The organism is Prauserella shujinwangii, from assembly GCF_003001955.1.
Lineage (GTDB): Bacteria > Actinomycetota > Actinomycetes > Mycobacteriales > Pseudonocardiaceae > Qaidamihabitans > Qaidamihabitans shujinwangii.
The window spans coordinates 616792-673947 of record NZ_PVNH01000002.1 but is presented as its reverse complement, the minus strand read 5'-3'; the positions used below and the strand labels follow the sequence as shown (position 1 = coordinate 673947).

Here is a 57156-nt window from a genome sequence, read left to right as displayed (position 1 = left end):
TCCACGACGTACGACGAGCCCTGGTGCAGATACAGCGCGCCCGGGTGCACCGTGCCGCATGCCGAACCGGGGTCGACGGTGCCGAGCAGGCGCGAGGTCTCCGCCTCCACGACGGCGATCTGCTCCCCGCCCGAGCCGCGGATGCTCACCTGGTGCTGCGGCCGGTCCCGCGATGTCCAGTACCAGCCGCTCGGCCTGCGCCGCAGCACGCCGTCGGCCACCAGGTCGTCCAGCACCTCCCGCGCGGCGGGGCCGCCGAACGTCTCCAGCTCGCCCGAGGTGAGCGGCAGCTCCGCCGCCGCGCAGGCCAGCTGCGGCCCCAGCACGTACGGGTTGCCCGGATCGAGAACCGTGGCCTCCACCGGACGTTCCAGCACCGCGGCCGGGTTGTGCACCAGGTACGTGTCCAGTGGGTCGTCCCTGGCGACGAACACCACGAGCGCCTCGTCGCCCGAACGGCCCGCCCGCCCGGCCTGCTGCCAGAACGACGCCAGCGTCCCCGGATAACCGGCGAGCACCACCGCGTCGAGCCCGGAGATGTCGACCCCGAGCTCCAGCGCGTTCGTGGTGGCGACGCCGAGCAGCTCCCCGGCCATCAGCGCCTGCTCCAGTGCCCGCCGCTCCTCGGGCAGGAAACCGGCCCGGTACGCCGCCACGGCCTTCTCGAGCTGCCGGTCGACATCGGCCAGGATCCGCTTCGCCCCGAGCGCGGTGAGCTCGGCACCGCGCCGCGAGCGCACGAACGCCAGCGTGCGGGCACCCTCGATGACCAGCTCGGCCAGAATCCGCGCCGTCTCGGCGCCCGCCGAGCGCCGCACCGGCGCCCCGTTCTCGCCGGTGAACTCGTCCAGCAGCGGCGGTTCCCACAGCGCCACCGTCCGTGCGCCGCGCGGGGAGCCGTCCTCGACGACGGGCACGCAGTCCACCCCGGCGAGGCGCCCAGCGAACTCGGCGGGCTCGGCCGTGGTGGCCGAGGCCAGCACGAACACCGGGTCCGCCCCGTAGTGCCTCGCCACCCGGCGCAGCCTGCGCAGCAGCAGCGCGACGTGGGAGCCGAACACGCCCCGGTAGCTGTGGCACTCGTCCACGACCACATAGGACAGGCGCCGGAAGAACCTGGCCCAGCGCCCGTGCGCGGCGAGGATGCCGCTGTGCAGCATGTCGGGATTGGTGAACACCCACCTGCCGTGCTTGCGCACCCAGTCGCGCTCGTCTCTTGGCGTGTCCCCGTCATACGTCGCCGCTCGTACCCCGGGGAGGTCCAAAGCGGACACCGCGCGGAGCTGGTCGGCGCCGAGCGCCTTGGTCGGCGAGAGGTAGAGCGCCGTCGCCTTGTCGTCCGTCAGCAGCGCCGAGAGGGCGGGCAACTGGTACGCCAGCGACTTCCCGGACGCGGTTCCGGTGGCGAGCACGACGTGCCGCCCCTCCCACGCGTGGCCCGCCGCCTCCGCCTGGTGGGTCCACGGTCGCTCGGTGCCGCCCGCGCGGAACGCGTCGACCAGCCCGGCAGGCGCCCAGTCCGGCCAGTCGGCGTACCGCGCCCGCCGCGCGGGCAGCTCGGCGACGTGCGTGACCGGGTTGCGGTGCTCGGGGATGCCCGCCGTCACGCGCCGCAGCAGGCGCCCCGCCCGCTCGAGCTCGCTGCCGCCGTTCACGGTTTCGAGCTTCGCACACCCGTCCGACGCCGCCGGGGCGTGGCCGCGCCCACTTCGGATCGTTCCAGTGAGCGGACTCACACGCCCACGTTCCGTGCCCGGAAGGGGACGCCTTGCCGGTGCCTGCGGCTTTACCAATAGACTCCGCGAAACCACACCCGTAGTGGTGTAGATCCCATGTCAGCGTCGGCACAGTGGTCAGCCCGCACCGCCGCTGACAACAGGCGACGTTTCCAGGAGGACGAATGTCCCGGCAATTCCTCGCGGAGGGCTCCCCGCAGCTCTCCGGAGGTGACTACGGCATCGTGGCCGTGGTCGCCGTGATCGCCCTTGCTGCGCTCGCCATTGGCTACGTCCTGCTGAAGGAGGTTCTGGCCGCGGGTCAGGGCACCCAGAAGATGCAGGACATCGCCAAGGCGGTGCAGGAAGGCGCGGCTGCCTATCTGAACCGGCAACGGAAAACCCTCGCCATTTTCGGCGCCGTGGTGTTCCTGTTGCTGTTCGCGCTCCCGGCGGAGAACTGGGGCGAGCGCATCGGGCGCTCGGTCTTCTTCCTCGTCGGTGCGGCCTTCTCCTTCTTCATCGGCTATCTCGGAATGTGGCTGGCGACGAGGGCGAACCTGCGGGTCGCGGCGGCCGCCCGGGAGTCCGGCGGTCGCGAGAAGGCGATGCGGATCGCGTTCCGTACCGGTGGCGTCGTCGGCATGATCACGGTGGGCCTCGGCCTGTTCGGCGCCGCCGTCGTGGTGCTCGTCTACGCGGGCCAGGCACCCAAGGTGCTGGAGGGCTTCGGCTTCGGCGCGGCCCTGATCGCGATGTTCATGCGTGTCGGTGGCGGTATCTTCACCAAGGCCGCCGACGTCGGTGCCGACCTCGTCGGCAAGGTCGAACAGAACATCCCCGAGGACGACCCCCGCAACGCCGCCACGATCGCCGACAACGTCGGCGACAACGTCGGCGACTGCGCCGGGATGGCCGCGGACCTGTTCGAGTCCTACGCGGTGACGCTCGTCGCCGCGCTCATCCTCGGCAGCGCCGCGTTCGGCGCGGCGGGCGACGGCCTCGTCTTCCCGCTGATCATCCCCGCCATCGGCATCATCACCGCCGTCATCGGCATCTACATCACGCGGGCCCGCACCGGGGAGAGCGGCCTGACCACGATCAACCGCTCCTTCTACATCTCCGCGGGCATCTCCGCGGTGCTGTCGACCATCGCGGCGTTCGTGTTCCTGCCCGACTCGTTCGCGGGAGCCGACGGAAACCCGGCGCTCATCGCCACGGTCTCCGTCGTCATCGGCATCGTGCTCGCCGGGGTGATCCTGTGGCTCACCGGCTACTACACCGGCACCGAGCACGGCCCGGTGAAGGACGTCGGCAAGACCTCCGAGACCGGCGCGGCGACCGTGATCCTCTCCGGCATCTCGGTCGGTTTCGAGTCCGCCGTGTTCACCGCGCTGGTGATCGGCGCGGCCGTGTTCGGCGCCTACCTGCTCGGCGGCGCGGTCGCGCTGTTCGCGGTGGCGCTGGCCGGTACCGGCCTGCTCACCACGGTCGGCGTCATCGTCGCGATGGACACGTTCGGCCCGGTCTCGGACAACGCGCAGGGCATCGCCGAGATGTCGGGTGACCTCGAAGAGGGTGAGGGCGTGCAGATCCTCACCGAGCTCGACGCGGTCGGCAACACCACCAAGGCCATCACGAAGGGCATCGCGATCTCCACCGCGGTGCTCGCCGCGACCGCCCTGTTCGGCTCCTACTCGGAGGCGATCCGGAACGCGCTCAGTGATGTCGGCACCGCGCTCGGCGAGGCGCCGGAGTCCTTCGTCGACAGCATCATCGTGCCGAACACGCTGGTCGGCGTGATCATCGGCGCCTCGGTCGTGTTCCTGTTCTCCGGCCTGGCCATCAACGCCGTGTCCCGTGCCGCGGGCGCGGTGGTGTACGAGGTGCGCCGCCAGTTCCGGGAGATTCCGGGGATCATGGAGGGCACCACGCGGCCCGAGTACGGCAAGGTCGTCGACATCGTCACGCGGGACTCCCTGCGCGAGCTGTCGACTCCCGGCCTGCTCGCGGTCATGGCGCCGATCGCGGTCGGCTTCGGGCTCGGCACCGGCGCGCTCGCCGGCTTCCTCGGCGGCGCGATCGCGGTAGGCACGCTCATGGCGGTCTTCCTCGCCAACTCCGGTGGCGCGTGGGACAACGCCAAGAAGCTGGTCGAGGACGGTCACCACGGCGGCAAGAACTCCGACGCCCACGCCGCGACCGTCATCGGCGACACCGTCGGCGACCCGTTCAAGGACACCGCGGGTCCGGCCATCAACCCGTTGCTCAAGGTGATGAACCTGGTGTCCCTGCTGATCGCCCCCGCGGTCGTGCAGTTCACCGTGGGCCCCGACGCCTCGCCGGCGGTGCGGATCACCATCGCGGTGGTGGCGGCACTGATCGTCGTCGCGGCGATCGTCATCTCCAAGCGGCGCAGCACGGCGCTGACGGAGGTGCCCTCGGGACAGTCCACGAGCGCGTAGGGCCACCGGCGACCGGGCCCGGAGCACAACGGCGTGTTCCGGGCCCGGACCGTGTCCGCGGCGAGGTAGCGTGCGGGCTCGACGTTCCCGTCCCCGCGAGGAGTCACCGATGAGGCTGCGCGTGGTGTTGCTCGCCGCCGCGACCGTGTCCGTGCTCGCCGGGTGTTCCGGCGACGACGATCCGCTGCGCGCGAACCCGACCGGCCAGGTGTCGGCGTCGTCGGTCCGGTCCACCACCCCGCCGGTGTCCTCGGGAGCTTCGGGATCTGCGGAGCCCACCGCCGCCGCGAGCGGCGAGCGGGATGCCGACGTCGCGGCCGATGTGCTGACCTGGACCGACCAGTTCTGCGGTGCGCTCGGTGAGTTCGCGGGCATCGCCGAGCTCGCCCCTCCGGACATGGGATCCGGCGACGCCGCGAGCGCGAAGAAGGCGCTGAGCGACTACTTCGGCCGTCTCGAACGCGCCCTGGGATCGTCGCTCGACGGCATGCGGAAGCTGCCGCCCGCACCGCTGCCCGCGGCCGAGCGGGCGAGCAAGTCGCTCACCGACGCCCTCGGGCCCGCTCGCCGCCAGGCGGCCGAGACCAAACGGAAGATCGACGCCGCGGCTCCGGGGAACCAGCAGGCGCTCGTCGGCGCCATGCGGAGCCTGCAGGGCATCGGGACGGCCATGGGGAAGCTGGAGAACCCGATGCGCGCGCTCGAGGGCTCCCCGAAGCTGGCCGCCGCCGCCCGGCGCGCGCCGAACTGCCAGAAGCTCGCCGGATGACGTCACTCCCCGTACCGGTTCGAGTGCGGAACGCGTACGGCGACTTGCGGCCAGGGACCGGGACGGTACCGTCTAGGCGGCTTCTCCCTCGGTGACTCAGGAGGTGTGGGCGTGCGGCCGCGGATGACCGTTCTCGCCGCCGTGTTGACGGCCTTCGGGCTCGTACTGGCGGGGTGCGGTCAGCAGGCGAGAGTCACGCCCGGCACGGCGCCGGAGTCCGACGCTCGGGGGCCCGGCCTCACCGCAGGCGAGGCGCAGCGTCAGCAGGCGGCGACCTCGTGGGCCGACGGCTACTGCGGCGCCGTGTCGCAGCTGGTCAGCTCGCTGTCGCGAATGCCGACGGTGGACGCGAGCACTCCCCAGCGCGCCTCCCGGACCTCCAGCGAGCTGCTCGGCGTGCTCATCGAAGGCCTGCAGAGCACCCTGCGCCAGCTGGACGGGCTCGGTCCGGCTCCGGTGCCCGGCGCGGACGGGGTGCGGGCCAAGGCCGTCCGTACCTACACCGGTATCCGTGACCGTGCGCTGGCCGCGAAGCGCAGCCTGGACTCGGCGACGACCACGGAGGCCAGCCGCGCGGCCATCGGGTCGGCGCAGGGACCGCTGGAGGAGGTCGGCCGGATCAACCTGCTCGAGGGGTTCGACGCGCTGGCCGACCTGAAGACCGCGAGCCTGCGGGCGCCCGCGTGCCGCCAGCTGACCGAGGACACCGCCGTGCCCCGGTTCGATCCGGGCGCCGCTCCCGGGAACTGACCGGAGCCACCGCGGCCGTAGCCGGGAATCGAACGGATGTTCTACCCTCTGTGCCGTGGAGCAGATGTCGCTCTTCTCGGCGGAGGCGAGCCGCCCGCGCGTGGCGGACCTCGCCGGGCTGCTGTGCGGTCCCGGGCAGGTGACGAGCTTCGGCCGGACCGCCGCACGGCTGTCCGCGGTGGTCGACGACGACTGGCGGGCCGGCGCGCTCGCCAGGGAGTGTGTGCGGCACGGTGCCGAGGCACAGGTGACCAGGCTGGAGACCGAGGAATCCCAGGACGGCGCCAGGCCGCTCGTGCGCACCGCGTTCCGGGTGGACCTGCTGCCGCTCGCACGGGCGTGGTCGGGCGGCGAACGCAAGGTGCTGCCCGAGGGGTTCACGCTCGGTGGCGCGATGCTGCGCCTGTGGGCGCTGTCCGGCGGGCAGCCGACCGAGCGGGGCTACCTGCTTCCGCTGGATCCGGCCGCCCCGGACACGCACGAGCCGCTCATGGCGGCCCTCGGCATGGTCGGGCTGGCCGCGTCCACGGTCCGTCCCCGCGGCGGCACGCCCGCGATCCGGATCACCGGCCGCAGACGGCTGGCCACGTTCGCCGAGCTGATCGGGCCGCCACCGCCCGGCGCGGAGCCGGCCTGGCCCCGGGTCACGCCGGTACCGCGCGCCTGCTGACGCCGGGCAGGTCGCACCGCGGCAGGTCCGGTTCCAGCTCGCTCATGGCCGAGAGGCACGCGGGCAGCCGGAAGGTCTGCTGCCCGTAGCTCGCGCCCTTGCGGACGGTGATCTCGCCATCCTCCGCGACCTCGCAGGGGTTGTTCAGCGTGCACCGCTGTCCCTCGGTGTTGCCGGTGTTGTTGACGCCGACCACCTGGCCGGTCGCCACGTCGACGATCGGGGAGCCGGACGTCCCGCCGATCGTGTCGCAGGCCGGGGTGTACCGGATGGAGTGCTGCCAGGTGTAGCCGGCCTCGCGCAGCTCGTGCACGGTATCGTCCACCGAGCAGGTGTAGGTGCGCTTCCAGTAGCCGGAGGGGATGCCGATCCGCGTGCCCGCCTCCGGCCCGGCCTCCGCGAGGACCCGTGCCCGCACGCCGTGTGCCCGCTCGATGTCCGCGTAGCTGTCCGCCAGCCGGTAGAGGGCGATGTCGGTCCCGGTCATGGTCGCGTACAGCAGCCGGGTGGACGTCAGCCTGGTCAGCTCCGCGCCGTCGGCGGCCAGCAGGGTGAAGGTGCGCCGCACCGGCTCGTCCACGATTACCTGGCCCGGCTGCGGGAATCCACGTGCGAGGCAGTGGCCGTTGGACAACACGAGCGCGGGGGCGTCCTCGGGGGCGTCGGCGGGCCGGACCAGGGAACCGGAGCAGTTGGACAGCGCGACGGTGCCCGCCAGATCAGTGGTCGTCGCCGCCGCCGGGGGCGTCGTGAGCAGGGCGGTCGTCAGCAAGGCGGCCAGCACGGCACCGAGCGAGCGGCGGAGCATCGGGAGGATCCTTTCCTTGTGCGAACCTGTGGCACACACCGTAACGACACGGACACGTATCGCCCCGGAATATCCGAGAGCCGTGTCACGTGCTAGGTGTGGAAGGGAAACGTCACCGAACTCATCGGCGATGCGCTTGACAGACGCCTCACGGCGTGTTTCGGCACCTATGCGCACGCCGTCGCCCGCAAGAGTGCACACTGGCGGGTCGAACAGGTGAGCATGAGCGGAGAGCGGGACAGCGTGGCTGGAACCACACGGACGAAGAAGACGGCCCCCGAGGGAGGTGGCCGCACGACACGCGGTCGCAAGGACGGCGCGAACGGCGCCGGCCGGCGACGGCTCGTGATCGTGGAGTCGCCGACCAAGGCCCGCAAGATCGCTCCGTACCTCGGCCGCGACTACGTCGTCGAGTCCTCCCGGGGGCACATCCGGGACCTGCCGCGCGGTGCCGCCGACGTCCCCGCCAAGTACAAGGGCCAGCCGTGGGCGCGCCTCGGCGTGGACGTCGACAACGACTTCGAACCGCTGTACGTCGTCTCCCCGGACAAGAAGTCCACGGTCACCGAGCTGAAGAGCCTGCTCAAGGACGTCGACGAGCTCTACCTCGCCACCGACCCCGACCGCGAGGGCGAGGCCATCGCCTGGCACCTGCTGGAGGCGCTGAAGCCGAAGGTCCCGGTGCGCCGGATGGTCTTTCACGAGGTGACCGAGCAGGCCATCCGCGCGGCGGCGGAGAGCACCCGCGACCTCGACCCGGACCTGGTCGACGCGCAGGAGACCCGCCGCATCCTCGACCGCCTCTACGGCTACGAGGTCTCGCCGGTGCTGTGGAAGAAGGTCATGCCGAAACTCTCGGCAGGCCGGGTGCAGTCCGTCGCGACCCGCATCGTCGTGCAGCGCGAGCGCGAGCGGATGGCCTTCCGGTCGGCGTCGTACTGGGACATCGCGGCCACGTTGCAGGCCGATGCCGACGGTGCGGACGCCACGAGCCCGCGCACCTTCCCGGCCCGGCTCGTCGGCGTCGACGGCAGGAGGCTCGCCACCGGCCGTGACTTCGACTCCACCGGGCAGCTCAAGTCGAGCGGGCCACAGTCGCAGGACGTGCGCATCCTCGACGAGGCCGAGGCGACCCGGCTCGCCGAGGCGCTGCGGGACCGCGACCTCAGCGTCTCCAGCGTCGAGGAGAAGCCGTACACCCGGCGGCCCTACGCGCCGTTTATGACCTCCACGCTGCAGCAGGAGGCGGGCCGCAAGCTGCGGTTCTCGTCCGACCGCACGATGCGCATCGCGCAGCGGCTCTACGAGAACGGCTACATCACCTACATGCGTACGGACTCCACGACGCTGTCCGACACCGCGATCAACGCGGCGCGCAGCCAGGCCACGGAGCTGTACGGCGCCGAGTACGTCGCGGACAAGCCGAGGCAGTACACCCGCAAGGTGAAGAACGCGCAGGAGGCACACGAGGCGATCCGGCCCGCGGGCGAGTCGTTCCGGACCCCGGGTGCGGTCGCGGCCGAGCTGGAGTCCGACGAGTTCCGGCTGTACGAGCTGATCTGGCAGCGCACCATCGCCTCGCAGATGGCCGACGCCAAGGGCACCACGATGTCGGTGCGGATCACCGGTGTCGCGGCCAGCGGCGAGGAGTGCACGTTCTCGGCGTCCGGCCGGACGATCACGTTCCCCGGCTTCCTCAAGGCCTACGTCGAGGCGGTGGACAGCGAGCAGGGTGGCGAGGCCGACGACCAGCAGAGCAGGCTGCCGAGGCTGGCCCGGGACCAGGCGCTGACGGCGACCGAGCTGACCCCGGACGGGCACGCCACCACGCCGCCCGCGCGGTACAGCGAGCCGAGCCTGGTCAGCAAGCTCGAGGAGCTCGGCATCGGCAGACCCTCGACGTACGCGTCGATCATCAACACGATCCAGGATCGCGGGTACGTCTGGAAGAAGGGCTCGGCGCTCGTGCCGTCCTGGGTGGCGTTCTCGGTGGTCGGCCTGCTCGAACAGCACTTCGAGCGGCTCGTGGACTACGACTTCACCGCCGCGATGGAGGACGAGCTCGACAAGATCGCGGCGGGCGACGAGCAGCGCACCCGCTGGCTGTCGCGGTTCTACTTCGGCGCCGAGAACGGCGACTCCGGCCGGGACGGCTCGGTCAGCCAGCTCGGCGGGTTGAAGAAGCTCGTCGGCTCGGGAGTCGAGGACATCGACGCTCGCGAGATCAACTCGATCCCGCTGTTCGAGGACCACGAGGGCAGGCCGGTGGTCGTGCGGGTCGGCCGGTACGGGCCGTACCTGGAACGCGAGGTCGACGGCGCATCGCAGCGGGCCAACCTGCCCGAGGACCTGCCGCCGGACGAGCTGACGGTGGAGATCGCGGAGAAGCTGTTCGCGACGCCGCAGGAGGGCCGCTCGCTCGGCACCGACCCGGTGACCGGGCACGAGATCGTGGCCAAGGAGGGCCGCTTCGGGCCGTACGTCACCGAGGTGCTGCCGGAGCCCGAGGAGGGTGAGAGCGGCAAGAAGTCCAGCAAGGCGAAGAAGCCGAAGCCGCGTACGGCGTCGCTGTTCAAGTCGATGTCGATCCAGGACATCACGCTGGACGACGCGCTGAAGCTGCTGTCGTTGCCGCGGGTGGTCGGCACCGACCCGGACAGCGGCGAGGAGATCACCGCGCAGAACGGCCGCTACGGGCCCTACCTGAAGAAGGGCACGGACTCGCGGTCGCTGTCCAGCGAGGAGCAGATCTTCGACATCACGCTCGAGGAGGCGCTGAAGATCTACGCCGAGCCGAAGCGGCGCGGTCGCCAGGCCGCGGCCAAGCCGCCGTTGAAGGAGCTCGGCAACGACCCGGCCTCGGGCAAGCCGATGATCGTCAAGGACGGCCGGTTCGGCCCGTACGTGACGGACGGCGAGTACAACGCCTCGCTGCGCAAGTCGGACTCGGTCGAGGACCTCACCGACGAACGCGCCGCCGAGCTGCTCGCCGAGAAGCGGGCGAAGGGACCGGCTCCGAAGAAGAGGTCCACCATCCGCAAGAAGGCCACCGCCAAGTCCAAGTGAACCCGGCCGTTGTCCCCCAAGGCCACCTTGGTTGCGCCCGCCCGTCTCCCGCCGGCACCCAAGCGGAGGCGCGGCGCGCCGCTGCGTTCGATCTCCGCTACCAAGGTGGCCTTGGGGCACGGGGCGTTGCCCGGGTGGTCACGGTGCGTGAGTAGAGGTCTGCCCGTTGGATGGATGCCGCGCGCCGGTGGATCGCTACCCTGTGATGTGAACGCGGTGCCGTGCTGTGACGGCCGGTGACCGGAATGTCGTGATCGCTGGGAGGAGGCGCGCGTGAACGGTGACGGTACGCAGGCGCCCGAGCCGCCGCGGGCGTACACCGATCCGCTCGCGGGGCTTGCGGGCAGCGGCCGGGCGGAGGCCGGTTTCGCCACCACGGGAACCGACCGCGACGACGCCCTCGACGTCGAGATCGCCGAGCCCGTCCAGCCGGACCCCGACGTCGTCCGCGACATGGTGAACGCCGCCCTTGCCGAGGAGGAGAAGGCCGGGAAGGGCGGTGGCTCCACGGGCGACGCGGCGGAGGGACCGGTCGAGCCGGGGCAGTCCGCCGTGCCCGCGGCGCCGCCGCAGTCCGGACCGCCCCACCCCGCGTGGCGGGCGCCGGGACAGCTGCTGCCGCAGGTGCTGCGGCGCCGGCGCAAGCCCGCTCAGCAGGAGGCGAAGCCGGCCAGGCCGTTCCTGCGCAAGCCCTCCAACGGATCGGCGGGGGTCGCGGTCGCGCTCGTCCTGCTGCTGGTGTTCGTGATCGTCGCGATCCAATTCCTCTCGAGCCTGTTCGAGAGCATTTCGGGGATTTTCCAGTAGCACCGCATTTCCGATTCCGGCACGTGCCGAATTGATCACCGTTCGTGTTTTCGACGGTGGTCCGGCGGACTGTCCCACCTCGGGTCTACCCTGACGAGACCGACGCTGCCATTGACATGTGGGGTGGGCACATCAGCGAGGTGAATGAGGGGGCGCGCGCCGCCGACGCGACGGCGTCGGCGCGGAGTGAGGCGTCCACAGTGCATCGAGTCCGCCGAGTGCTGGCGATTCGCCCGTTCCGGCGGCTCTGGGGCGTCACGTACCTGTGCAGCGTCGCCGACTGGCTGGCGCTGCTCGCGCTCACCGGCCTGGTGACCAAGTACACCGACTCGTACATGGCGCAGAACTTCGCGTTCGCCGGTGTCGTGCTCACCAACCTGCTGCCCGGGCTGATCTTCGCCCCGCTCGGCGGGCTGCTCGCCGACCGGTTCGACCGGCGCAAGGTCATGATCGTGGCCGACCTGGTGCGGTTCGGCCTGCTGCTGTCCATCGCGATCGTCGGCTCGCCGATCTGGCTGTTCATCGCCAACTTCCTCGTCGGCTCGGCCGCGATGATGTGGATCCCGTCGAAGGACGCGGCGGTGCCCAACCTGCTCCGCAGGCCCGACCAGGTGGAGACGGCCAACCAGCTCGGCATGGTGATGACGTACGGCATCGCGGTGGTGACCGGGGCCGGGCTGTACTCCATCCTCACCGGCATCCAGACGACGCTGCACCTGCCACCCGACCTGCTCGGCGAGTTCGGCATCGCCAACGCCGTCGTGATCATCAACAGCCTGCTCTACCTGGGCAGCGCGCTGGTGATCGCCACCCGCATCCCCGAGCTGTCCCTGCGCAACGTGCACCCGGTGCCGGACGCGGGCAGGCAGCAGCGCCGCGCCGAGGAGGAGAGCGGAACCTCCGGGGGCGTCGTCGCGATGATCCGGGACGGTGCCCGTTTCGTCCGGACCACCCCGCTGGTCCGCGGGTTGCTGATCGGCATGGTCGGCGCGTTCGCCGCGGGCGGTGCCGTGATCGGCTCCGCGAAACCGTACGCGTCCAGCCTCGGCGGCGGTGACTCCTCGTTCGGCCTGCTGTTCGTCGCGGTGTTCGTCGGTGCGGCCGTGGGACTCGCCGGGGCGCCCAAGCTCGCCCGGCGGCTCCCGCACGACCGCCTGTTCGGCGTCGGCATCGTGCTCGCCGGACTGGCGCTGATCGTCGTGGCCCTCGCTCCGCACCTCGCCGTCGCGCTGGTGGCCGTCGCCATCGTCGGCGCGTGTGCCGGTGCCGCCTTCCTCACCGGCGTGACGATCATCGGGTCGCAGATCGAGGACGCCATCCGAGGCCGCATCAACGCCATCTACCAGTCGCTCATGAAGATCATCGTCTTCGGAGCGACGGCCACCGTGCCGCTGCTGATCGGGCTCGTCCGGCCGCGCGTGGTGACCGTCTGGGGCAACAGCCTCGTCATCGACGGTACGCGGCCGGTGCTGCTCGGCGGCGGGCTGCTCGCCGCGCTCGTCGGCGTGATCGCCTACCGGCAGATGGACTCGCGCCGGACCGAGCCGATCCTCGCCGACCTCCGCAACGCCATCCGGCGCAGGCCGAGGCGGGTCAACGGGCTGCTCATCGCGCTGGAGGGCACCACGGCCGCGGACACGGCCACCCAGGCCGCGCGGCTCGCCGAGTGGCTCGGGCACGGCACCCGGCGCGTCGTGCTCGCCACGGATCCGGCGCTCAACGACGAACGGCTCGCGAAGCTGGTCGCCGGGGCCTCGCTGTCCGGTGCACGGGCACGAGCGCTGGCGGCGGCCGCCGTGCGGGCCGACATCGTGGAGCGGGACGTGCAGCCCGCGCTCGACGCGGGCGCGATCGTGGTGATGGAGCGGTTCGTCGACTCGCCGCTGGCGCACCTGTCCGCCGTCGCCGGGTTGGACGCGTCGGAGCTGGAAGGGCTGGCCGACTGGGCGACCGGCAGGCTCAGGCCCGACCTGACCGTGCTGCTCGACGCGGAACCGGCGGCCTCCGATCCGCAGTCGAGCTCCACCGAGCATCATTGGCGCGTGCAGCAGTTGCTCACCGAGATGGCCGCGGCCGACCCCGGCCGGTACGTCGTCGTGGACGCCGAGGGTACGGAGGAGGAGGTCGGCGACCGCGTGCGCACCGCGGTGCGGGCGACGCTGGCGGGCCGGGTGTCCGGGCTCGCCCCGACGACGGAACCGGAGCCGGTGGAGGCCTCGTGAGCGCGGGAGGCGCCGTGACGAACGCTGCCGTACGGGAGAAGCCCCGGGTCGGCGCCGTCTGGTCGCAGGTGGTGGGGCAGGAGCCCGCCGTCGAGGTGCTGGCGGCCGCCGCGGAGTCCGCCGCCGCGCTGGTGGCTGGCGAGACCACCGACTCCGGTGCGATGACCCACGCATGGCTGTTCACCGGGCCGCCCGGTTCCGGCCGTTCGGTGGCCGCTCGCACGTTCGCGGCCGCCCTGCAGTGCGAGCGCGGTGATGGCTGCGGCGAGTGCGGCGGCTGTCGCACGGGGCTCGCCGGGACACACGCCGACGTGCGGCTCGTGGTGCCCGAGGGCCTGTCGATCTCCGTCGCCGAGATGCGTTCGCTCGTCCAGGTCGCCGCCCGGAGGCCGACGACCGGCAACTGGCAGGTCGTGATCATCGAGGACGCCGACCGGCTCACCGAGGGCGCGTCGAACGCCCTGCTCAAGGCGGTCGAGGAGCCCCCGGCGCGTACGGTGTTCCTGCTCTGCGCGCCGTCCGACCACCCCGAGGACGTGTCCGTCACCATCCGGTCCCGGTGCCGCCTGGTGAACCTGCGGACCCCGCCCGCCGACGCGATCGCGCGGGTGCTCGCCGACCGCGACGGTGTCGAACCGACCCTGGCCGGGTGGGCGGCTTCGGTGTGCGGGGGGCATGTCGGCAGGGCGCGCAGGCTGGCGACCGACGAGGACGCGCGCAAGCGCAGGGAGGCTGTCCTGCGCATCCCGCTCGGCCTGCGCAGGCCCGCCGACGTCTTCGCGTGCGCCGACGAGCTGATCCGCACCGCCGAGGCGGACGCGACCGAGGAGAGCAAGGCCCGCGACGAGTCGGAGCAGGACGCGCTGCGCACGGCGATGGGCTCCGGGGGTACCGGAAAGGGTGTCGCGGCGGCGAAGCGCGCGGCCGAGGCCGCCGTGAAGCAGCTGGAGAAGCGGCAGAAGTCCAGGGCGACGCGGACCCAGCGGGACACGCTCGACCTCGCACTCGTGGACCTCGCCGGGTTCTACCGGGACGTCCTGGTGACGGCCTGCGGGTCGAACGCGTCGCTGAACCACCCCGACCACGCCGCCCAGAGCGCGGAGGCCGCCCGGCAGTGGACGCCGGAGTCGACGCTGCGCCGCCTGGAGGCCGTCCTGGAGTGCCGGGAGGCGATCGGGCTGAACGTCAAGCCGCGCATCGCCGTGGAAGCCATGGTGACCACCCTCCGCGAAGGCTGACCCCGCCCACGCCCCCAATGCCACATTCGGTGCGTTGAAGTTCCCCAATGTGGCATTCGGTGCGTTCAACGCAACCGATGCCACATTGGGGAGCTTCGCGCTACTTCTCCCGGGGGAAGGGGGACGGCTTCACGGGTGCCGGGGCGGGCTTGCGCCGGTTCGGCAGCGCGGCCACCAGCACCACGCCGAGCAACAGCATCGCGGTACCCGTCCAGAACATCGGCACCGCCGAGTACGCGGCGCTGGTGTACGCCAGCTCCTTCGGGGCCTGCGGCTGCTTCCCGCCCGCGGGCGGGGCCTCGGGCGGCGGCGTCACGAAGCCGCACTCGACGCCGCCCTCGGGGGCGTAGGACCGGGCGACCTGCTCGCCGAGCGACAGCTGCGCCAACGACGAGGGCAGCCGCTCCGCCGCGTCCGCAGGCAGCGCGTCCTTGAGCGCCTTGGTCGGCAGGATCTGCAGGTCGAGCAGCCGCGCGGAGGCACCGAGCTGGAAGCCCTTGAACGGCTCCGTCATCGGCATCCTCTTCTCGTCGAGGCCCGCGATGCTGAGCCGGAGCACACCGAGGTCGAGCACGTTGCCCGTGGTCTCGCCGACGCGCTGCACACCCTGGTTGATCGTCGAGACCAGGCCGCCCACGACGGGGATGTCCTCGAGCGGGCCGAACCGCTCGGTCAGGCCCGCCAGCGGCAGCCCGATGGGGATGTCGGCGGTCGGGTTGGCCGCGTCGAGCCGGTACAGCACCTCGCCGCCGCGCTCGACGGTCAGCACGGGTGCCGTGTACTCCACCTTCGACGTCTTGGGGTCGCCCGTCGAGGTCACCTTCAGCGTCGGCTGGCTGGCGACCTTGATCGTGAGGTTCAGCGGTGTGCCCTTGAGGATCTCGACGTTCGCCGCCTGCAGGGTGGACACGGACTGCACGGCCTTGCGGTCGGTGCCGGGCATGTCGACGAGCTTGACCAGGGACCGCGACGACAGTGTGTTGGGCAGGCTGAGCAGCGAGCCGGAGCCGTCCGCGTTGGTCTCGCCGCCACCCTCCAGCAGGCCGCCGAGCGAGGCCAGGCCCTTCGCCTGTTCGAACCCGTCGGGGAGGCGCAGGTTCTGCGGCAGCTCCAGGTTCGGCAGCGGGATGTCCGGCATCGTCGGGATGACGTTGAGCAGCGAAAGGCTGGCCAGCTCGGTGCTGGCGTCGGCGATGGTGCCCACGCACGGGCCGAGCTTGGGGCTCCACCTGGCGTGCACCCTGCCGTTCAGGAGGCCGACGTTGAGCAGTGGGTTCTCTGGTGCGTTGAACCCGGTGGTCGCCGGCTCCGGGTTGTCGGGGAGCGCGGTCTGCACCAGCGAGCCGGGCGCCTGCGGCGCGTTGCCCGCGACGGAGACGCCGAACGGCGAGGCCTGGGCGATCGAGCGCTCGTAGGACAGGTAGGCCTCGGAGTTGGCCTGCGCGCTGGACAGGCCCATGCCGCCTTCGAGGGCCGACTGCTTCGGCAGGTCGCCCTCCATGTCGTCGATGATGGCGTCGGTGGGCACGGCCTGCGGCAGGAGGCGGACCATGCCGAGCGCCGTGCCCGCCTCGCCGACCGCCTTGCCCGTGGGCGTCGGCGCGGGTGGTGACGAGAGCGGGGCCTGCCCCGGATCCGCGGGCTGCGGAATCGGCGTGGTCGGGATCGTCTGGCCGACGGCCGGGGTGGCCGAGAGGACGAGCACCGCTGCCGTGACCGGCAGAGCCAGCGAGCGGGGCAGGCGTCTGCGCATGTGTTCGAGTCCCTCCGCAAACCGTGGTCCGGTCACGCGACTATGACCGGGGTCATAGTCGACCTAACGAGGGTGGGGGGCGATGGTGACGCGGGGAGCGCACGCTACACTTGTTCGCGTCGGGCACGCCCCCCGCCGCCTTAGCTCAGTCGGCCAGAGCGGCTCACTCGTAATGAGCAGGTCAGGGGTTCGATTCCCCTAGGCGGCTCCACCAGCCAGAGGCCCCAGCCCGGGGCCTCTGGCTTTTTCGTGCCGTGCCTGGGATTCACCTGGGCGGGTGGGCGTAACGGCCGTCCCGTCGCCCCCGATTCCGCCCGCGACATCGACTGCTCGGCGAGGGGGTCCCATGCCCGTGCCGGAACCGGCGGACACCACGATCGGGCCGGGCTCCGGATCCGGCCGCGGACTGGCGATCGCCTCACTCGCGCTCTCCCCGGCCGGGCTCGTGCTGGCCCTGGCGACCTGGGCGGCGTGGCTGTTCGTCCGGCCGCAGCTGCTGGAGACCCTGTCGGTCTCGTGGCTGACGATCGTGTTCCTGCTGGTGCTCGGTGCGCTGTGGTTCGCGATGCTGCCGGTCGGGACGCTCGGGCTCGTCTTCGGCCTGCTCGCCGGAGCCCGCTCGCCCGGCTCCGGCAGCCTGCCGCGGGTGGGTGCCCTGGTGGCGCTGGGCACGCTGGCGACGGCGGTCGCCGGGGCGTTCGCCTTCGTCTACGGAGTCACCGACTGGGCGCCCACCGCACGCGTCCCCGCCTGGTGAACGTCGCGGCGGCAAGTAGTGGCCGAGAAGCCGGCCACCGTCGCCGCTACCTCGCGCTCGGCCTGGTCGCCGAGGTGGTGGCGAGCACGCCGGTCGCGGAGTTCGTCGAGCAGTACGAAAAGGCACGCGGTTAGGGTGTCCCGCATGCCGATGTTCGCCTTCGAGGGCATGAGCCCCACCGTGCACCCGGACGCCTGGATCGCTCCGACCGCGACGCTCATCGGAGACGTCGTCGTCGAGCAGGGCGCGTCGATCTGGTACGGCGCCGTCATCCGCGCCGACTTCGGGAAGATCGTGATCCGGGAGGGTGCCAACATCCAGGACAACTCGGTCCTGCACGTCAACGACGGCGTGTGTGAGGTCGGCCGCAACGCCACCGTCGGCCACCTCTGCCTCGTGCACGACTGCACCGTGGGCGAGCAGGCGCTGATCGGCAACGGCGCCACCATCCTGGACAAGGCGAAGATCGGCGCGCGCTCCCTCGTCGCCGCGGGCGCGACCGTGCCGCCGAACACCGAGGTGCCGCCGGAGATGCTCGCCAAGGGCAGCCCGGCGAAGGAGTTCGTGCCGCTGTCCGAGACCGCCAAGGCGTGGGTCGACCACAACGCCGCCATCTACCAGTCGCTCGCCCGCAGGCACGCCGCGGGGATCGAGCCGCTCGACAAAACTTGACCCTCCAGTAACTGGAGTCCCTAGCGTCCCCCGCTGTCAGCGAACAGGACAGCACGGGGGACGCGATGCCACCGAAGCAGAAGAAGCAGGCCTTCCAGGCCACGCTGCAGCTCACCGCGGGGGACGCGCCGGTCGTCGACCTGGGCAAGATGCTCGGGCAGACCGGCGTCAACCTCGTCGAGGTCAAGCGCGCCTACGACACCGCGACGGCGGGCCAGCGCGGTGACGTCGTGCCCGCCGTCGTCACGGTGTACGAGGACCGCTCGTTCGAGCTGCGGCTCAAGACGCCGCCGACGGCGTTCCTCATCCGCAAGGCACTCGGTGGGAAGGGCTCCGCCAGGCCGGGCCACGACGGCGCGGGCGCGCTCAGCCGCGAGCAGGTCAGGGAGATCGCCGAACGCAAGCTGCCCGACCTCAACACGGCCGACCTCGACGCCGCGGTACGCACCATCGAGGGCACGGCGAGGTCGATGGGCGTGCGGATCAAGGACTGACCGGTGGGCAGCCGGCGGGTACGGGCCGTCGTGCCGCCGTTCCGCGCGCTCGACCCGGAGCTGGCGGCGGCCGAACGGCTGCTCGCCTCGGGCCACCGGCAGCTCAGCGCCGTCACCGACCCGCTGCCGGACGAGCACGCCGCGGCACAACGGCTGAACGACGTGCTCGCCGGCACCGGCGCCACGCCCCGCCTCGTCCAGGACGGCGGGGCGTGGCGTGTCGTGCACGTGGGCACGTCGGGGGAGCCGGGGGAACTCGTGGCGGCGGCGTGGGGGCTGGCCGGGCTGGTCGTGGCGGGCGGCTGGCGGCGGATCAAGCGGTGCGGTGCCTGTGATCTGGTGTTCTGCGACCGCACGGCCGGTTGCACACGGCGGTGGTGCGCCGAGCATCGCCCGCGTGGCGGTCGCGGGAGGGGCGCGGTGCACTAGCATCGGAGCCACGAAAGCGACTGGCGTGATCGAGGTGGAGCACCACCGGGGAGCGTTCGAGGAGCGGGCACCGCGCGCCTGGGTGCCGCCCCGCGTGTCAGGAGATGTGACATGACGCACCAGCCCGCCATCCCCACCCTGTCCGCCGCCGATCCCGAGATCGCCGGGCTCGTCGAGGCGGAGGCCACGCGGCAACACGACAAGGTCCGGCTGATCGCGTCGGAGAACTACGTGTCGCGGGCCGTGCTGGAGGCCACCGGCACAGTGCTGACCAACAAGTACTCCGAGGGTTACGCGGGCAGGCGCTACTACGAGGGCCAGCAGAACGTCGACCCGATCGAGCGGCTCGCGATCGAGCGCGCGAAGGCCGTCTTCGGCGCCGACCACGCCAACGTGCAGCCGTACTCCGGGTCGCCGGCGAACCTCGCGGCGTATCTCGCGTTCGCCCAGCCCGGCGACACGATCCTCGGCATGGCGCTGCCGGACGGCGGCCACCTCACACACGGCTGGTCGGTCTCCGCGACCGGTAAGTGGTTCAACGCCGTCCGCTACGGCGTGCGCAAGGAGACCGGGCGGGTGGACCTCGACCAGGTGCGCGACCTCGCGCGGGAGCACCGGCCGAAGCTCATCTTCGCGGGCGGCACGGCGATCCCGCGCATCATCGACTTCCCCGCGTTCGCGGAGATCGCCGAGGAGGTCGGCGCCGTGCTGGTCGCCGACATCGCGCACATCGCGGGCCTGGTGGCCGGTGGCGCCCACCCCTCGCCGGTCGGCCACGCACCGGTGATCACCACGACGACCCACAAGACCCTGCGGGGCCCGAGGGGCGCGATGATCCTGACCGACGCCGAGCACGCGAAGGCCGTCGACAAGGCCGTGTTCCCCGGTCTGCAGGGCGGCCCGCACAACCACACCACGGCCGCGATCGCGGTGGCGCTCGGCGAGGCCGCGCGGCCGGACTTCCGCGACTACGCGCACGGTGTCGTCGCCAACGCCAAGGCGCTCGCCGACGCTCTGCTGGACCGGGGTTACGAACTCGTCTCCGGCGGCACCGACAACCACCTGCTGCTCGTGGACCTCACGAACAAGCAGGTCGGTGGCAAGCCTGCGGCGCAGGCGCTGGACCGGGCCGGGATCGAGCTGAACTACAACACGGTGCCGTTCGACCCGCGCAAGCCGTTCGACCCCTCGGGCATCCGGCTGGGCACCGCCGCCATCACCACGCGCGGGCTGCGACCGGAGCACCAGCCCGCGATCGCGGAGTGGATCGACCGGGTGGTCACGGCGGCCGCCAGGGAGGACGAGTCGGGGCTCGACACGGTGGCCGCCGAGGTGCGCGAGCTGCTGGCCGAGTTCCCGATGCCCGGCTACGTGGCCTGACGGGACGCTCGTGAGTGGTGAGCGTGGTGCTCACCACGGTCACCACTCACGAGAGACCGTGGTCAGTGCTCGGTGCCCTGCTCGTTCATGGCGGCGAAACGCTCGTAGGAACGCTTGATCTCGGTCTCGGCCTCGACGCGGCCCTCCCACTTCGAGCCCTCGACGCTCTTCGCGGGCTCGAGGTCCTTGTAGACCTGGAAGAAGTGCTCGATCTCGAGCTTGTGGAACTCGTTGAGGTGGTGGATGTCCCGCAGGTGCTCCAGGCGGGGGTCGTCGGACGGCACGGCGAGCACCTTGTCGTCCGGTCCCTTCTCGTCGGTCATGCGGAACATGCCGATCGCGCGGCAGCGGATCAGGCAGCCGGGAAACGTGGGCTCCTGGACCAGGACCAGCACGTCGAGCGGGTCGCCGTCCTGGCCCAGGGTGTCGTCGATGAACCCGTAGTCGGCTGGATACTGCGTGGCCGTGAACAGGGTGCGGTCCAGCTTGATGCGCCCGGTCTTGTGGTCCACCTCGTACTTGTTGCGCTCCCCTTTGGGGATTTCGATCGTGACGTCGAACTCCACGCCGTCCTCGCTGATTCATCGGTTGGTGCCGCACCTGCGGGCGGCTCACATTGCTTGTCTGTCGGCCTCACTAGTGTGGACCACGTACTGGCGGGGCCCGCACGGATGGTGTGTGAGTTTGGCCCCGCCCGACCCTGCGGCCGGACGAGGAGGGGTGCGTGGCGGAGGGGGATGACAGGGCAGAACCGGCGTGGCCGTCAGATGACCGCGACACGCCGCCCGGCGGGTCCGAGCAACCCACCAACCAGCTGCCTGTGCCGAACGTCACGGCCGCGGACTCGCCGACCGTATGGGTGCCCAAACCGCCACGAGCCGAACCGCCGCCACCGGCCCCGCCGCCGCAGCCACCGCAGGGACCGTCCCAGCGGCAGCCACCGCAGGGACCACCGCCACCGCCACCGGACGCACGCCCCCGCGTCGAGGTGCGGCAGGCCTCCGGGCACGCCAGGCCGATGCGGATCGAGCCGTCCGGCGAGCGGCACCCGGCACCTTCCATCTCCGGCGCCGACCAGCGGCCCCCGCAACCGCCCGCGCCGCAGCCGCCCCGGCCGTCCCCGCCCCAGCCGCCACAGGCGCAGGCCAGGCAGGCACCACCGCAGCCGCCGCCACCTCGGCAACAGCGACCGCAGCCCGCTCCGGCCGAGCCGCGGCCGGAGGCGCAGCCGGACCCGGGACCCGCGGAGCAGGCGGACCGGGCCGAGGACACCGGTCCGCGGGAGCCGGAACGGTCGCGCGGGAAGCGCGGGCCGCTGATCACCGGGCTCGCGCTGCTGCTCGTGCTCGCCGTGGGCGTGGTGCTCGCGCTGCCGGACGTGTCCAACCGGCTCGCGCTGCCCTGGGCGCCGAACGCCCCGCAGGGTCCGCCCCCCGAGCCGGTCGCGGTGAGCCGCGAGCTGCGTGGTCCCTCGGCTACCGCGCCCGCGCCCACACCGCAGGGGGTGGCCTCCGTGCTGGGCGGCATCGCGGGCAGCGCGCCGCTGGGCACCCTCGGCGCCACCGTGATCGACCCGGCCTCGGGCACCACGCTGTGGGAGACCAACCCGGACCGGGCACTCACCCCGGCCTCCACCACGAAGGTGCTCACGGCGGCCGCCGCGCTGCTGACCCTCGACCACGGCACGCAGCTGACCACCACGGTCGTCGAGGGCGGCGAACCCGGCAGCGTGGTGCTCGTCGCGGGCGGCGACGTCACCCTGTCCTCGCTCCAGGAGGGGCAGGAGTCCGTCTACGCGAACGCCGCGCGCCTCGACGACCTCGTGGCCCAGGTGCGGGAGGCCACCGGAGGGGACGTGCACGAGGTCCGGCTCGACCTGAGCGCGTTCACCGGCCCCACCGAGGCGCCGGGCTGGGCTCCCGGCGACGCGCCGTCGACGTTCATGGCCGAGGTGCAGCCCGCCATGCTCGACGGTGGCCGGAGCGATCCCGCCGACGAGCACTCGATGCGGGTGTCCGACCCCGCGGGCGTCCTGGCGCGGGAGCTGGCCGAGCGGCTCGGTGCGCGGGTCGGTGCGCCCATGACCACCTCGGCCCCGGAAGGTGCGCGCGTACTCGGCGAGGTGCGGTCGGCGCCGATCACCGAACTGGTGAACCAGTCCCTGCTGCACTCCGACAACCTGCTCGCCGAGGTGATCGCCCGGCAGGTCGCCATCGCGGAGGGTGCGGAACCGTCGTTCTCCGGAGCGTCGCGGGCGATGCGGGACGTGCTGTCCCGCAACGGGTTCGACGTCAGCGGGGTTCGCCTCGAAGACGGCAGCGGGCTGTCCACGGACGCCAAGGTCACGTCCCGCGTGCTCGGGCAGGTCCTCGCGACCGCCGCCGCGCCCGACGGTGGCGACCCGCTCACCCCCCGGCTGCGGCCGATGCTCGGCGGCCTGCCCGTGGCGGGCGGCAGCGGCACCCTCTCCGACCGCTACACCCAGCCACCCGCCGCCGAGGGCAGGGGCTGGGTGCGCGCGAAGACCGGCACGATCTCCTCCTCCGGCACGAACAGCCTCGCCGGGGTGGTCCTTGACGCCGACAACCGCGTGCTCGTCTTCGCCTTCATGTCGTCGGGGTCGCAGACCGAGCCGGGCCGGGCGGCACTCGACGCCATGGCCGCCGCACTGCGCGAATGTGGCTGCCGCTGAGGCCAGGTAGCGTCGATGAGGTGAACCAGCAGTCGCAGACCAGTGAGACGTCCGCGAACCCGATCGTCGACTGGTCCCTCGCCGCCGCCACCGGCGCCTACCTCGTGCGGGGCGGACCCACCGTGCCGAAGGCCGAGGCCGAGCGGACCGTCGTCGAGCTGCGCGAGCTGACCGTCGGTGCCGAGCGGCACGTCCGCGACCTCACGGGGCTCGGCTCGGACCTGCCGTTGCGGCCTGCCGAGGTCGTCGACCGGCCCGGCTGGGTGCGCGCGGCCGCGGCGGGGCTCGACGAGCTGACCAGCCGGGCGCTGCGCGACACGTCGAGGGGGCCGTTCGGGCCGCTGCTGGCAGGCGGAGCCGGTGTGCAGACCGGCGTCGTCCTCGCCTTCCTCGGGGCCAGGGTGCTCGGTCAGTACGACCCGTTCGGCGGTCCGGACAAGGAGGGCCAGCTGGTCCTCGTCGCGCCGAACGTCGTCGCCGCGCAGCAGGCGATGAACGTGTCCGCCCGCGACTTCCGCATGTGGGTCTGCCTGCACGAGTGCACCCACCGGCTGCAGTTCACGTCGGTGAGCTGGCTGCGCGACTACTTCGCCGACGAGGTCTCCCGCCTCGTCGGCGGTCTCGCCGAGTCCGACGGTCTCGGTGAGCTGCTCGGCAGGCTGCCCGAGACGCTCAAGGAGGCCAGGCGCACCCGCGGCGAGGGATCCCTCGGCCTCGCCGAGCTGGTGCAGTCGCCGCAGCAGCGGGCGGTGTTCGACCGGCTGCTCGCGCTCTCCACCCTGCTGGAGGGGCACGCCGACTACGTGATGGACGCGGTGGGCCCTCAGGTGGTGCCCAGCGTGGCCACGATCCGCGAGCGGTTCACCGAACGCCGCAAGGGCGGTGGCCTGCTCGACCGGATCCTGCGCAGCCTCCTGGGCATCGACGCCAAGATCCGCCAGTACGCGCAGGGCTCGGCGTTCACCCGGCACGTGATCGACACGGTCGGCATGGAGGGCTTCAACGCCGTCTGGACCTCGCCGAACACCCTGCCGAGCCGGGCGGAGATCCGCGACCCGCGGGCCTGGGTGCGGCGCATGCACGGATGAGCAGACCCGACCCCGCCGTCGCGACCGTGCGCAGGGCGGTGCGCGAGTTCCTCGGCACGGTGGATCCTTTTCCCGCCGAGCTCTACGTCGCGGTCTCCGGCGGGGCCGACTCGCTCGCGCTCACCGAGGCCGCCGTGCACGCCGCGCACCGGATGGGCGGCCGGGTGACCGCGCTCGTCGTCGACCACGGGCTGCAACCGGACTCGGCACGGGTGGCGGAAGGCGCCGCGCGGAGCGCCCGCGAGCTGGGCGCGGCCGACGCCCGGGTGCTGACCACCACCGTCGCCGGCCCGGGCGGGCCCGAGGCCGCCGCCCGCAAGGCGCGCTACGCCGCACTGCGGGCCGCCGCGGGCGAGCCCGATCCGCTCGTCCTGCTCGGGCACACGAGGGACGACCAGGCCGAGACGGTGCTGCTCGGCCTCGGCCGGGGTTCCGGGCCCCGTTCGATCGCGGGGATGCGACCGCTCGACCCGCCGTGGGGCAGGCCGCTGCTCGGCGTCCCCCGCGCGGTCACCAGGGCCGCCTGTGCCGCGCTCGGTGTCGAGCCGTGGACGGATCCGCACAACGCCGATCCGCGGTTCACCCGGGTCCGGTTGCGCACCGAGGTGCTCCCCCTGCTGGAGGATGTGCTGTCGGGCGGGGTGGCCGGGGCGCTGGCTCGTACGGCGACACAGCTGCGCGAGGACGACGACGCCCTCGACACGCTTGCCGGCGAACTGCTCGACCGGGTGCGGTCCGGCGACGATCTGGCCGTCGGGCTGCTCGAACCCGCTCCCGCCGCGTTGCGCAGGCGGGTGCTGCGGCACTGGCTGCTCTCGGGCGGGGTGCCCGAGCTCACCGACCCGCACCTGCGTTCGGTCGACGCGCTCGTCGGCGACTGGCGCGGGCAGGGCGGGGTGTGGCTACCCGGCAATTTTGTGGCGAGCAGGGTGCATGGCAGGCTGTGTCTCGCTCGCGTAGCTCCCGGGACGCGGGAGTGCGGGCGCTTCCCGTGAGCCCCACCGAACCCACCGCAAGAGGGGACCGACTCGTGTACGAAGGCGACATCGCCTCCGTGCTCGTTACCGAGCAGCAGATCAAGGACAAGATCGCCGAGTTGGCGGAGAAGGTCGCCGCCGACTACCCGTCCGACGGCCGTGGCTCCGACCTGGTGCTGGTCGGGGTGCTCAAGGGCGCGGTCATGTTCATGACCGACTTCGCCCGTGCGCTGCCCATCCCGGCGCAGATGGAGTTCATGGCGGTGTCCTCGTACGGATCGTCGACGTCGTCGTCCGGCGTCGTGCGGATCCTGAAGGACCTCGACCGCGACATCGCGGGCCGCGACGTGCTGATCGTGGAGGACATCGTCGACTCCGGGCTGACCCTGTCGTGGCTGCTGCGCAACCTCGCCAGCCGCAACCCCGCCTCCCTCAACGTGTGCTCGCTGCTGCGCAAGAAGGACGCGGTGAAGGTCGACGTGCCGGTGAAGTACGTCGGTTTCGACATCCCCAACGAATTCGTCGTGGGGTACGGGCTCGACTACGCGGAGCGTTACCGGGACCTGCCCTACATCGGCACCCTGGATCCGCGGGTTTACTCCTCGTAACTCCTGGTGAACTCGTTGCGCACCGGTACGCGAATGCGGAACCCTAACCCCCGAGAACGCGTCATACCGGCGCAGCTGGTGCGTTAACCTAAGCGAAGATCGCCGACAGCTCGCGGCCGGCGCTTGCTGGGGACAGGGAGAGAACAGAATGGGGAACAGCAGCTTTGCGGACGCCGCGGCGTTCCGCAACGCGGCGGCCACGGGCCAGGTGGGAGTCGACCCGGACGCCGCGCAGGGGGTTCTGAGCAAGATCCGCAAGGGCAAGGACTCCATCGAGGCGTTGCTCCGCGACGCGGGCTCGCTGGCGCAGCCGCCGCGGCTCGGCGCGAACCCGGTCGGTCACGCCATCTCGGCGAAGTTCTCCGACCGTGCGGCAGGTAGCGGGGACTCCTACGCGCAGGCCCTGCGCAACCTGTACGCCGAGTACGACCAGGCCGAGCAGGCGATCCTCACGGCGATGAGCCGTTACGAGGACTTCGACCAGTCCGCCGCGGAACCGTTCACCAGGCACGTCTGATACCAGGGGGAGTTTGAGACATGGAGCCGAACACGCCCGAGCAGCAGGGCGCGGGCAACGTGCCGCTCGGTGACAACTCCGAGGTGGCGCAGATCGTCGACCAGGCGCGGGGCCGTGCCGACGGCTTCCTGTACGGGGACGACCGGGCCATCGCCGACCGGCCGAACTGGGCCGCGCAGGAGAGCGAGCAGCTCTACCGCGCCGCCACGCTGAACAACGACCCCGGTAGCGCCGAGGCGACCGGGCAGGGCTGGGCCTCCCACAGCCGGGAGCTGCAGCAGGCCGCCGACGACCTCTACAACGCGATCTCCGAGCTGGGTGCCGCGTGGGTCGGCCAGGGTGCCGGAGCCGCGCAGGGCGCGCTCGTCGCGATCGCGAACTCCGGCTCGCAGGCGTCCGAGGCCGCGCACACCATGAGCCACCGCCTCGCGCAGCAGGCCGCGGCCGCCGCCGAGGTCAAGAAGATGCCCGAGCCGGTGGAGTTCGACCCCGCCGCGGAGACGGCCGCGATGCTCGCGGGCGGTCCCGCCGCGATGGTCAAGGACCTGAAGCCGAAGTTCGACGCGGCCCGTGAGGTCAAGGCACAGCAGGTCGCGTACATGGAGGCGTACACGACCGCGCTGTCGGAGATCGACAACACCACGCCGAGCTTCGGGCCCGAGTCCCTCGGGCTGCGGCCGAACGCCGGGCGGACGGACCTGAACGCGGGCCAGGTGGGCACGGTCGCCGCCTTCGGCGGGCCGTCGGGGAGCCTGGCCGGACCCGACTTCGGCGGGATCGGCTCCGCACCTCCGCTGCACGCGTCGAGCGCGATGGACGGTTCCGCCTCCGGGTTCGCGGGCGGTGCGCACGGTGGCCAGCCCGCCGCGGGAGCGGGGCAGGGCCTCGCCGCGGGGCAGGGCCCGGCCGCCGGTCCGGGTGCCGGCTCCGCCGCGGGCGCCGCCCAGGGCGGCGCCGCCCCGGGTGGTTCCGGCTCGCTGGCCCCGACGCTGGGCGGCGCGGCGGTCGGTGGCGCGGTCGGCGCCCTTGGCGCCCGCGCGCTCGCCAAGGGCAACCGCAGTGGCAGCACCAAGCAGCAGTCCTCCGAGACGAACGCGTCGGCCAACATGCAGCCCAACAGCGCCGCGTCGGTCGCCCCGCAGAACCAGGGCCTGGTTCCGGGCAGCGGCACCATCGGCGCCGGTGCCGCCCCGCCACCGGCCACCGCGCCCATGGGTGGCATGGGTGCCGCCGGAGCGGGCCAGCAGAAGGAGGAGGAGCACACGCACGCCTCCTTCCTCATCGAGCCGGATCCGGACGACGCGTTCGGCGCCAACGAGGCCACCCCACCGCCGGTGATCGGCGCCTGGGGCGACGACGCCGAGGAGCGGTAACCGGTGGCGGAGCTGCTCACTCCGCTGGAGCTGGACTTCCTCTGGGAGTCGTTCGGGGCAGGTGAGCTGCCCTATCCGCTGGAGGCGCGCTCGCATGGCGAGACCATGGACGAGCGCGCCGCCCTGCGGCGGCGCACGTTCGCGGAGTTGGCGCGGCGAGGTGTCCTCGACGACGCGGGCAGGCTCGATCCGCGCGTCGGGGAGCACTTCGAGATCCTCGCCGCCCCGGACCTGAGCCTCGACTCGGTGTACGTGGCTTCGCCGGGCGGCGACCCGGTGCTCGCCGTGGTCGCGGCGCTCGGCGGTACCGGGGTGCGGGCGGTGCAGGACGCTCGCGGCCTGCACCTGGACCGGGTTCCCGCAGACGGCCTCGCGAGTGCTGTCGTGGGACTGCTGCCCGCCGTGGCCCGGGGCGTCGAGAAGTCCATCACCGTGCCGCTCGAACAGCTCATCGCGGGCCCCGGGGCCGACTTCATGCAGCGCAGGGCACCCGCTCCCGACGGTGGCCGGGCCAGTGTGGACGAGGACCGCAAGGCCCTCGCCCGGCTGCACGCGCAACCGCGCCTGCGGGGCGGGCAGATCGGCGCCAACGCCCGCAGCCGGTCCGGCGGCAAGAGCCGCATGCCGGTGCTGAGCTGGTTCGACACGGAGACCGGCCGGTACTTCACCCAGGCGACGCGGGGGCAGGACGGCCGGGACTGGATCACGATCGCTCCCGCGGACGCGGCCACGCTGCGGCACCGGCTGTCCGAGATGCTCGCCGGAGCGGCGAACGCCACCACCGCTCCGCTGTGACCGTCCGCGGCCGCCCGGGATGAGACGTACGTTACTCTTCGGTAGTCGCTGCCCGGCGGCACGCGAACAACAGGGGAGGATCGTGCCCACGCAAGAGTTCTTCACGCCGGTCGCCTTCGACTTCCTGTGGGAGTCGGCTCGGGTGGGAGAGCTGCCGTACCCACTGCGGGTGCGGTCACACGGCAGCACCGAGACCGAGCGGCTGACCCTGCGCCAACGCGCGGAGACCGAGTTCGCGGCCCGCCGTCTCGCGGACACGCCGGTCGCCCGCTGGATCGAGGTGCTGGCCAGGCCGACGCTGAGCATCGACGCACTGCACATCCCGGAGTTCGAGGCCGAGCCGGTCGCGGTGCTCGCGGCCACCGACGGGACCGACGCGGTCGTCGTGATCCAGGACGCCGACGGCGTCTGGCTGCGGCCCACGTACCCCGACGGGCTCGCCTCCACGGTCGTGGACCTGCTGCCCCGCTGCGACCGGGGCAGCGAACCCTCGGTGACGTTGCCGCTCGCGGACGCCGTGCGCACCCCACCCGCGCGCTCGGCCATCGGCGCCGGGACCGTCGGGGGCGCGGAACGGAAGGCCCGGCAGCGCACGGCGCTGTCGGAGCGGCCGGCGGACCCTCGGCAGGCGTACGCGCAGCTGATCGCCCAGCCCCGGTTGCGCGGCGGGCAGCTCGCCGCCAACAGCAGGGACCACCTCGGCGGCAAGCGCCGCTCGCCGGTGCTGGCCTGGTTCGACACCGGCACCGGCCGCTACCTGAGCCTCTCCCGCGCCGGTACCGACGGCAGCGAGTGGGTCACCGTCTCGCCCGCCGACGCCAAGACGCTGCGCACCCGGCTCGCGGAGATGCTGGCCCAGGTCGCGGCCTGACCCGCCGCGGCCCTGGTGGGAACATCCGCAGGCCCGTGGCCGTTGACGACGTGAGGATCGCCCGGCCACCCTTTCCGGCCGGGCGGTACCCTGGTGGGACGGCTAACCCCGTACCGCATGCAGTTGTCAACACCGTGACTGTGCCTCGTCTGGATGTCACACGTACCGCCTAGCCAGGGAGGGTCGAGGCCACCAGGGCCGGATCGAATGGACCGCAAGCGCCTGCTCAAGAACCCACTGCTGTGGATAGTCGCGGTTCTGCTGCTCTACTTCGTCTTCAGCACGATCTTCGACAGCGACCGTGGGTACACGCACGTACCCACGTCGCGCGCCGTCGAGCAGATCGCCTCGGGCAACATCACCGAGGCGAACCTCGAGGACAAGGAGCAGCAGCTCAAACTCCACCTGGCTAACCCGATCGACGTCGACGGCCAGCAGGTCGAGCAGATCATCACGAAGTTCCCCGCGGGGGCTTCCGACCAGCTCTACAACTCGCTGATCAACGCCGAGCACAACGGCAACCCGGTCGAGTTCGACACCACGGTCACCCAGGACTCGTTCTTCACCCAGCTGCTGATCTACATGATCCCGCTCGGGATCCTGTTGCTGCTGCTGATGTGGATGATGAACAACGCCCAGGGCGGCGGCAACCGGGTCCTCAACTTCGGCAAGTCCAAGGCCAAGCAGCTGAACAAGGACATGCCGAAGACCACGTTCGGTGACGTGGCGGGTGCCGACGAGGCGGTCGAGGAGCTGCACGAGATCAAGGACTTCCTGCAGAACCCGGCGCGCTACCAGGCGCTCGGCGCGAAGATCCCGAAGGGTGTGCTGCTCTACGGCCCGCCGGGTACCGGTAAGACACTGCTCGCGCGCGCCGTCGCCGGTGAGGCGGGGGTGCCGTTCTACACCATCTCCGGCTCCGACTTCGTCGAGATGTTCGTCGGTGTCGGCGCGTCCCGGGTGCGGGACCTGTTCGAGCAGGCGAAGCAGAACGCACCGTGCATCATCTTCGTCGACGAGATCGACGCGGTCGGCCGCCAGCGCGGCGCCGGCCTCGGCGGTGGTCACGACGAGCGCGAGCAGACCCTGAACCAGCTGCTCGTCGAGATGGACGGCTTCGACTCGCGCGGCGGCATCATCCTGATCGCCGCCACCAACCGGCCCGACATCCTCGACCCGGCACTGCTGCGGCCCGGCCGGTTCGACCGGCAGATCCCGGTGTCCGCGCCCGACCTGCGGGGCAGGCGCGCGATCCTCGAGGTGCACTCGAAGGGCAAGCCGATCGCGGAGAACGCCGACCTGGAGGCGCTCGCGAAGCGCACGGTCGGCATGTCCGGTGCGGACCTGGCGAACGTCATCAACGAGGCCGCGTTGCTCACCGCCCGCACGAACGGGCACGTGATCACCGACTCCGCGTTGGAGGAGTCGGTCGACCGCGTGATCGGGGGTCCCGCGCGCAAGAGCCGGATCATCTCCGAGAAGGAGAAGAAGATCACGGCCTATCACGAGGGCGGGCACGCGCTCGCCGCGTGGGCCATGCCGGACATCGAACCGGTGTACAAGCTGACGATCCTCCCTCGCGGGCGCACCGGGGGGCATGCCTTGCTTGTGCCCGAGGACGACAAGGAGCTGATGACCCGGTCGGAGATGATCGGCAGGCTCGTGTTCGCGATGGGCGGACGCACCGCCGAGGAGCTCGTCTTCCACGAGCCCACCACGGGTGCCGTCTCCGACATCGAGCAGGCGACCAAGATCGCCAGGTCGATGGTCACCGAGTACGGCATGAGCCCGCGGCTCGGCGCCGTGAAGTACGGCCAGGAGCAGGGTGATCCGTTCCTCGGCCGGTCGGCGGGCAGGCAGCCGGACTACTCCCTCGAGGTCGCGCACGAGATCGACGAGGAGGTCCGCAAGCTCATCGAGACCGCGCACACCGAGGCGTGGGAGGTGCTCAACACCTACCGGGACGTGCTCGACGACCTGGTCGTGGAGCTGCTGGAGAAGGAGACCCTGCAGCGGCGCGACCTGGAGCGGATCTTCGCGGCGGTGGAGAAGCGCCCGCGGATCACGGCGTTCAACGAGTTCGGCGAGCGGCTGCCCTCGGACAAACCGCCGATCAAGACGCCGGCCGAGCTCGCCATGGAACGCGGCGAGCCTTGGCCCCCCGAGCCGGAGGAGCCGGAGCGTGACCGGCGGGAGGAGGAGCGCCAGCCGGAACCGACGCCGGTCGGCACCGCTCCGGGCGCCCACGACGTCCCCGGCGGACCGCCACGCAGCCAGCCGGAGCCACCGCCCAACCCGTACGCGCCGCCGCCCAGCAGCGGCAACCCCAACGGCAACCGGCGGAACAACGGTGGCCAGCAGGGTGGTGGCCAGGGCTCGTGGCCCCCGCCGTACGCCGGCGGTCAGCAGGGCGGTGGCTATCCGTCCCCGTCCGGCGGCCAGAGCGGCCCGCCGAACTACGGCGCCCCGCCCGGCTGGACCCCGGCGACCACGCCCGGCAACCGGCCGAGCCAGCCGTGGCGGCAGGGCCCGCAGGCTCCGCCACCCGTCCAGCAGGGTCCGCAGGGCCAGCGGCAGGGGCAGGAGCACCAGTGGTTCTCCGACCCCGCTCAGGGCCAGGGGCCGCAGGGGCAGTACGGTGGCAGGCCTGAGGAGGGGCAACGCCAGCACCCGGACGATCAGGACGGTCAACATCAGCAGTGACTTCGCGGTCGACGGCCACGGGGTTTTCGAGGATGTGAACCCGCCTCGAGCCGGAGGCCCTGTGTTCGATCAGTCGCGCGCCGAGAACGCGGTGCGGGAGCTCCTGCTCGCGTGCGGAGAGGATCCGGATCGCGAGGGTCTGCGGGAGACCCCCGCCCGCGTGGCGCGTGCCTACCGCGAGCTGTTCGCCGGCCTCTACAGCGAGCCGGACCGGGTGCTCGACCGCACCTTCGACGAGAGTCACGAAGAGCTGGTCCTGGTCACCGACATCCCGATGTACAGCACCTGCGTCCCGAGCGAGCAGACGGTGAACGCGGTGGACGGTCGCAAGCGGGCGCGGGACGTCGCCGTCGGTGACCGACTGTGGACGCTCGCCAACGGCAACGTCGAACAGACGACCGTGGTCGGGGTCAGCTCGCATCGGACTCGCGAACTCGTCGAGGTCACCACCGCGGGCGGGACGTTCGTCGTCACTCCGGATCATCCCCTCGCGACCCCGCACGGCTGGATGGAAGCCAGGGATGTCGCCGGCACCCACATCGAGTGGACGCACGCCTTGGGCGAACGAGCCAGGCAGCTCGTCGGCGTCTCCGGTGGCTCTCCGCGTGCTCTCCACTCAGGAGCGTTGTCGAAGGCCGACGCGCTGAGCTGGCACGTTCGGCACGGTTTCCCGCAGGACGACTACGCCACCGATCTGATCGAGTCGGAGTATGTCGCGGTGGAGTCGGTGCGGCCGGTTTCCGCGACCGGGACGACGCCCTACACGGTCTACAGCTTCACATGTGCGCCGCATCCGACGTTTCTCGTGGCCGGGCACCTGACGCACAACTGTGAGCACCACCTGGTGCCGTTCCACGGGGTCGCCCACGTCGGGTACATCCCCAACGCGCAGGGCAAGGTGACGGGCCTGTCGAAGCTGGCCAGGCTGGTCGACCTCTACGCCAAGCGCCCGCAGGTGCAGGAACGGCTCACCTCCCAGATCGCCGACGCGATCGACCGCAGGCTCCGGCCGCGGGGCGTCATCGTCGTCATCGAGGCCGAGCACCTGTGCATGGCGATGCGCGGCGTGCGCAAGCCGGGCGCCCGCACCACCACGTCCGCCGTCCGGGGGCTGCTGCAGTCCTCGGCCTCGTCGCGGGCGGAGGCGCTGGACCTGATCAAGGGCCGCCGGTGACGCGGCCCGTCCACCCGAACCTGCCCGATCCGGGCCGGTGCGTGGTGATGGGCGTGCTCAACGTGACGCCCGACTCGTTCTCCGACGGCGGCCGCTACCTCAGCCGCGACGACGCTTTGGCACACGCGCACGCGATGTGGCGGCGCGGCGCTGACGTCATCGACGTCGGTGGCGAGTCCACGCGGCCTGGTGCCGGCCGGGTCGACGCCGACACCGAGAAGTCCCGCGTGCTGCCGGTGATCCGGGAGCTCGCCGCGGACGGGCTGCGGTTGTCCGTCGACACCACGAGGGCGGCCGTGGCGGCCGCCGCCGTCGACGCGGGCGCGCGGATCATCAACGACGTGTCCGGCGGTCTGGCCGACGCGGACATGGCCAAGGTGGTCGCCGAAGCCGGGGTGCCGTGGATCCTCATGCACTGGCGCGGGCACTCGAAGGACATGAACGCGCTGGCCACCTACGACGACGTGGTGTACGAGGTGCGCCAGGAGCTCACCGCGCGGGTGGATGCCGCGCTCGGCGCGGGTGTGTCCGCGGACGCCATCGTGCTCGACCCGGGGCTGGGTTTCGCCAAGCACGCCCCGCACGACTGGGCGCTGCTGCACGGTCTCGGCAGCCTGCTCGACCTCGGCTTCCCGGTGCTCGTCGGGGCGTCCCGTAAGCGGTTCCTCGGCAGGCTGCTCGCCGACGCCGAGGGCGATCCCCGCCCGCCCGCGGGGCGCGAGGTGGCGACCGCGGCGATCTCGACGCTCGCGGCGTTCTCCGGCGCGTGGGGTGTCCGGGTGCACGAGGTCGGCGCTTCGCTCGACGCGGTGCTCGTCGCCGCCGCGTGGCGGCGGGGGTCCCCGGAATGACCGACCGGATCACGCTGACCGGTCTGCGCGTGCGTGGGCGGCACGGCGTCTTCGAGCACGAGAAGCGCGAAGGGCAGGAGTTCGTCGTCGACGTCACCGCCTGGCTGGACCTGGCGCCTGCCGCGGCGTCCGACGACCTCGCCGACACGCTGCACTACGGCGAGCTCGCCCAGCTCGTGGCCGGCATCGTGGGCGGCGACCCGTACGACCTGATCGAGAGCGTGGCGGGCCGCATCGCCGACGAGGTGCTGCGGGACGAGCGGCTGCGTGCGGTCGAGGTGACCGTGCACAAGCCGGCCGCGCCGATCCCGCTGACGTTCGACGACGTGGCCGTGACCATCCGCAGGCAGCGATGAGCAGGGCCGTCCTGTCCCTCGGTGCCAACCTCGGCGACCGGCTGGGCTACCTCCGGCTCGCCGTCGACGGGCTGCGGGACGTGCTGGTGGCGGTGTCGAGCGTGTACGAGACCGAGCCGTGGGGCGTCACCGACCAGCCCGACTTCCTCAACGCCGTGTGCGTCGTGGCCGATCCGGACCGCGACCACTGGGCGTGGCTGCGCACCGCGCGGGAACTGGAGCGGCGGGCGGAACGCGTGCGGGAGCGGCGCTGGGGTCCGCGCACCCTGGACGTCGACGTGGTCACCGTGGACGGGGTCCGCTCGGACGACCCGGAACTGCTGCTGCCGCACCCGGGTACCCCGGACCGGGCGACCGTGCTCGTGCCGTGGCTGGAGATCGACCCGGCCGCCGAGGTTCCCGGCCGTGGCCGGGCGGCCGACCTGCTGGCCGCGCTGCCGGAGGCCGACCGCGCGGCCGTCCGCCGCCGCCCCGACCTCACCCTCTGAGCACCGCCCGCCCCCACCGCCGCCGGTCACCCCACGCACCCCACCAGCCCCACCCGCCCCACTGATGCGGAGCAAGGGAGCTTTACTACCGCTAGACGGGAGTAAAGCTCCCTTGCTCACCCGGTGGCGGGGTCAGGGCCGGGAGGTGCGCAGGGCGGCGACGAGCCATTCGACGGCGTCGTGGCGGCTGGGGACCGTGGGCCAGCCGTTGATCACGGCCAGCAGCTGCCAGTACCGCTCGGCTCGCCGGTCGTTGCCGCTCGCGATGCGCTCGGCGAGCGTGGCCCGGAACTCGGCGCCGTCCGACTCACCCGGCCCGAGCGAGGCGCGGGCGACGTCGTCGGCGAGCGCGCGGCCCTCCGCCGAGTCCGGGGCCAGCCCGGCGTCCATCGCGGCCTGCGCCCGCTCGCTCCAGTCCGCCCACGTCTCGCGCTGGTCGAGCGTGGGTGCCGCGAACTCCTCTCCCTCGCTCCTGCGCCGTTCGTGCTGCTCGCCCATCCCGCGGATCAGCCGCCGGAAATCGGGATCCCGCACCAGCTCCGCGAACTCGACCCACGCCTCCACCTGCTCCGGTGTCGGGTCGTCGGGCAGCTCCGGCTTCGTGGACCGCATCCACCCGTAGAACTCGGAGTCGACGTCGAGCCCCGCGCTCACCTCGTCCCAGAACTCGTCGACGAGCCGCTTGCGCTCCTCGTCGGGCATGGAAGCCAGCCTGTTCATCAACTTCACCTCGTCCAGCTCGGATTTCCGTTTCGCGACCGCCCGCAGGACGCTCCGCCGCAGCCGGAGCACGCGGATCTGCTCGTCGAGCACCGTCACGTGCCTCTCGGCCAGCTCGGCGACGGTGGTCGCCTCCGCCAGCACCCGCTCGATGTCGGCCAGTCCCACACCGAGCTCACGCAGGGTGCGCACCAGCTCCAGCCGGGCCAGCGCGTGCGCGTCGTAGAGCCGGTACCCGGCGTGGGTGCGGTCGGTGGGCGGCAGGAGGCCCTCGTCGGAGTAGAACCGGATCGTCTTGACCGGCAGGCCGGTCCGGCGGGACAGTTCCCCGATCGTGAACACCCTGCTTCCCCCTCGCGGTCGCGAAACCATGCTGAACTCTCCAGTCGGTGGAGAGTCAACCACGCCGCGACGCCGGTCGGCTCGTGCGCGGGGAACGCGCATCACGGTTCCCACTCACGAGAGGGAGGGTCGCCGGGCGAAGTACGGTGGGAGCATGCATTTCACGCGGCCACGCGAGCTGCTCCTCGCCGCCGTGCTCGGCTTCGGGCTGACCTTCCTCGCCTTCCAGACCACGTACGAGTCGCTGCCCAGCCTGCCGACGACGGCCGGCGTCACGCTGCTCGTGCTCGCCGTGGTCGAGTTCGTGCTCGCGTTCGTCGTCCGCAGCCGTATCCGCAGCCACCAGGTCGTGACCGGGGTCGGGGTCGCGCGCGCCGTCGTCCTGGCGAAGGCCTCGTCGTTGCTCGGCGCCCTGATGCTCGGCGCGTGGCTCGGCGCGCTCGCCTACGTCGCGCCGAGGGCGGACCGGCTCACCGCCGCCGCCGACGACCTCCCCGCGGCCATCGTGGGCGCCGTCTGCGCGGTGGCGTTGCTCGGTGCGGCGCTGTGGCTCGAGTACTGCTGCCGCACACCGAATCCTCGTGATCGGGACAGCGATCGGAGAGTGACCGGTTAACGCTCCGGATGCGCCGCTCGAAGTACCGACTAGGTCTCAGTCGGATTACTAGAAGGTACGGTGTGGGGCATGACTGGCGTGGATGACGACTCGCGCGGCCGCCATTCGGGTAGGTCGTGGCTCGTCGTCGGCTTCGTCCTCGCCGTCGCGGCCACCCTCGCGCTGGTCCTCACCGAGGATCTGCGATACCTGCGGCTCGGCATCGTCGCCGCGCTGTGGGCGGCGCTCATCGGCGCGTTCGTCGCGGCCCGGTACCGCAAGCAGGTCGCGGCGACCCAGGAGTCGGTGGCGCAGGCCCAGGAGATCTACGAGCTGGAGCTCGAACGGGAGATCGCCGCACGCCGCGAGTTCGAGCTGGAGCTGGAGGCCGAGGCCAAACAGCGGGCCGAGGAGAACTCCCGGGACGAGCTCGAGGCGTTGCGCGCCGAGGTCACCGCGCTGCGCGAGAGCCTCCAGGCCCTCTTCGGCGGCGAGGTGCTGTACGAGCGGGTGGCGCTCACCGCGCAGTCGACTCGGATGCGCTCCCTGTCCGAGGAGCCCCGCATGGTCACCGCGGGCGAGAACAACGGCAACGGAAACGGAAACGGGAAGAAACCGGCCCAGCTGCTCGCGAGCAAGAAGCCCGTCGAGCTCACGGACCGCCCCACGGAGCTGATCGACCGGGTTCGTGAGCCCGAGGCACCGCCGCGCCGCGCTCCGCAGGCCGACTCGGGCAAGACCCAGTACGTGCCCCGGCCCTCCCGCCCCGTGGACAGCGGCGGCGCGCAGGACCGGCAGCCGCCGCGCCGGGTCCGGCCACCGGGGGCGTCGGTGGCCGCCAAGGCGTCCGAAGCCGCCAACCGGGCCAGGGCGGAGATGTCCAGACCTCGCCAGCAGCCCGTCGAGCGGCCCGCGCCTGACCAGCGCGACCAGTCGCCGCCGACGCGACAGGTGAAGCCCGTGCAGACGCCGCCGAAGCGGCAGGCACAATCTCCTCGTGAGCGTGGCCCCGAGCCGCGGAGGGACCATCCGGCCGAGCCCACCAGGCCCGCGATGGAGCCCCTCACCCGAGGCAGATCGGCCGCGAGCGTCACCCCGCCGGGCCGTGAGCCGGAACACTCCCCGAAACCCCAGCGTAAGAAACCGGAGCAGTCCCCAGTGCAACGCCCTGAGCCGGAGCAGCCCACGCCCGCCGCGCGCCGCGCGCCGCAGCAGCCCGAGCCCGTGCCCGAGCCTGCCCCGAGCTACGACGCGGACTGGTCCGCTTCGTGGCGGGACGCCGAAGGCGGCGGCAGACGGCGTGCGCCCGAGCAGGCCGCGGCCGACGAGGCGCGCCCCGAACCGAACCCGACCCTCCCGCCCGAGATCCGCGACCTGCCCGCCCGTCCCGGTGGCCGCAGGCGCCGGGCGGAGGACGACGACGCGGCGGCCGGGCGGCACGGCGAGCCGGAGTCCTACTCCGGCGGCAGGCGGTACCGCCCCGAGGGCGAGCCGTGGGCGAACCACGGCGGCGGCGAGCGCGCGAACGGCGGCGGCAGGCGCCGCGCGCCCGAACCGGACAGCACGAACGAACCGAGCGGCTCGCACTCGGAGGGCCGCTCGGTGAGCGAACTGCTCGCCGCGCACGGGGCGAGCAACACGACCCCGCGGCGCAGGCGGCGCGCGGAGGACTGACCCACCGGGAACACTCGTCCGCACCGTGGACGCGCACGGCTAGGGTGCCCGCGTGACGGGAGCCAACTCGAGCGAACCAGCGCGGCACCGCCCCGCCTCGCAGGGGGTCACTGTCCTGCTGCCGGTGGTCGGCCTGCTCGTGGCCGCGGTGTGCGGACTGTTGCTGTTCGGGCTCGGCACGGCGCGGGTCGGCGCGACGGCCGTCGGGATCGGCGTCGTCGCGGCGACCGTGCCGGTCGCCGTGGTCGTCGCGACGTTCCTCTGGATCGACCGGTGGGAGCCGGAGCCCGCACCGTTGCTGCTGCTCACGTTCGTCTGGGGCGCCTGTGTGGCGACCCTCACGGCCCTGCTGATCAACGACACCGCGGCCGCGGTCGGTGACCTGTTGCTCGGCATCGGGCGCGGCGACAAGGTCAGCGCCATCGTGTCGGCGCCGTTCGCCGAGGAGGCGGTGAAGGCGGTGCCATTGCTCCTGCTGCTGTGGCACCGCAGCCGCGAGTTCGACGGTGTGGTGGACGGGATCGTCTACGCGGGGTTCAGCGCGGCGGGCTTCGCGTTCACCGAGAACATCTACTACTTCGGTCGCGCCTTCGCCGAGCACGGCTTCGGCGACGCCACGAGCCCCGGCGTGCTCGCCGCGTTCATCCTGCGCGGGGTGCTCTCGCCGTTCACCCATCCGCTGTTCTCGGTGCTCATCGGGATCGGGGTCGGTGTCGCGGCGATGTCGCGGGGCCGGACGAGGAAGGTCCTCGCCCCGCTCGGCGGCTACGTGCTGGCCGTTGGACTGCACTCGCTGTGGAACGCGAGCGCCACCCTCGGTGGAGGTTCGGCGTTCATCAACGTGTACTTCCTGGTGATGGTGCCCGTGTTCCTCGGCGTGGCCATGCTCGTGCTGTGGCAGCGGCGCCGGGAGGAACGCATCATCGCCGCGGCCCTGCCGAAGATGGCCTCCGCGCGGTGGATCGCCCAGTCCGAGGTCGAGCTGCTGGCCAGCCTCGCCGGGCGAAGGCGGTGGCGCAGGCAGGCGCGCCGCGAGTCGGGCCGCAGAGCGGCGAGGGCCGTCGCGGAGTACCAGGCCCGGGTCACCGAACTGGCGTTCCTGCGCAGGCTCCCCGCGGGCGGCTCCGAGCGCAGGGCTCGCAGGGACGAGCTGCTCTCCCGGCTGCGGGCGGCCAGGGCGGAGGCGGTGCGGCTGGCTTCGGAAGGGGGGACCCGGGACGGGTGAAGCTCGTCACCAAGCGGGTTCTGGTCGCGAGTCGCGGGGCTACCCTCGCGCCATCGTCTGGTACCCGCGACTGCGGAGCGGGACTGGAACGAGTTCGGGAGTCTGGAACATGAGCGTCCACCGGGGCACGCCGTGATGCGGCCGGCCCGACTCGCTGTCGGCGTGGTGTCGGCGGGCAGGGTCGGCAGCGTGTTCGGCGCGGCGCTGGCCAGAGCGGGGCACACCGTGGTCGGTGCCTCCGGTATCTCCGAGGCGTCGGTGCGGCGGGCCGAGCGGTTGCTGCCCGGGGTGCCGCTGCTGCCCTCCGACGAGGTCGCCGCCGCCGCGGACCTGGTGTTGCTCGCCCTTCCCGACGACGCGCTCGGCCCGATGGTCAGGGGCCTGGCCGCGACCGGCGCGTTCCGCGCGGGGCAGATCGTCGTGCACACCTCCGGTGCGCACGGCATCGGCATCCTGAGCCCGGCGACCGAGCTCGGCGCCCTCCCGCTCGCCCTGCACCCCGTGATGACGTTCACCGGGCGCGAGGAGGATCTGGAGCGCCTCGCCGCGTGCAGCGTCGGGGTCACCGCCGCGGAGGGCGACGAGGCCGCCTGGAATGTCGGTGAGGCCCTGACGGTTGAAATGGGCGCGGAACCCGTCCGCATCCCCGAGGCCACCCGGTCGCTGTACCACGCGGCACTTGCCCACGGGGCCAACCATCTCGTCACGCTCGTCGCCGACTGCGCCGAGCTGCTGCGAGCGGGTGGCGTGGGCAACGCCGAACGGCTGCTCGGTCCGCTCCTCTCGGCGGCGCTGGACAACGCGCTCCGGCACGGCGACCGCGCGCTGACCGGCCCGGTCGCGCGCGGCGACGCCGGAACCGTGCGTACCCACCTGCGCGTGCTGGCGGATCGGGCGCCCGACGTGGCCCCGACCTACCGGACCCTCGCCCGGCGCACCGTTGCCAGGGCCAGCGAGTCCGGCCTGCTCGGCGCCGAGGCCGCGGCCGAGATCGCCACCCTGCTCGACGACGGACGTGATGTGAAGTGACTGCCCCGAAGGCCCCCAAGTTCACCCGAGGCCGGCTGAACACCTACGCCAAACCCGGCGACATGCGCCAGGTCACCTCGGCGCTGCGCGGTGTCGGCCGCCAGGTCGCGCTCGTGCCCACGATGGGCGCGCTGCACGCGGGCCATCTCGAACTGCTGCGCCGCGCAAGGCGGCTGCCGAACACGGTGGTCGCGGCCTCCATCTTCGTCAACCCGCTGCAGTTCGGCGCCGGTGAGGACTTCACCGCCTACCCGAGGCCCCGGGAGCGCGACCTGGAGGCGCTGGCCGAGGCGGGTGTGGAGATCGCCTTCACCCCGGAGGAGAGTGATCTCTACGCGCCGGACGCGGCGGTGACCGTGCATCCCGGTCCGCTCGGCGACGAGCTGGAGGGCGCGTTCCGCCCCGGGCACTTCGCCGGCGTGCTCACCGTGGTGGCCAAGCTGTTCAACATCGTGCGGCCGCACTACGCGTTCTTCGGGGAGAAGGACTACCAGCAGCTGGTGCTGATCCGCCGCATGGTGCGCGACCTGGACATGGAGACGCGGGTGCTCGGGGTGCCGACCGTGCGGGAGCGCGACGGGCTGGCCCTGTCCTCCCGCAACGTCTACCTCACGGCGGAGCAGCGGGAGCAGGCTGTGGCGCTGTCCGCGGCGCTGGTGGCAGGCGCGCACGCGGGCCGGTTCGGCGCCGAGGCCGTGCTCGAGGCGGCCCGCGGCACGCTGGCCGCCCGGCCCGAGGTCTCGGTGGACTACCTGGAGCTGCGGGGAACCGAGCTGGGGCCCGCGCCCGTCGACGGGGAGGCACGGCTGCTCGTGGCGGCCAGGGTCGGGCGCACCCGGCTCATCGACAACGTTCCGGTCCTGCTCGGCGCCGCGGCCGGTCAGGAAAGGGAAATGGCAGACTTGTCCATTGAGGACGCAGGGGTATAGAGGGAGTCCGCGATGTACCGCACGATGCTGAAATCCAAGATCCACAGAGCCACGGTGACGCAGGCCGACCTGCACTACGTCGGCTCGGTCACCGTCGACGAGGCCCTGATGGAGGCGGCCGACCTGCTGCCGGGCGAACAGGTGTCCATCGTGGACATCACCAACGGGGCGCGGCTGGAGACCTACGTCATCACCGGCGAGCGGGACAGCGGCGTGATCGGCATCAACGGTGCCGCCGCGCACCTGGTGCACCCCGGTGACCTGGTGATCCTCATCGCCTACGGCCAGATGGACAACGCCGAGGCGGCGACGTTCAAGCCGAGGATCGTGTTCGTCGACGCCGACAACAGGATCGTCACCGAGGGCAGCGACCCCGCCGACGCTCCGGACGGGTCCGGCCTGGTCAGCGGCGCGCTGCCGATCGCGCAGCAGGGCGAGCCCGCCACGTTCCCGGTGGCGGAGACGGTGGACGCCGCGAGGCTGGACGCGCTCCTGCACGCGGAGAGCTAGTTGCTGCTCACCGTCGACGTCGGCAACACGAATATCGTGCTCGGCCTGTACTCCGGGAGGGGAGAGTCGGCCAAGCTGGTTCGTGACTGGCGCATGCGCACCGATGCCCGGATCACCGCGGACGAGCTCGCGCTCACGATGCGCGGGCTGCTCGGCGAGTACGCCGACGCGGTGACCGGGATCAGCGCGCTGTCGACGGTGCCGGCGGTGCTGCGCGAGCTGCGGGTGATGCTCGCCCGCTACTACCCGGCGGTGCCGAAGATCGTCGTGGAGCCGGGCGTCCGCACCGGCGTCCCGCTCCTCGTCGACAACCCGAAGGAGGTGGGCGCCGACCGGCTGGTGAACACGCTGGCCGCGCACCATCTGCACAACACGGCGTGCGTGGTCGTGGATTTCGGAACGTCGACGAACGTGGACGCGATCTCGGTGAAGGGCGAGTTCCTCGGCGGAGCGTTCGCCCCTGGCATCGAGATCTCCGTCGACGCGCTGGCGGCGAGGGCGGCCGCGCTGCGGAAGGTGGAGCTGGTCCGGCCCCGTTCGGTGATCGGGAAGAACACCGTCGAATGCCTGCAGTCGGGCATCCTGTACGGCTTCGCGGGGCAGGTGGACGGGCTCGTTCGGCGGATCGTGGACGAGCTGTCCCCCGATCCGGACACGCGGGTCGAGGTCATCGCGACCGGTGGCCTCGCCCCACTCGTGCTGTCCGAGTCACGGACGATCACCGAACACGTGCCTGATCTGACGCTGCTGGGCCTGCGACTCGTTTACGAGCGAAACACTCGCTGATTCGGGTACGGCGGTGCGGAGCGGCTCCGTTCGGGTGCTGTGGGGCGCCGGGGCCGGCATGCCGGACGGGCGGTTAACGGTGCTCGATCGGGTGTTCGTACCCTATGGGCTCATGAGCGAATTCCCGGAGCCCCCCATGCCTGAGGACGACCTGCCGGAACAGATGCGGGTGCGCCGGGAGAAGCGTGACCGGTTGCTTTCGGAGGGTGTTGATCCCTATCCGGTGGAAGTGCCGCGCACGCACACGCTCGCCGAGATCCGTGCCGCCCATTCCGGTCTTTCCGCCGACACTTCCACGGGGGTCGAGGTGGGCGTCACCGGCCGGGTGATGTTCGTGCGGAATACCGGAAAACTGTGCTTCGCGACCCTGCGTGAAGGCGACGGCACAGAACTGCAGGCGATGCTCAGCCTGGCGAAAGTAGGCCAGGAGGCGCTCAACGCCTGGAAATCCGACGTCGACCTGGGCGATCACGTTTTCGTGCAGGGTGAGGTCATCACCTCGAAGCGCGGCGAGCTCTCGGTGCTGGCGGACAGCTGGCAACTGACGTCGAAAGCGATGCGCCCGCTTCCCGTCGCGCACAAGGAGCTGGCCGAGGAAACGCGGATTCGGCAGCGCTATGTCGATCTGATCCTGCGGCCGAAGGCCCGTGACGTGGTCCGGACGCGAGCCTCGGTGACGCGGTCGCTACGTGATTCCTTTCACCGGCGCGGCTACACCGAGGTCGAGACGCCGATGCTGCAGACGCTGCACGGTGGTGCCTCGGCCCGCCCGTTCGTCACCCATTCCAACGCGTTCGATCTCGATCTGTATCTGCGGATCGCTCCCGAGCTGTACCTGAAGCGCTGTGTCGTGGGCGGCATCGAGAAGGTCTTCGAGATCAACCGGAACTTCCGGAATGAGGGCAGCGACTCGTCTCATTCGCCCGAGTTCGCGATGCTGGAGTATTACCAGGCGTACGCGACCTACGACACGATGGCCGTGCTGACGCGCGAGGTGGTGCAGGAGGCCGCCGAAGCGGCCTGCGGTGGTCAGGTGGTCACGCTCGCCGACGGGACCGAGTACGACCTGTCCGGTGAATGGACGTCGCTCACCATGTACGGCTCCCTCTCCGAGGCGCTCGGTGAGGAGGTCACCCCGGAGACGTCCGTGGAGAAGCTGCGTGGTTTCGCCGCCGCGCGCGGGATCGAGGTCGACCCGAAACTGGGGCACGGAAAGCTGGTCGAGGAGCTGTGGGAACACCTCGTCGGTGACCATCTGCACGCGCCCACGTTCGTGCGGGACTTCCCGCTGGAAACGTCGCCGCTGACCAGGCAGCACCGTAGTGAACCGGGGGTCGCCGAGAAATGGGACCTCTACGTGCGTGGATTCGAGCTCGCCACGGGGTACTCGGAGCTCGTCGATCCCGTGGTCGAGCGGCAGCGATTGACGGAGCAGGCGAAACTCGCGGCCGGCGGCGATAGCGAGGCCATGCGGCTCGACGAGGATTTCCTCCGCGCACTCGAGTACGGAATGCCGCCCAGCGGTGGCGTCGGAATGGGCATCGATCGCCTGCTGATGGCGCTGACCGGCCTCGGTATCCGGGAGACGATCCTCTTCCCGCTGGTCCGTCCCGAATAACTCGACCCGGTCACGCCAATCCGAGAACGTGATTTGCATTTGTCGGTGATTACCGGTATCACTGTGGAGAGAGTAAAGTCTCTGACCGGCTTCCGGGGTCACCACCCGATCATTTAAGGTTCAAAGCAGGAGGAAACTGATGGCGCAGAAGGTCCTTGTCTCGCTCATCGACGATCTGGACGGATCCGAGGCGGACGAGACCGTGGAGTTCGGCCTGGACGGCGTGTCGTACCAGATCGACCTGTCCGCCGAAAACGCCGAAGAACTGCGGGACGCGCTCGCGCAGTACATCGAGCACGCCCGGCGCGCCGGCGGTCGTAAGCGTTCGTCCGCGCGCGGCAACGCGAAGGCGCCCGCGCGTTCGGCGGCGGTCGACCGGGAACAGAATCAGGCGATTCGCGCGTGGGCGCGGAAGAACGGTTACGAGGTTTCCGACCGCGGCCGCATTCCGTCCGAGGTCGTCGAGGCTTACCACAAGCGGGGCTGAGGCCCGGATCCGGGCACGAGACCCGTACCGGGTGGAGGCTTTCGGAAGCATCGGGAGGAGGCGTCCCGGTTCTGGAAGTGCGGATCGGCCATTCAATCTCAGACGTGTCTCGCGCGCCGAGGGCCGCCGGGTTGTCCGGCGGCCCTCGGCGTGTCGGGGCCCGTCGTGGGTGACGTGTTTGTACAAGACAGGCGTGGCCGGTCCGGGTGGAATGGCTGTCATGTCCGAGTGGGAAGTACCGATCAAACTGGCCGCGGGCGAGTTCCGCGGGGTCGTCCTCGGCGTGCGCCCTGAGCAGCTGGCCGAGCCGACGCCGTGTGCCGGGTACGACGTGCGCGGCCTGCTGAACCATGTCCTCTACTGGGCGCCGCGGCTCACGGCGGCGGCCAGGAGGGAACCGCCGCCGCCCTCGGACGGCGGGGAGGTGGCGGCCGACCTCGTCACGGGGGACTGGCAGGGCAGGCTCGGAACGCTGACCGACGAGCTCGTGGCCGCGCTCGCCGCGCCGGGGGCGACCGAGGGGACCACCACGATGGGCGGCGGGGAGCTGCCCGCGGCGATGGTGGCGGCGATGGAGCTGTGTGAGCTGGTGATCCACGGCTGGGACCTGGCGCGGGCGACCGGGCAGCCGTTCGACTGCGCGCCCGAGGCAGTGGCCGCGGCCGAGGAGGCCATGCGGGGCATGGCCGAGCAGGGCAGGGCGATGGGTGTGTTCGGTCCCGAGGTTCCGGTCCGCCCCGAAGCCGGCCCGCTCGAGCGCACGCTGGCCCTCTCCGGCCGCGACCCCTCCTGGCGCCCCAGCTGACCCACCGACCGTCAGACCTGCTTGCCGCGGGTGCGGGGGCAGCCGTCGCACTCGGCGCGGCCGGGCAGCAGGTAGGTGAAGCAGCAGCTCTCCCTGGTCCGGGTCCAGGTGCGGCCGCCCGCGTCGGTGGTGGCCATCCGCAACGTCGACGCGGCGGTCAGCGGGGGGAACCGCGACCGGAGCACCAGTGCCGCGTCGGCCACGCCGGAGCCCTCGTCGCCGCCCTGCCGCCCGACCCACCACAGGCAGCTGTCGAGCGCGTCGGTCGCGGCCGCCCACAGCGTCCTCGGCCCGAGCGGGCAGACGGCGCCGTAGGCCCGGACGAACCGCGCCGCGTGCGCCACGTAGCGGGTCCGGAGCACGTCCGCGAGCGCGTGGTCGTCCGCCACCACCGTCGCCTCCGGACGGGCCGAGCCCGGGTCGAGCGGCAGGCAGTGGAACGACTCGCCGAGCACGGCGAGGCCGACCGGGTCCGGCCTGCCTTCGGGTGCGATGCGCACGGCGAGCTCCTCCGGCCGCAGCGAGGGCACCCGGCGCTCGTGGTGCAGCAGCAGCGCGCCGAGGTAGGCGGGCACGCGGAGGTACCACGACATGACGTAGCCGGCGGCGGTGCGGGAAGGGGCCGCCCCGTACTCCGCGCTCAGCCACTCGGCGAGCCTGCCGCGCCACGCCGCGAACCGGCGGGGGTCGCTGAGCAGGTCGGAGCACCGCTGCCAGCCCGCGCCCTCCGGCGGCCGGGTGCGCAGCTCGAACCGGTCCTGCAGACCGGCGACCCGGGCGAGCGATCCGGCCAGTGAGTCCAGATCGGCCCGGGTGTGGCGAGCATCACGGAAGGATCGTTCGATGCTCAACGTATCCCCTCCGTCTGCTCCATCCGGGCGATTAGGTCTGCCTTACCTTACCTAGAGCCGGGGGAACCGGCAGTGGGATACCCGGATGAGGTGACGTCAGGCGGGTGAGTCGCGTTCGCGGTGAGCGGACAGGGGCTCCGCACCGGAATCCGGCAGGGGGTCCCCGCGTTGTTCCAGATGTCAACAGCCAGCAATAAGTCGACTGCCTGTCGGCCGGTGCTCCGCGAACGGGCGGTCCGGACAGGCCGGAATCGGCCGTAGCGGTAGGCCGACACGAGCGCATGGCTACTACAGTGGTCTCACGGTGCCGAACTCATCGATCCGCGATACAAACGATGAGATCGGGCCGCCGGCGCAGCAGTCGAGGGAGTGGGAATGTTCGAAAGGTTCACCGACCGCGCGAGGCGGGTGGTTGTCCTGGCCCAGGAAGAGGCCCGGATGCTCAACCACAACTACATCGGCACCGAGCACATCCTCCTGGGTTTGATCCACGAGGGTGAAGGTGTCGCCGCCAAGGCGCTGGAGTCGCTGGGTATCGCGCTGGAGGGTGTTCGCCAGCAGGTCGAGGAGATCATCGGCCAGGGTCAGCAGGCCCCGAGCGGGCACATTCCCTTCACGCCGCGTGCCAAGAAGGTACTCGAGCTGTCGCTGCGCGAGGCGCTGCAGCTCGGTCACAACTACATCGGCACGGAGCACATCCTGCTCGGTCTGATCCGGGAGGGTGAGGGTGTCGCGGCCCAGGTCCTCGTCAAGCTCGGCGCCGACCTCAACCGGGTGCGCCAGCAGGTGCTGCAGCTGCTGTCCGGCTACCAGGGCAAGGAGCCCGCGGAGGCCGGTGGCGGTCGCGGTGAGGGCACCCCGTCCTCCTCGCTGGTCCTCGACCAGTTCGGCCGCAACCTCACCGCGTCCGCGCGGGAGGGCAAGCTGGACCCGGTCATCGGGCGCAGCAAGGAGATCGAGCGGGTCATGCAGGTGCTGTCCCGCCGGACGAAGAACAACCCGGTCCTCATCGGCGAGCCCGGTGTCGGCAAGACCGCCGTGGTCGAGGGACTGGCCCAGAACATCGTCAAGGGCGAGGTGCCCGAGACGCTGAAGGACAAGCAGCTCTACACGCTCGACCTCGGGTCGCTCGTGGCGGGCTCGCGGTACCGCGGTGACTTCGAAGAGCGCCTGAAGAAGGTGCTCAAGGAGATCAAGACCCGCGGCGACATCATCCTGTTCATCGACGAGCTGCACACGCTGGTCGGTGCGGGTGCCGCCGAGGGCGCGATCGACGCCGCGAGCATCCTCAAGCCGATGCTGGCGCGGGGCGAGCTGCAGACGATCGGCGCGACCACCCTCGAGGAGTACCGCAAGTACATCGAGAAGGACGCGGCGCTGGAGCGGCGCTTCCAGCCGATCCAGGTCGGCGAGCCCTCGCTCGAGCACACGATCGAGATCCTCAAGGGCCTGCGGGACCGGTACGAGGCGCACCACCGCGTCTCCATCACCGACTCCGCGCTGGTGGCGGCCGCGACGCTCGCGGACCGTTACATCAACGACCGCTACCTGCCGGACAAGGCGATCGACCTGATCGACGAGGCCGGTGCCCGCATGCGGATCCGCCGGATGACGGCTCCGCCGGACCTGCGCGAGTTCGACGAGAAGATCGCGGACGTGCGCCGGGAGAAGGAGTCGGCCATCGACGCGCAGGACTTCGAGCGGGCCGCGCGCCTGCGGGACGAGGAGAAGACCCTCCTCGGCCAGAAGTCCGAGCGGGAGAAGCAGTGGAAGGACGGTGACCTGGACGTCGTCGCCGAGGTCGACGACGAGCAGATCGCCGAGGTCCTCGCCAACTGGACCGGTATCCCGGTGTTCAAGCTCACCGAGGAGGAGACCACGCGTCTGCTCCGCATGGAGTCCGAGCTGCACAAGCGGATCATCGGCCAGGAGGACGCCGTCAAGGCGGTCTCGCAGGCGATCCGGCGTACCCGTGCCGGCCTGAAGGACCCGAAGCGCCCGTCCGGCTCGTTCATCTTCGCCGGCCCGTCCGGTGTCGGTAAGACCGAGCTGTCCAAGGCGCTGGCCAACTTCCTGTTCGGTGAGGACGACGCGCTCATCCAGATCGACATGGGTGAGTTCCACGACCGCTACACCGCCTCGCGGCTGTTCGGTGCCCCTCCGGGCTACGTCGGCTACGAGGAGGGCGGCCAGCTCACCGAGAAGGTGCGCCGCAAGCCGTTCTCCGTGGTGCTCTTCGACGAGATCGAGAAGGCGCACCAGGAGATCTACAACACGCTGCTGCAGGTGCTGGAGGACGGCAGGCTCACCGACGGTCAGGGCCGCACAGTCGACTTCAAGAACACGGTGCTGATCTTCACCTCGAACCTGGGCACGCAGGACATCTCGAAGTCCGTGAGCCTCGGCTTCACCTCGGGTAGCGACGAGGAATCGCGCTACGACAAGATGAAGCAGAAGGTCAACGAGGAGATGAAGAAGCACTTCCGGCCCGAGTTCCTCAACCGGATCGACGACGTCATCGTGTTCCACCAGCTCACGCGTGAGCAGATCATCGAGATGGTGGACCTGATGGTGGGCCGGGTCGAGGAGGCCCTCAAGGGCAAGGACATGGAGCTGGAGCTCACCGACAAGGCGAAGGCGCTGCTGGCCAAGCGCGGCTTCGACCCGGTGCTCGGCGCCCGTCCGCTCCGCCGGACCATCCAGCGGGAGATCGAGGACCAGCTGTCCGAGAAGATCCTGTTCGGTGACGTCCAGCCGGGTCAGATCATCATCGTGGACGTCGAGGGCTGGGACGACGAGTCCGAGCGCGACGACCAGGCCCGGTTCGTCTTCCGGGGCGAGGCGAAGCCGCTCGACGTGCCGGACGCGCCGCCGGTCAGCATCGCCGCCGCGAGCGGTGACGACAACACCGGCGAGTCCGAGAACGAGTAAGCGACCGCAGCCGCTGCGAAGGCGCCCCCGTGGGATCCCGCGGGGGCGCCTTCGTGTGTGTGGACTGTCATGAGTGGCTCGTTACTGACGACAACGTCAGCGACGAGCCACTCACGACACCCGGGCGTCCAGGCTGGTCAGGGCTTCGAGGGCGCCGAGCGGCAGGGAGACGCCCCGGCCGTGCCGGATCTCCGGCTCCCTCGGGTTGATCCGCACCAGGGCGGCGTTGGCCGCACTGGCCAGTTCCGCCTGCCTGCGGACGGTGGGCACCGCGGTGCCCGCGCCCAGCTCGACCACGGCGACGTCCCGCTGGGCCCGCCGCCACTCCCGCAGCTCGGCGAGCTGGACGTCCGTCCGCTCCGGCAGCCAGGCGAAGTCGCCGAACATGAGGATGTTCGGCCTGGCGAGCCCGCCGCAGTGCGGGCACGCCGGCAGCGGCGGCCTCGCCCGCATCGTCTCCGGATCCACCGTCACCTCGACGTCGTCGGCGGGCCAGATGTCCGCGCCGCAGGGGCGCAGGCACTGCAGGTGGTGGATCGAGCCGTGGGCCTCGGCGACGCCGCCGAACCCGGCGCGCTGAAACTGACCGTCGACGTTCGACGTGAACACGCGCACCCCGCCCGGCTTCGCGGCACCCCACTTGCGCAGCAGGTCGAACCCGCGGTGCGGGGTCGTGCGCCGGTACAGGCCGAGCCGGTGCCCGTAGAAGCCCCACGCCAGTTCGGGGTCGTCGGCGAAGTGCACGGGGTCGGCCAGCTCCGCGAACCGCAACCCGAGCCGCGCGTACGGCGGGTAGGCACGCCAGAAGCCGTGGTCGCCCCGGAAGTCCGGCAGCCCGGAGTCCACGCCCATGCCCGCCCCGGCGCACACCAGCAGCGCGCTCGCCGAGCGGATCAGCTCGGCGGCGCGGTCGAGCCCGGCCGTCACTCCGGCTTGGGCGCCGAGCTCTGCACGACCTCGAACTCCAGCAGGTCCGCCCCGCTGGCGACCGGCTTCGAGCGTTCACCCGCGTGGGCCTCCTTCGCCGGACCCTGCGCCCACGCCTGGAAGTGCTCCTCCGACTCCCACTTGGTGTAGACGAAGTACCGGTTGTCGCCCGCGACCGGGCGCAGCAGTTCGAAGCCGAGGAAGCCGGGCTGCGAGTCGACGGCGTGCAGCCGGGCCGCGAAGCGCCGCTCCAGCTCCTCACCCGCGCCCTCGGGGACGGTGATCGCATTGATCTTCACGACAGCCATGCCCCAACCCTAGTGTTCCGTGTCCGAGGTTGTTTCACGCTTGCCGGGTGATCCGGATCGTTCCTGGCAAGGCGGAGCGGGGCCCTCGTACCGGGTGCCGTACTCGGGCCTTGCGACAACGCAGCCAGGGGCGATCCGGGCCCCGGCGAGCGCAAACGTTCTTCGGACACGGAACACTAGTTCCGCCCGCTCCCGGCCACAGTCAGCCGCGGAGTGAGCCCGGGTACAGGTACTCGTCGGGCGGCTGCTCGGTGCCCCGGAACCACGCGTCGAGGAAGCCGTCCAGCTGCCTGCCTGCCAGCTTCTCGGCGTGGTTCTCGAACTGCGGCCAGCTCGCGTTGCCGTTGCGGTGCTGGGCCGGGAACTCCCGCAGCAGCCTGCCGAAGGCGTCCTCACCGATCTCTCTGCGCAACGCGTGCAGCGCGAGGATGCCCTTGCTGTAGACGCCCTCGAACTCGTGACCGGGCCCCATGTCGTACAGCTTGCGGCCCCAGAACTGCGCGCTGCCCGCGAACCGGTCGATCGCGCGCCGGTAGCGGGCGTCGAGGTCGTCGCCCTCCTTGTCCTCCGCCCACAGCCACTGCGAGTAGCTCGCCAGGCACTCGTTCAGGCAGATGTCGGCCCACGACCGCACCGACACGGTGTTGCCCCACCACTGGTGGGCGAGCTCGTGGACGACGGTCTCCAGGTCCGCCGTGCGGGTGTAGGTCGGCCTGCCCTGCGTCTCCAGCGAGAACCCGACGTCCGCACCGAGGTAGATGCCGCCCGCCGTGGCCTGTGGGTACTCGCCGAACTCGCCCTCGAGGAAGTCGATGATCTCGCCGACCCGGTCGCCCTCGTCGCGCAGGTCGTTCGCGCCGGGCGCGTACGCGCTGAGCACCGGCGTGCCGTCGGCGAGCGTGCCGCGCACGACGTCGAACCGGTCGATCGCGATCGTGGTGAGGTAGCTCGCCACCGGGTTGGGCTCCACCCAGGTGCTGGTGGTCCAGCCGTCGGCGGTGCGGGAGCTCTCCCTCCGCCCGATGGACACCGCGGTCCACTCGCTGGGCACGCGTGCGGTGAGGCGGAACGTCGCCTTGTCCCTCGGATGCTCGTTCACCGGGTACCAGTAGGCGGCGGAGTGCGGCTCGCCGAGGACGAAGGCGCCGCCGGAGGGCGAGCGCTGCCAGCCGTTGTCGCCGAGTTGCGCGCTCGTGGCGTCGAGCGGAGCCCCCGAGTAGCGGACGCGGGTGGCGAACGTGCTGCCCTCCCGCACCGGATCGGCGGGGGTGACGACCAGCTCGGTGTCGCTTTCGCGGGTGAACTCGGCCGGGCCGCCGTCGACCTCCACCGAGGAGACGGTGAAGCCGCGCAGGTCGAGGTTGAACCGGCTGAGGTCCTGGGTGGCGCGGGCGGTGACGGTGGTGTCGCCGTCGAGCCGCCCGGTGCCGGGGTCGTAGCGGACGGAGACCTCGTAGCCGGTCGCGTCGTAGCCGCCGTTGCCGTCGTCGGGGTAGTACGGGTCCCCGATGCCGGATGCGCCGGGCGATGCGGCGCCGGGTTCGGTCCGGGGTTCGTCCGGTTCGCCGCCTGTGCAGGCGACTAGGGTGCTGACCAGGCCGCAGAGCAGAAGGGTGCGCACCCTGTCGTGAACCATGGACGGAGCCTAAGTGTTCTGGCGTGAGGGCGTGGTTGACTTCGGCGGGCGGGGACAGCCGATCGTGCTGCTGCACGGGCTGATGGGCCGGGCGAGCACGTGGTGGTCGGTGGCCCAGTGGCTCACCGCCTACGGGCACGTCGTGGGGCTCGACGCGAGGGGGCACGGCCGCGCGCGCCGCGGGGGGCCGTGGCGCACGGAGGACTTCGCCGCGGACGCCGCCGCGCTGGTGCGGGAACTCGACGAGGGCCCCGCGGTCGTCATCGGGCACTCGATGGGCGGACTGCACGCCTGGGTGCTCGCCGCCACCCGGCCGGACCTGGTCCGCGCGGTGGTGGTCGAGGACATGGCGCCCGACCAGCGTGGCCGGACCGTCGACGAGTGGCGGGGCTACTTCGAGTCGTGGCCGGTGCCGTTCCAGTCGATCGCCCACGTCCGCCGGTTCTTCGGCAGCACCGGTGACTACTTCGCCGAGTGCGTGGAGGAACGGGCCGACGGCTACCACCTCATCGCCGACCTGGCCGACCTCTACGAGATCGCCGCCGAGTGGGGGCGGCGCGAGTTCTGGTCGTACGTGGACGGTGTGCAGTGCCCGCTGCTGGTGATCGAGGCTGGGGACACCGCGATGCCCGCCGGCCAGCAGGCGGAACTGGCCGGGCGGGCACCGGGTGGCGGCAGGCACGTCGTGGTCCCCGGTGCCGGGCACGTGGTGCACGACAGCGCCCCGCTGGAGTACCGGGGCGCCGTCGAGGCGTTCCTGTGTGAGGTGCTAGGCCGCTAGCGACGCCCGTAGTGCCCGCGCATCGCGACCCGCGGCGAGCAACGGCCAGAGGTCGGCGCCGAGGTAACCGGTCTCGTCCCTGTGCGCGGCAGCGTGGCAGGTCCGCTGCGGAACGCCGTTGGCCTCGGCGAACGCGCGCACCGCCGCCTCCGTGGCCGGCCCGAAAACGCCGTCCACCGGCACGCCGCGGGCGCCGTGCTCCCGCAGCAGCCGCTGCGCCGTGCGCACCCGCGGACCGGTGTCGCCGGGCCGCAGCAGCGGCCACTCGGCGGGCCGCCGCACGGCGACGCCGAGCCGGGCGCCGACCGCCCTGCGCAGCTCGGGAAGTCGCGCGTACAGCACGTCGCCGGGGCACTGGGTGGAGTTGAAGTCGCGGTGCCCCTTGATGAACTCGGGCCGGATCCCGTACTGGTCGGCCATGTAGGCGACCAGGTCGACGAGGGAGTCCCAGAGCGCCTTCGGCACGTCCTCCTCGGTGTAGAGGCCCTCGTTCTCGATGCCGATGACCTCGCTGTTGTGCCCGCCCACGTTCGCGCCCTGCACGTGCTGCGTTCCTCCGCGCAGGATCTCCAGGCTGCGGTGCCTGCCCTCGGTGATGTAGCCGCCCCGGCTGTTGGTGAACTGCTGGCCGGTGTCGATCCAGCCCCGCGTGTCCATGTGGAAGTTCTGGATCGCCCTGGAGATCGCGAAGGCGTGCTCGCGCGAGAAGTCGTCGCCGTTTCCGGGTTCGACGGTGTGGTGCACGACGATGTAGGTCGGCTTGCGGTCGAGCACCGTGATCGGCTCGCGGGGCGGCCGTGCGCCCCAGTCCCCGGTGCTGTAGATCAGCGGTGGCACCACGCGCCTGCCGCGGCCCGCGGCGGGGGTGGCGGTGAAGGCGCCGAGCGCGCCTGCGGCGGTGACGGTCAGCGCGCTCTTCGCGAACGCGCGCCGGCCGAACCCTGGACGAGCGGCCATGTCGGTCTCCCTCGCGTGTGTGGTCGTGCACGGGATCGATCAGCAGGGTCGTGCGTCGCTGACGCTAGCCCCGCGCAGCGAGGGAGACAATTAACCAACAACTTTCGTAGTGGGTCAGTGCTCGCCGGGCAGTGCGAACCGGCCGTCGGCCGTCTGCTCCACGAGACCGTCCACCAGCAACGAGTCCAGGCACCGGTCGCGCTGACCGGCCTGCGACCAGACGACGTCGAGCCGCGACTTGGGCACCGGCCCCTCGGTTTCCCGCAGCACGGCGAGCAGCAGCCCGCGCACGTGCCGGTCGGTGCCCGCGTACTTCTGCACCGGCTTGGCCGGCCCGGTGTAGGCCGGTTTGCCCGCGCGGTGCCACGCGCAGCCGTCGAGCAGCGGGCAGTCGGCGCACCGGGGCGAGCGCGCGGTGCACACCAGCGCGCCCAGTTCCATCAGTGCCGCCGAGAACCGTGCGGCCGCCCGGTCGGTGTCCGGCAGGATGGCCTCGACGTCCGCGAGATCGCGCGTGGTCGAGGGCGGCCCGGCGTCCCCGGCTCCGTGCACGGCCCTGGCCACGACCCGGCGCACGTTGGTGTCCACCACCGGCGCCCGCTTGCCGTAGGCGAACGCGGCCACCGCCCTGGCCGTGTACGCACCGATGCCGGGCAGCGCGAGCAGGGTGTCCACATCGGACGGGACCTGGTCGCCGTGCTGCTCCGCGATGGCCCCCGCCGCCGCGTGCAGGCGCAGGGCGCGGCGCGGGTAGCCGAGCCTGCCCCAGGCCCGCAGCACCTCACCCTGGGACGCGGCCGCCATGGCGGAGGGGCGCGGCCAGCGGGCCAGCCACTCCGCCCAGATCGGCAGCACCCGTGCGACCGGGGTCTGCTGCAGCATGATCTCGCTGACCAGCACGCCCCACGGCGTGCAGTCGGGGCGGCGCCACGGCAGGTCGCGCCCGGCCGTGCCGAACCAGTCGACCAGGGTGTCGGCGTCGATGGACATCGCGGTCACTCTAGATCGGGTGACGTGAACGGCATTCGCGCGGGTGCCGGGGTGTAATGGTCCGCGTGACGAGAGCGTTGCTGGTCCGCGCGTGGCGCGTCGCGGGCTTCCTCCTCGTGGTCGCCGCCGAGATCCACCTCGTCGTGGTGCTCGGCGACCGGTTCGTCCCGGCCGACCACTACAGCTACTTCACGATCGAGTCGAACCTGTTCGCCGCGCTGGTCCTGCTCGCGGGCGCGTTCCGGCCGGTACCGGCCCCGGTGCGCGGCGCCGCGGTGCTGTACCTGGTCACCACCGGGATCGTGTACGCGGTCCTGCTGCGGGGCGTGGACGTGCAGACGCCCGAGTTCGCGAACTTCGCGCTCCATTCGGCGATGCCGTTGCTGGTGGCGGTCGACTGGCTCGCCGATCCGCCGCGCACGCGGCTGCGCGGCGGGCACGTGCTGTGGTGGCTGGTGTTCCCGCTGGCGTACGTCGCCTACACGCTGGTGCGCGGATCGGTGGTCGGCTGGTACCCGTACCCGTTCCTCGACCCCGCGCAAGGTGGCTACGGGCAGGTGGCGGCGATGAGCCTGTTCGTGGCCTGCACGATCGGCGTCCTCGCCGTGGTCGTGGCGGGGGTCGGCAACCGGATGGGCAGTTCTTCGCGCGTCAGCGAACCTCGCTGAGCTCGCCGGTGTGCACGTCGTAGACGAAGCCGCGCACGCCGTCGGTGTGCGGCAGGTACGGGCTGCGGCGCACGCGTTCCATCGACTGCCGGACGCTGGCGCGCACGTCGCGGAACGCCTCGACAGCCCAGGTCGGCCGCAGGCCGGTGGCCTGCTCGAGCTCGTCCTTGAAGCCGTCCTCGGTCACGGCGTTCACCCCGCAGCCGGTGTGCTGGACGACCAGCACCTCCGTGGTGCCGAGCTTGTGCTGGCTCAGCGCGAGCGACCGGATCGTGTCGTCGGTGACGACACCTCCCGCGTTGCGCAGTACGTGTGCCTCGCCGGGGGCCAGCCCGAACAGCGCGAACTCGTTGATGCGCGCGTCCATGCAGATCACGATGGCCACCCGCAGCGAGGGCTCCGGGACGGACCGCTCGCCGGGCGCGACGTCGCCGGACTCGGAGTTGCGCTGGAGCAGGAGATCGATCGCCGTCATGGTCACATTGGACCTACGGTGACCTGATCACACAAGTCGAACTGACGAAAATCACTTCGTATTTCGGCGTGTTACGGGCCGAACCAGCGTTCCTCGGCGGTCCGCGGTGGCGCGGAGGTGGTGCCCACCCGCAGCTCGGTGGGCAGCGTGATCACCTTCGGCGCCACCCGGTCGCCCGCGCTGAGCAGCAGCTTGCCCGCGGCCTTGCCCTTCTCCAGTACGGGCTGGTGCACGGTGGTGAGCCCGGCACGGGTGGCCTCGGCCACGCCGTCGAAACCGGTCACGGTGATGTCGGCGGGCACGCGCAGCCCACGCCTGCCCGCCTCGGCGAGCGCACCGAGCGCCAGGATGTCCGAGGTGCAGATCAGCGCGGTGACGTGGGGGTTGGCGTCGAGCAGTTCGCGGGCGGCCGACGCGCCGTCGTCGACGGTGTGCTCGAAGCGCTCCACGACGGGCACCGCCGACCACTCGACGCCGACGGAGGCGAACTTCTTGGCGAGCGTGGCCAGCCGCGTCCGCTGCACGTGGTAGTGCGCCTCCTGCTGCCGGTCGACGGGGGCGAAGCCGTCGTTGCGGTCGCGGGCGAGCCGCATGCACAGCACGCCCACCTGCCGGTGCCCGAGTCCGACGAGGTGGTCGGCGATCTGCTCGGTGGCCGCGGCGTCGTCGGGGCCCACCCGGTCGATGCCGTCGAGCTGCGGCTGGTCGATGATCACGGTGGGCACGGGTCGCGACATCACGGCGGCCAGGTGCGGGTCGTCGTCGGGCACCGAGTAGACGACGAATCCGTCGACGCCCGCCCGGTGCACGGCGGCCACGTCCTCGCGGCCGGGGCTCGCGGGCACCAGCTGCAGGCCCACGCCCGCGTCCTCGCAGGCCAGCGCGAGCCCTTCGAGCACGCCGACCGCCGCCGGGTCACGGAAGGCGTAGGAGAGGTTCTCGGTGAGCAGCAGCCCGACCGCGCCCGCCTTGCGGGTGCGCAACGAGCGGGCGACGGGGTCGGGTCCGGGGTAGCCGAGCCTGCGGGCGGTTTCGAGAACCCGCCGCCGCAGTTCGGGGGAGAGCTGGTCCGGCCGGTTGTAGGCATTCGACACCGTGGTCCTGGACACGCCCAGTTCGGCGGCGAGCGACGCCAGAGTCGCCTGTCGCCTGGTTCGCATCGGCCGGTTCATGAACAAACCGTAACGGTTCAGAAGCCATTGCTAAAGCACGACCCTGCACGGGTCACACCGGCGCTTTTCCCGAATGGGGTACGCTGAACGTGACAATGGTTTCCATTATCGCTACGGAGCGTGTTGGCCGATGAACTCTCCCCGCACGAGGCGCCTGCTGACCACGATGTCCCTGCTGGGCGTCACCGCACTGGTGGTGACGGCCTGTGGTGGAGACGGCGCGGCAGGGGGTGCCGACGCCGGTGCCGACGG

Annotated in this window: 53 protein-coding genes, 1 tRNA gene, 2 pseudogenes and 1 riboswitch (2 of these 57 cut by a window edge); of the genes and pseudogenes, 43 read left to right on the top strand and 13 right to left on the bottom strand. The window is 71.7% G+C overall.

Going from position 1 to position 57156, the window contains the following annotated elements:
- Nucleotides 1–1655: the 5' portion of a DEAD/DEAH box helicase gene (locus B0I33_RS06600; RefSeq protein ID WP_106177616.1), read on the bottom strand. The gene continues 757 nt to the left of window position 1, outside the view; 1655 of the gene's 2412 nt are visible here — the first part of the coding sequence; the start codon lies at nt 1653–1655; the stop codon falls past the left edge of the window.
- Between the two features lie 245 nt (nt 1656–1900).
- Here B0I33_RS06600 and B0I33_RS06595 point away from each other — a divergent pair, with 245 nt between their 5' ends.
- From B0I33_RS06595 to B0I33_RS06580, 4 genes are all read left to right on the top strand, one after another.
- Nucleotides 1901–4180: a sodium-translocating pyrophosphatase gene (locus B0I33_RS06595; protein WP_106177615.1), complete on the top strand. Its 2280-nt coding sequence runs from the start codon at nt 1901–1903 to the stop codon at nt 4178–4180.
- Nucleotides 4181–4289: 109 nt separating this feature from the next.
- On the top strand, nt 4290–4949 hold the full coding sequence (locus B0I33_RS06590) for a hypothetical protein (RefSeq protein WP_106177614.1): 660 nt from the start codon (nt 4290–4292) through the stop codon (nt 4947–4949).
- Nucleotides 4950–5060: 111 nt separating this feature from the next.
- A complete protein-coding gene (locus tag B0I33_RS06585; RefSeq protein WP_245900470.1) occupies nt 5061–5699 on the top strand; it encodes a hypothetical protein in 639 nt (212 codons plus the stop codon).
- A gap of 64 nt (nt 5700–5763) precedes the next feature.
- Nucleotides 5764–6369: a hypothetical protein gene (locus B0I33_RS06580; RefSeq protein ID WP_106177703.1), complete on the top strand. Its 606-nt coding sequence runs from the start codon at nt 5764–5766 to the stop codon at nt 6367–6369.
- Here the strand turns inward: B0I33_RS06580 and B0I33_RS06575 are convergent.
- Nucleotides 6344–7177 (bottom strand): trypsin-like serine peptidase, encoded by an 834-nt coding sequence (locus B0I33_RS06575; RefSeq protein ID WP_106177612.1) that lies wholly within the window; start codon nt 7175–7177, stop codon nt 6344–6346. The two genes, B0I33_RS06580 and B0I33_RS06575, sit on opposite strands and share 26 nt — an antisense overlap.
- A 222-nt stretch (nt 7178–7399) precedes the next feature.
- On the opposite strand from B0I33_RS06575, the gene topA reads away from it, so the two are divergent.
- From topA to B0I33_RS06555, 4 genes are all read left to right on the top strand, one after another.
- The gene (gene topA, locus B0I33_RS06570; RefSeq protein ID WP_106177702.1) at nt 7400–10243 is read left to right on the top strand and encodes a type I DNA topoisomerase; all 2844 of its coding nucleotides are present in this window, start codon (nt 7400–7402) and stop codon (nt 10241–10243) included.
- Between the two features lie 273 nt (nt 10244–10516).
- On the top strand, nt 10517–11050 hold the full coding sequence (locus tag B0I33_RS06565) for a hypothetical protein (protein WP_106177611.1): 534 nt from the start codon (nt 10517–10519) through the stop codon (nt 11048–11050).
- 116 nt (nt 11051–11166) lie between these two features.
- On the top strand, nt 11167–13272 hold the full coding sequence (locus B0I33_RS06560) for a bifunctional MFS transporter/dTMP kinase (protein WP_106177610.1): 2106 nt from the start codon (nt 11167–11169) through the stop codon (nt 13270–13272).
- Nucleotides 13273–13286: 14 nt separating this feature from the next.
- Nucleotides 13287–14510 carry a DNA polymerase III subunit delta' gene (locus B0I33_RS06555; RefSeq protein ID WP_106177701.1) on the top strand — a complete coding sequence of 408 codons (1224 nt, stop codon included), beginning with the start codon at nt 13287–13289 and terminating at the stop codon, nt 14508–14510.
- Nucleotides 14511–14610: 100 nt separating this feature from the next.
- Here the strand turns inward: B0I33_RS06555 and B0I33_RS06550 are convergent, their stop codons facing one another.
- Entirely contained in the window at nt 14611–16263 is a 1653-nt protein-coding gene (locus B0I33_RS06550) for a hypothetical protein (RefSeq protein ID WP_106177609.1), read from the bottom strand.
- Nucleotides 16264–16397: 134 nt separating this feature from the next.
- Between B0I33_RS06550 and B0I33_RS06545 the strand changes: the two genes are divergently transcribed.
- The 7 genes from B0I33_RS06545 to B0I33_RS06520 all read left to right on the top strand — a co-directional run bounded on the left by B0I33_RS06545 (nt 16398) and on the right by B0I33_RS06520 (nt 19995).
- Nucleotides 16398–16474, top strand: a tRNA-Thr gene (locus B0I33_RS06545).
- Nucleotides 16475–16609: 135 nt separating this feature from the next.
- Complete coding sequence (locus tag B0I33_RS06540) at nt 16610–17020, top strand: hypothetical protein (RefSeq protein ID WP_106177608.1); 411 nt, start codon at nt 16610–16612, stop codon at nt 17018–17020.
- Nucleotides 17017–17154, top strand: a complete 138-nt coding sequence (locus tag B0I33_RS29850) for a hypothetical protein (RefSeq protein ID WP_181193192.1) — start codon at nt 17017–17019, stop codon at nt 17152–17154. Before B0I33_RS06540 ends, B0I33_RS29850 begins: the two co-directional genes overlap by 4 nt.
- A 10-nt stretch (nt 17155–17164) precedes the next feature.
- Entirely contained in the window at nt 17165–17692 is a 528-nt protein-coding gene (locus B0I33_RS06535; protein WP_106177607.1) for a gamma carbonic anhydrase family protein, read from the top strand.
- 65 nt (nt 17693–17757) lie between these two features.
- Nucleotides 17758–18186, top strand: coding sequence for an uL11 family ribosomal protein (locus B0I33_RS06530; RefSeq protein WP_106177606.1), 429 nt, complete (start codon nt 17758–17760; stop codon nt 18184–18186).
- 3 nt (nt 18187–18189) lie between these two features.
- Nucleotides 18190–18615, top strand: a complete 426-nt coding sequence (locus B0I33_RS06525) for a CGNR zinc finger domain-containing protein (RefSeq protein WP_106177605.1) — start codon at nt 18190–18192, stop codon at nt 18613–18615.
- A gap of 6 nt (nt 18616–18621) precedes the next feature.
- Nucleotides 18622–18706, top strand: a riboswitch (ZMP/ZTP riboswitch).
- Between the two features lie 20 nt (nt 18707–18726).
- On the top strand, nt 18727–19995 hold the full coding sequence (locus B0I33_RS06520) for a serine hydroxymethyltransferase (protein WP_106177604.1): 1269 nt from the start codon (nt 18727–18729) through the stop codon (nt 19993–19995).
- 62 nt (nt 19996–20057) lie between these two features.
- On the opposite strand, the gene B0I33_RS06515 is transcribed toward B0I33_RS06520, so the two are convergent.
- A complete protein-coding gene (locus B0I33_RS06515; RefSeq protein WP_106177603.1) occupies nt 20058–20561 on the bottom strand; it encodes an inorganic diphosphatase in 504 nt (167 codons plus the stop codon).
- Nucleotides 20562–21013: 452 nt separating this feature from the next.
- Between B0I33_RS06515 and dacB the strand changes: the two genes are divergently transcribed.
- From dacB to folK, 14 genes and pseudogenes are all read left to right on the top strand, one after another.
- Nucleotides 21014–22687: a D-alanyl-D-alanine carboxypeptidase/D-alanyl-D-alanine endopeptidase gene (dacB, locus tag B0I33_RS06510; RefSeq protein WP_245900468.1), complete on the top strand. Its 1674-nt coding sequence runs from the start codon at nt 21014–21016 to the stop codon at nt 22685–22687.
- Between the two features lie 62 nt (nt 22688–22749).
- Entirely contained in the window at nt 22750–23775 is a 1026-nt protein-coding gene (locus tag B0I33_RS06505; protein WP_106177700.1) for a zinc-dependent metalloprotease, read from the top strand.
- Nucleotides 23772–24770 carry a tRNA lysidine(34) synthetase TilS gene (gene tilS / locus B0I33_RS06500; RefSeq protein ID WP_106177601.1) on the top strand — a complete coding sequence of 333 codons (999 nt, stop codon included), beginning with the start codon at nt 23772–23774 and terminating at the stop codon, nt 24768–24770. The genes B0I33_RS06505 and tilS overlap by 4 nt, the downstream gene beginning before the upstream one ends.
- 35 nt (nt 24771–24805) lie before the next feature.
- Nucleotides 24806–25360, top strand: coding sequence for a hypoxanthine phosphoribosyltransferase (gene hpt, locus B0I33_RS06495; RefSeq protein WP_106177600.1), 555 nt, complete (start codon nt 24806–24808; stop codon nt 25358–25360).
- Between the two features lie 148 nt (nt 25361–25508).
- Nucleotides 25509–25877 carry a hypothetical protein gene (locus B0I33_RS06490; protein WP_106177599.1) on the top strand — a complete coding sequence of 123 codons (369 nt, stop codon included), beginning with the start codon at nt 25509–25511 and terminating at the stop codon, nt 25875–25877.
- A 20-nt stretch (nt 25878–25897) separates the two neighbouring features.
- Nucleotides 25898–27250 carry a hypothetical protein gene (locus B0I33_RS06485; protein WP_106177598.1) on the top strand — a complete coding sequence of 451 codons (1353 nt, stop codon included), beginning with the start codon at nt 25898–25900 and terminating at the stop codon, nt 27248–27250.
- Nucleotides 27251–27253: 3 nt separating this feature from the next.
- Nucleotides 27254–28045: an ESX secretion-associated protein EspG gene (locus B0I33_RS06480; protein ID WP_106177597.1), complete on the top strand. Its 792-nt coding sequence runs from the start codon at nt 27254–27256 to the stop codon at nt 28043–28045.
- Between the two features lie 82 nt (nt 28046–28127).
- Entirely contained in the window at nt 28128–28916 is a 789-nt protein-coding gene (locus tag B0I33_RS06475; RefSeq protein ID WP_106177596.1) for an ESX secretion-associated protein EspG, read from the top strand.
- Nucleotides 28917–29123: 207 nt separating this feature from the next.
- The gene (gene ftsH / locus B0I33_RS06470; RefSeq protein ID WP_106177595.1) at nt 29124–31619 is read left to right on the top strand and encodes an ATP-dependent zinc metalloprotease FtsH; all 2496 of its coding nucleotides are present in this window, start codon (nt 29124–29126) and stop codon (nt 31617–31619) included.
- Nucleotides 31620–31653: 34 nt separating this feature from the next.
- Nucleotides 31654–31908: pseudogene (locus B0I33_RS06465) on the top strand (GTP cyclohydrolase I); the annotation flags it as partial.
- 540 nt (nt 31909–32448) lie between these two features.
- Nucleotides 32449–32793, top strand: a pseudogene (gene folE, locus B0I33_RS06460) (GTP cyclohydrolase I); the annotation flags it as partial.
- A gap of 47 nt (nt 32794–32840) precedes the next feature.
- Nucleotides 32841–33644, top strand: coding sequence for a dihydropteroate synthase (folP, locus tag B0I33_RS06455; RefSeq protein WP_106177699.1), 804 nt, complete (start codon nt 32841–32843; stop codon nt 33642–33644).
- The gene (gene folB, locus B0I33_RS06450; protein WP_106177698.1) at nt 33641–34000 is read left to right on the top strand and encodes a dihydroneopterin aldolase; all 360 of its coding nucleotides are present in this window, start codon (nt 33641–33643) and stop codon (nt 33998–34000) included. Before folP ends, folB begins: the two co-directional genes overlap by 4 nt.
- Entirely contained in the window at nt 33997–34488 is a 492-nt protein-coding gene (gene folK, locus B0I33_RS06445) for a 2-amino-4-hydroxy-6-hydroxymethyldihydropteridine diphosphokinase (RefSeq protein WP_106177594.1), read from the top strand. The genes folB and folK overlap by 4 nt, the downstream gene beginning before the upstream one ends.
- A 132-nt stretch (nt 34489–34620) precedes the next feature.
- On the opposite strand, the gene B0I33_RS06440 is transcribed toward folK, so the two are convergent.
- Nucleotides 34621–35580, bottom strand: a complete 960-nt coding sequence (locus B0I33_RS06440; protein WP_106177593.1) for a MerR family transcriptional regulator — start codon at nt 35578–35580, stop codon at nt 34621–34623.
- A gap of 124 nt (nt 35581–35704) precedes the next feature.
- Between B0I33_RS06440 and B0I33_RS06435 the strand changes: the two genes are divergently transcribed.
- The 10 genes from B0I33_RS06435 to B0I33_RS06390 all read left to right on the top strand — a co-directional run bounded on the left by B0I33_RS06435 (nt 35705) and on the right by B0I33_RS06390 (nt 45208).
- On the top strand, nt 35705–36166 hold the full coding sequence (locus B0I33_RS06435; protein WP_106177592.1) for a DUF3180 domain-containing protein: 462 nt from the start codon (nt 35705–35707) through the stop codon (nt 36164–36166).
- Nucleotides 36167–36235: 69 nt separating this feature from the next.
- Nucleotides 36236–37819: a DUF6779 domain-containing protein gene (locus B0I33_RS06430; protein WP_106177591.1), complete on the top strand. Its 1584-nt coding sequence runs from the start codon at nt 36236–36238 to the stop codon at nt 37817–37819.
- A 52-nt stretch (nt 37820–37871) separates the two neighbouring features.
- Nucleotides 37872–39044, top strand: a complete 1173-nt coding sequence (locus tag B0I33_RS06425; RefSeq protein WP_106177590.1) for a PrsW family intramembrane metalloprotease — start codon at nt 37872–37874, stop codon at nt 39042–39044.
- Nucleotides 39045–39146: 102 nt separating this feature from the next.
- Nucleotides 39147–40073 (top strand): Rossmann-like and DUF2520 domain-containing protein, encoded by a 927-nt coding sequence (locus tag B0I33_RS06420; protein WP_425440446.1) that lies wholly within the window; start codon nt 39147–39149, stop codon nt 40071–40073.
- Nucleotides 40070–41002, top strand: a complete 933-nt coding sequence (panC, locus tag B0I33_RS06415; RefSeq protein WP_106177588.1) for a pantoate--beta-alanine ligase — start codon at nt 40070–40072, stop codon at nt 41000–41002. Before B0I33_RS06420 ends, panC begins: the two co-directional genes overlap by 4 nt.
- A 12-nt stretch (nt 41003–41014) precedes the next feature.
- Nucleotides 41015–41512: an aspartate 1-decarboxylase gene (gene panD, locus B0I33_RS06410; protein WP_106177587.1), complete on the top strand. Its 498-nt coding sequence runs from the start codon at nt 41015–41017 to the stop codon at nt 41510–41512.
- Nucleotides 41513–42298 carry a type III pantothenate kinase gene (locus B0I33_RS06405; protein WP_106177586.1) on the top strand — a complete coding sequence of 262 codons (786 nt, stop codon included), beginning with the start codon at nt 41513–41515 and terminating at the stop codon, nt 42296–42298.
- 112 nt (nt 42299–42410) lie between these two features.
- Nucleotides 42411–43916, top strand: coding sequence for a lysine--tRNA ligase (gene lysS / locus B0I33_RS06400; RefSeq protein ID WP_106177585.1), 1506 nt, complete (start codon nt 42411–42413; stop codon nt 43914–43916).
- A gap of 139 nt (nt 43917–44055) precedes the next feature.
- Entirely contained in the window at nt 44056–44403 is a 348-nt protein-coding gene (locus tag B0I33_RS06395) for a histone-like nucleoid-structuring protein Lsr2 (RefSeq protein ID WP_106177584.1), read from the top strand.
- 220 nt (nt 44404–44623) lie between these two features.
- Nucleotides 44624–45208, top strand: coding sequence for a TIGR03086 family metal-binding protein (locus B0I33_RS06390; protein ID WP_106177583.1), 585 nt, complete (start codon nt 44624–44626; stop codon nt 45206–45208).
- Between the two features lie 11 nt (nt 45209–45219).
- Here B0I33_RS06390 and B0I33_RS06385 read toward each other — a convergent pair whose 3' ends face one another.
- Nucleotides 45220–46059 (bottom strand): (2Fe-2S)-binding protein, encoded by an 840-nt coding sequence (locus B0I33_RS06385; protein WP_106177582.1) that lies wholly within the window; start codon nt 46057–46059, stop codon nt 45220–45222.
- Between the two features lie 375 nt (nt 46060–46434).
- Between B0I33_RS06385 and B0I33_RS06380 the strand changes: the two genes are divergently transcribed.
- Nucleotides 46435–48990, top strand: coding sequence for an ATP-dependent Clp protease ATP-binding subunit (locus B0I33_RS06380; RefSeq protein ID WP_106177581.1), 2556 nt, complete (start codon nt 46435–46437; stop codon nt 48988–48990).
- 111 nt (nt 48991–49101) lie between these two features.
- Here the strand turns inward: B0I33_RS06380 and B0I33_RS06375 are convergent, their stop codons facing one another.
- From B0I33_RS06375 to B0I33_RS06365, 3 genes are all read right to left on the bottom strand, one after another.
- On the bottom strand, nt 49102–49917 hold the full coding sequence (locus tag B0I33_RS06375) for an SIR2 family NAD-dependent protein deacylase (RefSeq protein ID WP_181193190.1): 816 nt from the start codon (nt 49915–49917) through the stop codon (nt 49102–49104).
- Nucleotides 49914–50225: an antibiotic biosynthesis monooxygenase family protein gene (locus B0I33_RS06370; protein ID WP_106177580.1), complete on the bottom strand. Its 312-nt coding sequence runs from the start codon at nt 50223–50225 to the stop codon at nt 49914–49916. Before B0I33_RS06370 ends, B0I33_RS06375 begins: the two co-directional genes overlap by 4 nt.
- 202 nt (nt 50226–50427) lie before the next feature.
- Nucleotides 50428–51861, bottom strand: a complete 1434-nt coding sequence (locus tag B0I33_RS06365) for a M1 family metallopeptidase (protein WP_106177579.1) — start codon at nt 51859–51861, stop codon at nt 50428–50430.
- 13 nt (nt 51862–51874) lie between these two features.
- On the opposite strand from B0I33_RS06365, the gene B0I33_RS06360 reads away from it, so the two are divergent.
- Nucleotides 51875–52642 (top strand): alpha/beta fold hydrolase, encoded by a 768-nt coding sequence (locus tag B0I33_RS06360; protein ID WP_106177578.1) that lies wholly within the window; start codon nt 51875–51877, stop codon nt 52640–52642.
- On the opposite strand, the gene B0I33_RS06355 is transcribed toward B0I33_RS06360, so the two are convergent.
- Entirely contained in the window at nt 52631–53599 is a 969-nt protein-coding gene (locus B0I33_RS06355; protein ID WP_106177577.1) for a peptidoglycan recognition protein family protein, read from the bottom strand. The two genes, B0I33_RS06360 and B0I33_RS06355, sit on opposite strands and share 12 nt — an antisense overlap.
- A 114-nt stretch (nt 53600–53713) precedes the next feature.
- Nucleotides 53714–54589, bottom strand: a complete 876-nt coding sequence (locus B0I33_RS06350) for an HhH-GPD family protein (RefSeq protein WP_106177696.1) — start codon at nt 54587–54589, stop codon at nt 53714–53716.
- A 65-nt stretch (nt 54590–54654) separates the two neighbouring features.
- Between B0I33_RS06350 and B0I33_RS06345 the strand changes: the two genes are divergently transcribed.
- On the top strand, nt 54655–55257 hold the full coding sequence (locus tag B0I33_RS06345; protein ID WP_146147463.1) for a Pr6Pr family membrane protein: 603 nt from the start codon (nt 54655–54657) through the stop codon (nt 55255–55257).
- Here B0I33_RS06345 and B0I33_RS06340 read toward each other — a convergent pair.
- Both B0I33_RS06340 and B0I33_RS06335 read right to left on the bottom strand, forming a co-directional pair.
- Nucleotides 55241–55732, bottom strand: coding sequence for a beta-class carbonic anhydrase (locus B0I33_RS06340; protein ID WP_106177695.1), 492 nt, complete (start codon nt 55730–55732; stop codon nt 55241–55243). The two genes, B0I33_RS06345 and B0I33_RS06340, sit on opposite strands and share 17 nt — an antisense overlap.
- Before the next feature lie 71 nt (nt 55733–55803).
- Nucleotides 55804–56904, bottom strand: coding sequence for a LacI family DNA-binding transcriptional regulator (locus B0I33_RS06335; RefSeq protein ID WP_106177575.1), 1101 nt, complete (start codon nt 56902–56904; stop codon nt 55804–55806).
- Nucleotides 56905–57034: 130 nt separating this feature from the next.
- On the opposite strand from B0I33_RS06335, the gene B0I33_RS06330 reads away from it, so the two are divergent.
- A protein-coding gene (locus B0I33_RS06330; RefSeq protein WP_106177574.1) for a metal ABC transporter solute-binding protein, Zn/Mn family crosses the window boundary here: on the top strand, nt 57035–57156 show its 5' end (the start). 940 nt of this gene lie beyond the right edge of the window; only the first 122 of its 1062 coding nucleotides appear in the window; its start codon is at nt 57035–57037; the stop codon falls past the right edge of the window.

Coding starts and splice junctions, on each gene's coding strand:
- B0I33_RS06595 (WP_106177615.1), top strand. CDS start 1,901: ATGTCCCGGCAATTCCTCGCGGAGGGCTCCCCGCAGCTCTCCGGAGGT.
- B0I33_RS06590 (WP_106177614.1), top strand. CDS start 4,290: ATGAGGCTGCGCGTGGTGTTGCTCGCCGCCGCGACCGTGTCCGTGCTC.
- B0I33_RS06580 (WP_106177703.1), top strand. CDS start 5,764: ATGTCGCTCTTCTCGGCGGAGGCGAGCCGCCCGCGCGTGGCGGACCTC.
- B0I33_RS06575 (WP_106177612.1), bottom strand. CDS start 7,177: ATGCTCCGCCGCTCGCTCGGTGCCGTGCTGGCCGCCTTGCTGACGACC.
- topA (WP_106177702.1), top strand. CDS start 7,400: ATGAGCGGAGAGCGGGACAGCGTGGCTGGAACCACACGGACGAAGAAG.
- B0I33_RS06560 (WP_106177610.1), top strand. CDS start 11,167: ATGTGGGGTGGGCACATCAGCGAGGTGAATGAGGGGGCGCGCGCCGCC.
- B0I33_RS06550 (WP_106177609.1), bottom strand. CDS start 16,263: ATGCGCAGACGCCTGCCCCGCTCGCTGGCTCTGCCGGTCACGGCAGCG.
- B0I33_RS06540 (WP_106177608.1), top strand. CDS start 16,610: ATGCCCGTGCCGGAACCGGCGGACACCACGATCGGGCCGGGCTCCGGA.
- B0I33_RS06535 (WP_106177607.1), top strand. CDS start 17,165: ATGCCGATGTTCGCCTTCGAGGGCATGAGCCCCACCGTGCACCCGGAC.
- B0I33_RS06530 (WP_106177606.1), top strand. CDS start 17,758: ATGCCACCGAAGCAGAAGAAGCAGGCCTTCCAGGCCACGCTGCAGCTC.
- B0I33_RS06520 (WP_106177604.1), top strand. CDS start 18,727: ATGACGCACCAGCCCGCCATCCCCACCCTGTCCGCCGCCGATCCCGAG.
- dacB (WP_245900468.1), top strand. CDS start 21,014: ATGCGGATCGAGCCGTCCGGCGAGCGGCACCCGGCACCTTCCATCTCC.
- tilS (WP_106177601.1), top strand. CDS start 23,772: ATGAGCAGACCCGACCCCGCCGTCGCGACCGTGCGCAGGGCGGTGCGC.
- B0I33_RS06490 (WP_106177599.1), top strand. CDS start 25,509: ATGGGGAACAGCAGCTTTGCGGACGCCGCGGCGTTCCGCAACGCGGCG.
- B0I33_RS06485 (WP_106177598.1), top strand. CDS start 25,898: ATGGAGCCGAACACGCCCGAGCAGCAGGGCGCGGGCAACGTGCCGCTC.
- ftsH (WP_106177595.1), top strand. CDS start 29,124: ATGGACCGCAAGCGCCTGCTCAAGAACCCACTGCTGTGGATAGTCGCG.
- folP (WP_106177699.1), top strand. CDS start 32,841: ATGGGCGTGCTCAACGTGACGCCCGACTCGTTCTCCGACGGCGGCCGC.
- folB (WP_106177698.1), top strand. CDS start 33,641: ATGACCGACCGGATCACGCTGACCGGTCTGCGCGTGCGTGGGCGGCAC.
- folK (WP_106177594.1), top strand. CDS start 33,997: ATGAGCAGGGCCGTCCTGTCCCTCGGTGCCAACCTCGGCGACCGGCTG.
- B0I33_RS06440 (WP_106177593.1), bottom strand. CDS start 35,580: ATGGTTTCGCGACCGCGAGGGGGAAGCAGGGTGTTCACGATCGGGGAA.
- B0I33_RS06435 (WP_106177592.1), top strand. CDS start 35,705: ATGCATTTCACGCGGCCACGCGAGCTGCTCCTCGCCGCCGTGCTCGGC.
- B0I33_RS06430 (WP_106177591.1), top strand. CDS start 36,236: ATGACTGGCGTGGATGACGACTCGCGCGGCCGCCATTCGGGTAGGTCG.
- panD (WP_106177587.1), top strand. CDS start 41,015: ATGTACCGCACGATGCTGAAATCCAAGATCCACAGAGCCACGGTGACG.
- lysS (WP_106177585.1), top strand. CDS start 42,411: ATGAGCGAATTCCCGGAGCCCCCCATGCCTGAGGACGACCTGCCGGAA.
- B0I33_RS06395 (WP_106177584.1), top strand. CDS start 44,056: ATGGCGCAGAAGGTCCTTGTCTCGCTCATCGACGATCTGGACGGATCC.
- B0I33_RS06390 (WP_106177583.1), top strand. CDS start 44,624: ATGTCCGAGTGGGAAGTACCGATCAAACTGGCCGCGGGCGAGTTCCGC.
- B0I33_RS06380 (WP_106177581.1), top strand. CDS start 46,435: ATGTTCGAAAGGTTCACCGACCGCGCGAGGCGGGTGGTTGTCCTGGCC.
- B0I33_RS06370 (WP_106177580.1), bottom strand. CDS start 50,225: ATGGCTGTCGTGAAGATCAATGCGATCACCGTCCCCGAGGGCGCGGGT.
- B0I33_RS06365 (WP_106177579.1), bottom strand. CDS start 51,861: ATGGTTCACGACAGGGTGCGCACCCTTCTGCTCTGCGGCCTGGTCAGC.
- B0I33_RS06355 (WP_106177577.1), bottom strand. CDS start 53,599: ATGGCCGCTCGTCCAGGGTTCGGCCGGCGCGCGTTCGCGAAGAGCGCG.
- B0I33_RS06350 (WP_106177696.1), bottom strand. CDS start 54,589: ATGTCCATCGACGCCGACACCCTGGTCGACTGGTTCGGCACGGCCGGG.
- B0I33_RS06340 (WP_106177695.1), bottom strand. CDS start 55,732: ATGACGGCGATCGATCTCCTGCTCCAGCGCAACTCCGAGTCCGGCGAC.
- B0I33_RS06335 (WP_106177575.1), bottom strand. CDS start 56,904: ATGAACCGGCCGATGCGAACCAGGCGACAGGCGACTCTGGCGTCGCTC.